Genomic DNA, 57671 nt, shown 5'->3' with positions numbered 1-57671 from the left:
GCTAGTTGGTGCCGCCGCCGGCGCCGGTGCCCGGCTTCTGCTCCTTTTGCTGCAGCGAGGTTTGCTGCTGCATGGGGTTGGGCTGGGGCTGCTGCTGGCGCTCAAACAGCTCGAAGCGCGAGGGCGCGGCCCGTTGCGGGTAGGCGTTGTTGGAGAGGTCCGTGTCGGCGGTCTGCAGGTAGGGGTCCAGCACGAAGCTCACCACGGGCTTTTCGGTGATGAACACCTTGGTGACGTGCTCGTTGTTCTTGCGCCAGATTTCGGCCGGCACGTTCACGATTTCTTGCTTGCCGTCCTGGTAGGTCATCTGCACGACTACCGGCATCACCAGGCCGCCCACGTTGCGCAGATCCACTTCGTAGAAGTTCAGCCCGGCCTTCAGGCGCTGCTGCTGGGCGGGCGTGAGCTTGGCCACGTACTGCTGGTAGCGGGCCTTGTCGGCGTCGGTGGTAGCAATGGGGTCGTAGGTGTTGTAGAAGTCCTTGAGGTCGGGCTTCACGTCGACCAGGGTTTTGGGAATGTCCTGCAGGTTGCGCTGCTGGGAGAGGCTCTTGGGCTCGGCGTTCAGCATTTCCCGCTTGCGGGCATTTTCGATTTCCGGGTTTTTCGAGTCGACCGAGTACCACTTCACGCCCTCGATGCTTAGGTCCGAGCGGTCGGTGGTGTAGAACCAGCCGCGCCAGAACCAGTCGAGGTCGGTGCCCGAGGCGTCTTCCATCGTGCGGAAGAAGTCGGCCGGCTCGGGGTGCTTGTAGGCCCAGCGCTGGGCGTAGGTTTTGAAGGCGTGGTCGAAAAGCTGACGGCCCAGGATAGTTTCGCGCAGCATGTTCAGGCCCGTAGCAGGCTTGGCGTAGGCGTTGGGCCCAAACTGCAGCACCGACTCCGAGTTGGTCATAATCGGGGTTTGCAGGCTCTTGTCGGTTTTCATGTAGTCGACAATGTTCTTCGGCTCGCCGCGGCGCGAGGGGTAGTCCCGCTCCCATTCCTGCTCGGTGAGGTACTGCACGAAGGTGTTCAGCCCTTCGTCCATCCAGCTCCACTGCCGCTCGTCGGAGTTGATGATCATGGGGAAGAAGTTGTGGCCCACCTCGTGGATAATCACCGAAATCATCCCGTATTTCCGGTCGGCCGAGTAGGTGCCGTCCTTCTCGGGGCGGCCACCATTAAAGCACAGCATCGGGTATTCCATGCCGCCCACGGGCCCGTGCACCGAAATGGCCACGGGGTAGGCGTAGGGAATCGTGAACTTGGAGTAGGTCTTGATGGTGTGGGCCACCACTTCCGTCGAGTACTGGCCCCAGAGCGGGTTGCCTTCCTTGGGGTAGTAGCTCATGCACATCACCGGCACGCCGCTCTGCTTGATGCCCATGGCATCCCAGATAAACTTGCGGGAGGAAGCCCAGGCGAAGTCACGCACGTTCTTGGCGGCGTAGGTCCAGGTTTTGGTGCCCTTGGCCCGGCCTTTCTCGGCCTGCTCGGCTTCCTGCTGGGTTACGATGAGCACCGGCTTGGCCGCATTGGCGGCCTGGGCGTAGCGCTTGCGCTGGGTGGCCGTGAGCACCTGGTCGGGGTTTTGCAGCGTGCCGGTGGCACCCACCACATGGTCGGCGGGGGCCGTGATGCTCACGCGGTAGTCGCCGAAGGGCAGGGCAAACTCGCCGTTGCCCAGAAACTGCTTGTGCTGCCAGCCCTGATAGTCCGAGTACACGGCCATGCGGGGGTAGAACTGGGCAATTTCGTAGAGGTAGTTCTTGTCGTCGGGGAAAAACTCGTAGCCGCTGCGCTGATTGATTTTGAGCTGGTCGTTGATGTTGTAGTGCCAGGCAATGCTGAAGGTGAAGGCCTGCTTGGGCCGCAGCGGCGTGGGCAGGTCCACGCGCATCATCGTGTGGTTGACCACGTAGGGCAGGGCCTTGCCGCCCTTCACGTTCACCGACTCAATCTTGAAGCCGCCGTCGAAGTCGGAGGTGGTCAGGTAGTCCAGCGCCTGGAAGGGCATGCGCTCCTGGAGCTGGCCAACCTGGGTGGCCGTGGTGATGGAGCCCTTGTCCATGATGTTCTGGTCGAGCTGCACCCACAGGTAAGTCAGCACGTCGGGCGAGAGGTTGGTGTAGGTGATGTCCTCGGCGCCGGTAATGGCCTGCTTGTCGTCGTCCAGCTTCACGCGGATGTTGTAGTCGGCGCGCTGCTGCCAGTACTCGGAGCCGGGGGCGCCGGAGGCGGTGCGGTAGGAGTTGGGCGTGGGCAGCGTGGTGCCGAGCTGGGCAAATTTGTCGGTGCCGGAGTTGGTCGTCTGGGCCCGCAGCGGGGCGGCAGCCAGACCCACGAGGCCAGCGCCCAGGAGAAGTCTTTTAAGCATATCGAAAGTGAGGTAAAAACGAAGCAGGCAGACGGCAATTTACACAAACCCCAGCCAGCGCGAAACCAGGGACACAATTGTGTAGCCTACCGCTGCACCGGAGCGGGCAAAACCATGTGCCAGGGCCCGCGTCGGGCTGGGCAGCTTCTCGCCGGGGCAGGAATCCGGCGCATCCGGAAACGAAAGGGCCGCGCCCGGGTGTTGGAGGGGGCCGCCCGGACGTAGAAGCAGCGCCGGGAACCGACTCCGGGCAAATCAATCTTCGGGAAAGGGGCGAGGATACCCCCGGCCCGTTATCTTTAGACCTCCGGCACTCCTGCCCTCTGCTGTTCGCTCTATGTCCGATTCTATTCTCCCTCCGTCGTCAGGGGAGGCGCTGCCCCCGGCCGGGCTGGCCGAAGTGCTGCTGAACCTGTCCCTGGCCGGGACGATGCTGCTCCGCCCGCTCTACGCCGCCGACGGGGTAGAAATCATCGATTTTGCCTGGGTGCGGCTCAACCCTGCCGCCCAGCAGCTGCTCGGGCTGCCGCAGTACCCGACCGAGTCGTTGCTGACCCTGTTTCCCACCGCCGCCCAGCACGGCGTCTTCGGCTTCTACCGCATGGCCTTTCGCTCGGGCCAGGTAGAGCGCCGCCAGAACCTCTACCAGCACGACGGCCTCGACGGCTACTACTCCCTGGTGGCCCAGCGCTGCGAAGAGCAGCTGGTGGTGAGCTTCATCGAATCCAGCGACCATTCGCGCCCGGCCGTGGAAGAAGCCCTGCGCGACAGCCAGGCCTCTGAGCAGACTGCCCGCGTCGCCGCCGAGCGGCAGTGGCAGGAGCTGGCCCGGGTGTTTGAGCAGGCCCCGGCCGCCATTGCCGTTTATCGGGGCCCAACCTACATCATTGAGCTGGCCAATCCCGTGGTGTGCCGGCTCTGGGGCCGTACCGCGGAGCAGCTCATGGGCAAGGGCTTGTTTGAGGCGCTGCCCGAAGCAGCCGGCATGGGCTACGAAGAGCTGCTCGACCAGGTGATGGCTACCGGCGAGCCGCACGTGGCGCACGCCATGCCGGCCGTGCACGACCGTGACGGCCGCCGCGACACCGTGTACTGGGATTTCGTGTACGTGCCCATGCACGAGGCCGACGGCCGCATCTACGGGGCAATGGTGATAGCGACGGAAGTGACGGAGCAGGTGCTGGCCCGCCAGCGCGTGCAGCAACTCAACGACGAGCTGGAAGCCCGCGTGGCGCAACGCACCGCCGAAACTCAGGCCGCCCTGCTGCAAGCCCAGGAGCAGCGCGAGCAGCTGGGCGTGCAGCAGCACCTGCTGCAGCAGATTCTGGGCCAGGTGCCCGCCGCCGTGGCCACCCTCACCGGGCCCGAGCACCGGTTTACCTTTTTCAACGACCGCTATCTGGCCCTTTCTGCCGACCGCGCCGTGCTGGGCAAAACGGTAGCCGAAGTATTTCCTGAAGTGATAGAACAGGGTTTTATCGACCTGCTCGACCAGGTGTACATTACCGGTAAGCCCTTCTTGGGCCACGATATGCCGATTGAGCTGTTTGGCCGCACCACCGGCAAGCCCGAGCAGCGCTACGTAGATTTTGTCTATCAGCCGCTCATGAACGGTCAGGGTCAGAATCAGGGCATTCTGGCTTTCGTCCTCGATACTACCGAAGCCGTACTATCGCGCCGCCAGGCCGAAACACTACAGGGCGCCATGCTCAGCGTGGCCCAGCGCCAGGCCCAGCAGCGGCAGGAGCTCTACCAGATCTTCGAGCAGACGCCGGTGTCCATCGTGCTGCTGCGCGAGCCCGACCACCGCATCGACTACTTCAACCCGGCCTTCGCCGACGTGTTTCCGCCCGAGGAGTGGACGGGGCCGTTGCGGGGGCATACCATTGCCGAGGTGTATCCGCGCGTGCAGATGGCCGGGCTGGTCAGGCTGCTCGACCTGGTCTTCGAAACCGGGGAGCCGCAGGCCGTAATCGATATGCCGCTGGCGGAGCTCCAGCCCGGCAGCCCGCGCTACGTCACCTTCGCCTACCAGGCCTACCGCGAGCAGGGCCGGATCGTGGGCGTGGCCGCCTTCGTCTACGACGTGACCGACCAGGTGCTGGCCCGCCAGCAGGTGCAGGCGCTCAACGAGGAGCTGGCGGCCATCAACGGGGAGATGCAGTCCACCAACGCCGAGCTGAACGACGCCAATACCCGCCTCACCCGCACCAACGCCGACCTGGATACCTTCGTCTACTCGGCCTCGCACGACCTGAAGTCGCCCATTACCAACATTGAGGGCCTGCTGCTGGCCCTGCGCCAGCAGCTGCCCCCGGCGGCGCTGCAGGCCGACCTGGTGCCGCGCCTGCTCGATATGATGCAGGGGGCCGTGAGCCGCTTTCAGCAGACGCTGGGCCACCTCACCGACGTAACCCAGCTGCAGCACGCGCTGCTCGACCAGCCCGCGGAGGCCGTCGACCTGCCCGCGCTGGTGGAGAGCGTGCGCCTCGACATCCTGCCCGAGCTGACGGCCGCCGGCGCCACCCTCACCGTCGACCTGAGCAGCTGTCCGGAGCTGTATTTCTCGGCCAAAAACCTGCGCAGCATTCTGTACAACCTGTTCAGCAACGCCGTGAAGTACTGCTCGCCCGACCGGCCGCCCCTGGTGCAGCTGCGCTGCCTGCGGCACCCGTCCGGACAGGCTGTGCTGGAAGTACAGGACAATGGCCTGGGGCTGACGCCGGCCCAGCAGGGGGAGTTGTTCCGCCTTTTCCGCCGCCTGCATCACCACGTGCCGGGCTCGGGCGTGGGCCTGTACATGGTGAAGAAGATGGTGGAAAACGGCGGCGGCACCCTCGCCGTGCAGAGTATGGTGGACGTAGGCACTACCTTTAGCATCCTGCTGCCCATGCCGGGTCCGCCGCTGACGTAATCCCGCTCAATCTGCCTTATGGAAAAGCTATCCAGTGTACTGCTAGTAGACGACGACTCGACCAACAACTTCCTGAACGAGCTGCTGCTTAAGAGCCTGAACGTCACCGAGCAGGTGCTCATCGCCGAGAATGGTACCCAGGCCCTGGCGCTGCTGGAAAACACCGCCGGCCCCGCCGAGCCCGCCCTGATCCTGCTCGACGTGAACATGCCCGGTCTCAACGGCATCCAGTTTCTGGAGGCCTACCAGCAGACGTCGCGGGCCCGGCATGCGGCCACGGTTATCATCATGCTCACGACCACCATGGATGCCCGCGACCTGGGCCGCCTCGACGAGCTCAATATTGCCGGGCTGGTGAGCAAGCCCCTGACTCAGGAGAAGATAAACAGCATTCTGCAGCTGCATTTTCAGCGGCAGCTGCCCTCTCACGACCCCGCTGCCGATACGCTCTGACGGACCCGGCACGCCGGCTGGGGGGCGGCTGCCCGCCGGTTGGTGCTGCCTGCTCAGGCCCTCAGGCTTTGCAGCAGCAACACTGCCGCAATGCCGCCGGCCGCCCCGCTCACCACCAGCACCCAGTCGCGGCGGGCGGCGCGCAGGCCGCGCAGCACCAGCAGGCCCAGCAGCAGAATAAGGGCCACAATCAGCAGCTGGCCCAGCTCCACGCCCACGTTGAAGGCCAGCAACTCCGCCATTGGCCGGCTCCGGTGCCCCAGCAGCCCGCGCAGGTAGCTGGAAAAGCCCAGGCCGTGAATCAGCCCGAACAAGGCCGCCAGCAGGTTGGGCAGCGCCAGCACCAGGGCCCGCCGCGGCGGCATTGGTTGCGGCGGGCCCGCCTGGCCCAGGTTCAGGGCGCAGGTAAGCAGGATGGTAACCGGAATCAGCGCCTCAATGAGCTGGGGGCTGTAGTCGACAAACCCCAGCGTGGCCAGCGCCAGCGTGATGGAGTGGCCCACGGTGAAGCTGGTGACCAGGGCCAGCACCCGGCGCCAGTCGGCGGCTACGTAGGGCGCGCACAACGCCAGCAGAAACACGAGGTGGTCGTAGGCCCGCAGGTTGAAGATGTGGAAGAAGCCGAGCTGGAGGTAGATCTGAAAAACGGACATGGGGCAAAGCTAGGCAGCAGCGCGAGTAAGACGGCTGATGCTGAGAAACAGGAAGCGTAGCTTGCGGGAATATTCTGCCTTTATTCCTGATTGCATGATGCAGAAATACCTTTTGATCATCCTGCTGCTACTCCCTACTGGCCTGGGTGCGCAGGCCCAGCCGGCCGCCGCCCCGGTGGCGGCTCCGGCGGGCAGCGTGGCACCGTCGCTTAAGGCCGACAGTGCCGCGGCCCTACACCGGCTGTTTGCCAAACGCCGCACCGGAGGCGTTATCTACACCGTTGCAGGGACGGTCTTTGCCATTCGCGTGGTGGCCTCCAGCGCCAGCCGCACCACGGTTTCCACCGGGGGCGGCCCCATCACCATCGACAACAGCCCCAGCGGCGGGGCCATTGCTACCGGGGTTGGAATCGGGCTGCTGCTCGATGGTATCGGGGTGGGCAAGCTGGCGCGGTTTACCAAGGCAAAAGAGGCCGTCATTGTTAAAGATTACGACCAAGGCAAGCCCCTGCCCAAAGCCATCCGGCGGCGGTTGAAGGCGAAGCACTTCTAAAGCCCAGCCCGTTGCACCAAAAAAGCCCTGGCCAAATCCGGCCAGAGCTTTTTTACGAGAACTGTGGATGTCTTACTGCTTCACAATGCGGAACCGTCGCCATTAGCCGTGGTGCCGAAAGCCTGGCCAAAGGTGTTGGAGTAAGCCCGGATGGCGGGTGCTGTGGTGCCGTTTGGTTGGAGTCAGGAAAGCAGTAAAGGATATCAGCGCGCAGTAAAAATTTGAAATCCAAGGCTATACGAGCGGTGGCCGGAACGGGGTCAACGCAATTCCGGCCGGCGCGCGGCGCGCGGCCGCCTGTCTACTCTTTGCGAAACACCAGGGTGGTGACTGGCTCGGTGGGCTCACCTCCACTGAAGCTGCTGACCAAGTGGTACCCTTCCGCGTACAACCGGTCGACAAGGCGCTGGATCTGCTCGGTGTTGAGCTGCTGCTGCTTTTTGCTCGTGGTGCCCTCCAGGGGCAGCTGCTCGGTTTTGGCTTCCCCATAGCTGATAAACGACCGGCCCGATGTTTCAAACAGCCGCACTACGGCAGTTTTACCCGTCGTTTGGGCTTGGGCGGCAGAGAGGCCCAGGCCAGCGCTGAGCAGCAGGGTTGGCAGTAGCTTTTTCATGGAGCAGGAAGTGCAGGAAAGGATGGAAACCAGCTCCTGGACGGCAGCGGCGGGGTGACACCTGACCCAGCTACGCGTCGTGCGGCAGCGGGGCGCCCTAGAACGACACCTTTTTTTCCAGGAATTACCCTGCAGCGTGTCAGTCGGGGTGCGCGGGCCTGCCAGGCAGCGGGGTCCGTGCTGCTGCCAAGCAGGCGGCTATGTTCTCAAAAGTCGAAATCCTCCGGCTCGCCCAGCCGCGCCCGGCCATCGAGCAGCCAACCCCGGTAATACTGAGCCATGTTGTGATGGCTGAGGTCCCAATCCAGCCGGTCGGGTTGGGCGATGCCCCAGCTTTGGCGCTGCAGATACTCCTGGTAGACTACCGGCAGCTGCTCCAGCAGCTGCCGGTGGCAGTACGCGTAGTAGGCCTGCCGCGTGGCTTCGCGCCAGTCGGGGCTGCCCTCCACGGCTACCGGCTCCCAGGTGGAGAGCAGGAAGTGGGTTATCATCTGCAGCTCGCGGTCCTGTTCCGACATGGGTGGGCGGAGCAGCTCGGTGGCCTCGCGCCAGCGGTTGAGACGGGCCGGCTCAAAACGGCCGGCAAACTCGGTGGCCAGGGTGCGGTGCTCTTCCGGCGGCAGGTAGCTGGGGCGCGGATCGGGCGCGGTACCGGCGGCCTGGGCAATGGCTTCCTGCTCGCGCAGCCCTTCGCGCCACGCGTCCCAGTACCGCTCTTCCTTGGTGCCCCGAACGTCCGGTAGGTACAGCAGCCGGTCGTGACCAGTGCGCGCATTGTGGAACCGGTACCAGTCGGACACAGCCTTGAGCGTGGCCACGGGACGGGCTTGGAGCGGGGGCGCATCCGGGGCCAGGGCCTCCCGAAGGAAGCGGTGATTCTGCCAGACAAAGCGCCCATCGTGCCGGTCGTTGAGGTCGCGGGCGTAGTCGGCCTGCTGCACCCATTCCAGGTACAGGGCAAATTCCTCGGCCGTAATGGGGGACAGCGCGGGGCTGTTTTCGATGGCCGCGCTGAGCGTGTCGAAATCATTGGTGATAACGACGCCGGGTATGTCGGTTACCTCTTCGGCCCGCCACTGACATTGCAGGTCAAACAGCTTTTTCTGCTGGATGGCCCACAGGGCCACGTAGGCCTCTTTGGTGTGGATGGTGAGCCGCCGGTTGGGCTGCTCCTCATCGGCTTGGCCAACATCCATCCAGCGTTGCCGGGTCATGACGTAGTGGCGCGCAAAATCTTCGCGTACTTTGGGCTGATACGGGGCGAAAAACTCGTCGTAGCGGGCGTTCTGCAGTACGTCGGCTGCCACGACAGCGGCGGTGTCGGCTTCGGCCTGGAGCCGGTCGGCCTCTTCCTGATGGTAGGTGGTAAAGGGCAGCCTGTCGTCGTCTGCGCTGTCGTCCTGGGGTAGAATATCGTCGTCGGAAGCCATGGAGGAGGTATAAAACGGGTGAATCAGGAGCTTACCAGATCAAGCCAAGTTTACACAAAAAAAGCCCCACCGGCACAACGGCAGCGAGGCTTTTAGGGCTACTGCGGAAGGCTAACCCCACGGCGGGCAGCTCCACGTTCTTGAAGCAGCTGCCGCCGTCTGCGGGCACGGCTTTTACCACCGCGTCTTTCCTCACGCCGCGTGCTGCTACGGCTGCCGTATTCTGATTGCCAGGACGCGCCAGAGGCCGCCGTCTGCTCGGCATTACGTTTCCTTCACTTACTGTCCACACGGTCCGGGTCGGGCTGCCGGCACGGTAGCGCAGCCACTGGTGCTGACCCGGTAAAGTTCTGCTGAGCGACTATAAGGGGAGCCTTTCGTCTCGCGCCACTACCGGAGGGTGTGCGCTGCACAAAACTTGTTGCTGCCCGCAGCGGTTACCAGCTACTTATGAGCGGCCCGCTTTTTTGGGAAAGGCCGACTGATCATGCGCCCAAACGCGTCAGCGGGCCTGCCGGCGAAGAGCCTACGGGTAGGCTTCTGGTTTTTTTCAGCAGTGTAACATCACGCCTACATGAACACAGGAGTCGTCCTTGCGCAGCTGGTTATTGCTTTTTCGATAGTTGTCGTCTGGGTATTTCGGTTCGATAACATTGTCAAGGAATTCAAGCAGTACGGGCTGCCGGACCTGGTTCGCAACCTGGTGGGAGCCGCCAAAATAGCGCTGGCAACCCTGTTGGTGGCGGGTATCTGGTTTCCGGCCCTGGTGCTGGTTCCGGCCCTGCTGATGGCCTTTCTGATGCTGTGCGCCCAGGCTGCCCATATCAAAGTGAAAAACCCCTGGCACAAGTACGTGCCTTCCCTGCTGCTGCTGGCGCTGTCGCTGTTCGTCGCCGCCGCCCATGCGGGCCTGATTACCGCCTAAGCTTAATGACGACTATCCTGATCGGGCTTTCGGCCCTCTCGTTTCTGTTCTACGGAATCAGCTACTTCACTTCCCAAAAGCTCAAAGACGAGTTTAAGCGCTACGGCCTGGCCAAATTCGGCCCGCTGACTGCCGTACTGGAGATTCTTGGCGCCGTGGGCCTGGTGGTAGGCCTGAGGGTTCCGCTGATTCTGTCGGTGGCGTCCGGCGGCCTGGCCCTATTGATGCTGCTGGGCTTTGGCGTCCGAGTCAAGATAAAGGATGGCTTCTGGCTGTCGCTGCCGTCGTTTCTGTTCATGCTGCTGAACGCCTACATCTTCTATGAGTCGTTGCGTGCCTACTGAGGCGGCAGGTGGAGCAGGGGTAGAGGCTGTTTAGGAAGTTGCCAGAATCAATCAGAGCGTCATGCTTCGACTTCGCGGACGCCAGATAGAGCATGACGGCCTGTTGACTTCCTGGACAGCCCCAAGTAGACTCAACTCGGCCGCCAGCATCTTGCACCAGTGTTTTCGAAAATCGATTTACTCTTGTACAAGTTGCCAGGTGGCTCTGTACAAGGATTTTTCAAAACCTGCTTATTCTTGTACAACCTGCGCCCCGGCCGCCACTGGGCGCGGCGGGGGTAGCGGCAGTGTCATCAGGTTTCCATCCAAGTTCGCCGAAACCATTCTGGTATCTCCTGTCCAATCGTCGTCAATTTATCCGGTTCGTATTCGGCAAACCACCAGATGCACGCGCCCGAATTATCGAACAGATACGCCCGGCTTACCTGCTGCATGGTTTCGACCAATAGGTCCAGGCTTTTCGCATATCGACTCACAATCTTCTCCGTCGAAACGCCGTGCCCGCCTTTGCTCACCCGGTTGCTTACCCGGTCCACATTTACGGCCGGGGTTTCCGTAGCAATGTAATAGAGGTAAGTGCGGTAGCCCTTGGCGGCCGCCAGCTGCAAAAACTCCAGCTTCGACCGGTGCGACATGACCGACTCAAACGTGAAGCTAAGCCGGGCCGCCAGCAATTGATGCCGTAGAAAGTCGGCCACCGTGGCCGCCACGTAAGAATTTACGGCCGCTTCCGGCTGCATGACCACGATATTTTCGGCAACATGCAGCCCTATTTCCTGGCTAGTTTGCGCTCCCACGGCCGTTTTCCCGCCCGCCAAAAACGCTACGAAATCGGCTTGCGTTGCGGCCAACTGGTAATCGGACAAGTGTAGAAACCGCTGCCGGACCAGTTGCTTCTCAATCTCATCGGCATTCACATAAACGCCCAGATTGAACTGCCCGCGCAATTCATCCAGCAGTGCCGATTTGCCCGAGCCATTGGGGCCCGCAAACAGGCGCAGTCGGGGCGTGGCAGCAGTTGTCATCATCAGGCCTTGCGGCTATGATTCTGGTACTGGTCTACCACTACTTCGCGCTGCCCGTTGGCATGAATCCGCACCAGTTTGCCGTTTTCGTATACCGTCACAGTGAGGCCCAGCGCCCGGCTCTCGCTTACGGCCCGCAACGATGCTTGCCGCGTAGCTGCTTGCAACACTTTGGCGGGTATATCTTCGGTCTTTTTCATAGTATCGCAGCGTGCTTCATTAGGCGTTTGCCCATCTAAGATACGATGAACCAACGCTAAGGGCTAACTGCCACCCCCGCCCCTGCGCCCCGGCTGCCACCGCAAGCGGCGTAGGTGGTGCGTACTGGCGCGAGTTTAGCGCAGCGTAACTCGTGCCGGATCATCGGGCGAGGCTGCGCCTCGCAACGGAACGACTTGCGCCTGCATCATTGGGCGGCGTGGTTCCGGCTTGCCGTGTGGCGGCAGTGGAGGCGCAGCCTCCACATCATGGGCTGGTCACGAGTTACGCTCCGCTAAACTCGCGCTAGTGGTGGGGGCGCCTATTGAGGCGGCAGGTGGAGTAGCGCAGGCCTTGGACCCATCAGATACGGTTGAACAGCGAAAAAACGGAACAAGCCAACGCCAGTGGGATTGTACTGTTGAGTAGCTTTGCTGCGAATAGTACCGTGTTTACAACCTCAATTTACTTGCACAACGGCCTGCCTTGCTGAAAGGCCTTCCTTATGCTAAAAAAAATCCTCTTCCTTGTCTTGGTACTAGGTGCCAGTAGTAGCTCCGATGCGCAACAACGTACCAGTGCTGTCGCCAGTGCGTCTTCCACCCCAGCTCTGACCGCCTCACGCGCTGATACCGTTCAGGCTATCCATCATATTTTTAGCAAGCATCGCACCGGCGGGTGGATATGGACGGCTATTGGCAGTGCCTTTGCTTTACGTATTACCTCTGTGGCGGCCAACAGCAATGCCACGGCTGACGGATTCAGCAGTACAACTGCGGGCACACTAGTAGGGGTCGGGCTATTTGGCGGAGTCCCGGCCGGAATAGGGATTGGCAAGTTGACTCGTTTCAGCAAAACCAAAGAAGAGCAGGTAGTGGTCCTGTATGAAAAATCGAAAATCCTGCCGCCTTACGTTGTGCAACGACTGAAACCAAAGTATTTCAGCTATTAAAGGCTCTTGAACAAAAAGCCCCGCTGACACAACGTCAGCGGGGCTTTTTGGTGGAAAGGAGTTGATCAGCCTTCAGAGGACAGATTGCTTCGCTCTGCTCGCAATGACCGGGCAAGGAAGGCTTACCCCACGGCCGGGATTTCCACGTTGTTGAACCGGATGCCGCCGTCTTCCAGCACAGCTTCCACCACCGCGTCCTTGCTCACGCGGCCCGAGAGAATGTCTTTCGACAGCTCGTTTAGTACCAGGCGCTGCAAGACGCGCTTCAGCGGCCTGGCCCCGAACTGCGGGTCGAAGCCCTGCTCGCCGAGGAAGTCGAGCACCTCGCCGGTGGCTTCGAGGCGGATGCCGGCCTCGTGCAGGCGCTGCTGAATCTGCCGGAACTGGATGTCCACGATTTTGCGGATTTCCTTGCGCTTGAGGGGCTGGAACATCACGATTTCGTCGATGCGGTTCAGGAACTCGGGGCGCATGTGCTGGCGCAGCCGCTCTATTACCTCCTCGCGGGTGCGGTCTACCACCTCGTCGTGGTTGTACTCGTTGAGCTCCTTGAAGTTCTTCTGAATCAGGTCGGCCCCGGTGTTGGAGGTCATGATGATGATGGTGTTCTTGAAGTTCGCCACCCGGCCCTTGTTGTCGGTCAGGCGGCCGTCGTCGAGCACCTGGAGCAGGATGTTGAACACGTCGGGGTGGGCCTTCTCGATTTCGTCGAGCAGAATCACCGAGTAGGGCTTGCGGCGCACGGCCTCCGTCAATTGCCCGCCCTCGTCGTAGCCCACGTAGCCGGGAGGCGCCCCGATCAGGCGCGACACGGCATGGCGCTCCTGATACTCGCTCATGTCGATGCGCACCATGCTGTTCTCGTCGTTGAACAGGTACTCGGCCAGGGCCTTGGCCAGCTCGGTTTTGCCCACGCCGGTCGTGCCCAGGAAGATGAACGACCCTATCGGCCGCTTGGGGTCCTGTAATCCGGCCCGGGAGCGGCGCACGGCGTCCGAAATGGCGCCGATGGCCTCGGTCTGCCCGGCCACGCGCTTGCCCAGCTCTGCTTCCAGGTTCAGCAGCTTCTCGCGGTCCGACTGCAGCATCTTGCTCACCGGAATGCCGGTCCACTTGGCGACTACCTCGGCAATACTCTCGCTGGTCACGACTTCCTGCAACATAGTGCCGCCCGCCTCGTTGGCGTTGGCCTCGTCCTGGAGCTGCTTCAGCCTGGCCTCGGCCTCCTGAATCTTGCCGTAGCGCAATTCTGCTACGCGGCCGTAGTCGCCCTGGCGCTCGGCCTGCTCGGCTTCGAGCTTGAACTTCTCGATGGCCGCCTTCTGCTCCTGAATGCCGGTGAGCACGGCTTTCTCATTTTCCCACTGGGCCTTGAGCGTGTCGCGCCGGGCGGTCAGCTCGCTGAGGTCCTTGGTCAGCACGTTTTCGCGGTCGTAGTTTTCCTCGCGGCGGATGGCTTCGCGCTCAATTTCGAGCTGCATGATGCGGCGCTGGATTTCGTCGAGCTCCACGGGCATGGAGTTCAGCTCGATGCGCAGCTTGGCCGCGGCTTCGTCCATCAGGTCGATGGCCTTATCGGGCAGGAAACGGTCGGTGATGTAGCGGCTGCTCAGCTCCACGGCGGCTATCACGGCGTCGTCGGTGATGCGCACGCCGTGGTGCAGCTCGTACTTTTCCTTGATGCCGCGCATGATGCTGATGGCATCCTCCAGGGTCGGCTCGTCCACCATCACGGCCTGGAAGCGGCGTTCCAGGGCCTTATCCTTCTCGATGTACTTCTGGTATTCCTTGAGCGTGGTGGCGCCGATGGCGTGCAGCTCGCCGCGGGCCAGGGCGGGCTTTAGCAGGTTGGCCGCGTCCATGGCGCCCTCACCGCCGCCGCCGGCCCCGATCAGGGTGTGCATCTCGTCGATAAACAGGATGATCTGCCCATCGGAATCAGTTACTTCCTTAATGACGGACTTGAGGCGCTCCTCAAACTCGCCCTTGTACTTGGCTCCGGCGATGAGCAGGCCCATGTCGAGGCTCATGATGATCTTGTCCTTGAGGTTTTCGGGCACGTCGCCGGCCACGATGCGCTGGGCCAGGCCCTCCACGATGGCGGTTTTGCCCACGCCGGGCTCGCCGAGCAGGACGGGGTTGTTCTTGGTGCGCCGACTCAGGATCTGCAATACCCGGCGGATTTCCTCGTCGCGGCCGATGACGGGGTCCATCTTGCCCAGGCGCACCTGCTCGTTGAGGTTGCGGGAGTAGCGGTTCAGGCTCTGGTACTGGTCTTCGGCGCTCTGGCTGGTGACTTTGCGGCCCCCGCGCAGCTCCTTGATGGCGGCTTTCAGGTCTTTCTCGTTGAAGCCGGTGTCCTTGAGCAGGGTGCCCACGGCGTCCTTGCCGCCGAGCAGCCCCAGCAGCAGGTGCTCCACCGATACGTACTCGTCCTCGAACTCCTTGAGGAAGTTGCTGGCGCGCTGCAACGCGGCGTTGGCCTCGTTGGACAGGTAGGGTGAGCCGCCGCTGACCTTGGGATACCCGGCCACCAGGGCATCGAGCCGGGGCGTGAGGATGTTGAGGTTGGCGCCCAGCTTGTTGGCCAGAAACGAGAAGACGCTCTCGTCGCTCTGGAACAGGCCCTTGAGCAAATGGCCCGTTTCGATGGCCTGCTGCTGGCCCGCGCCGGCAATTTCGGTGGCCTTCTGCACGGCCTCCTGCGCCTTGATGGTATAGTTGTTAAAGTTCATGGCTGGCTTTCGTCGTAGGTGAGACTTCGCGCTGGAAGTTCTACGAGCAGGACAGCAAACGGGGTGCGAGGATGGGTCTTCGGACTTTTTGGCGTTTGTTTATATTTTTTTAATTGTTTGATGTGACAAAAAGTCGACAATAATAATTGTAGCAAAGCAAATTGATATACTAGTATATTGTGGTCTACAAATAACTAAGCAAATCATGAGAACTCGCAAAGGCAGAGAAATTTTTAACCTGTATGATGTCTTTACACCTTCCACGCCAGCGCGTGCTACTTTTATTGAGCGACAAAGTGTTAATAATAAACTTGTTGAGGCATTATCGACTCCTGGGAAACAGATAATCATTTATGGGCATTCTGGGTCTGGGAAAACTACATTGTTGATCAATAAGCTCGATCAAATATATGAGAAATATGTTATAACAAGATGCATGGTAGGAATGTCTTTTGACAGTATCCTAATGCATGGTTTTGCAGAACTTGATAGGTACTATATAGAGAAGGTTGATAAAGTGGCAAAAAGAAAGGTTGGATTGCAAATAGGGACTGAATATAAATTAATAAAAGCTCAATTGTCAGGTGAGGTTGAGAAAACGGAAAGTGTAAGTGTTAAGCCAATAATTCCCCCTTTATTGACTGCTCAATTTTTGATAAAATTTTATGGAGAATTAAATTGTTGTTGGGTTTTAGAAGATTTTCATAAAATAAGTCACGATGAAAAAATACAGGCGGCGCAGATTATGAAAGTATTTATGGATTCTGCAATGGAATACAGAAACGTAAAATTGATAGCGATAGGTGCGGTTAACACAGGAAGAGAAGTGATTAATTATGATAAAGAAATGCAGCAGCGTTTGTCTCAAATAAGCGTGCCTCTCATGTCTGAAGAAGAGTTAAATGAGATTATAGAAATCGGGGAACGTCAGTTGAATATAAAATTCGATATCCCAGTTAAAGGTGCAATCGTAAGAGCATCTAGTGGTTTGGCATCAATATGTCATCAACTGTCCTTAAATTGTTGTAGTCATAAAGGTGTTTTTGAGACTTCGGATAATATTATTCGTATGGATGAAACTGCCTTGAATGCTGCTTTTGAGATGTACGTAGAAGATAATGAGGACTCCATAAAGCAAGATTACGAGGAAGCTATAAAGAAAGATGATGGAGTTGAAGATCTTCCTGAGATTATTTTAACAACTATAGCAAGATATAGGAGTGAAGAAGTTCCCTATAAGACTATATTGAAAAAGCTAGAATTCGAGTATAAGAATAAAGATAAAAAATTAGGTGAGATGCCAATTGAATTGTTGATGAACGAGCTTCAAAAAGATATTAGAGGTTCTGTGCTTGTTTATAATCAAAAAATTGAAAGCTATTCATTTGTTAATCCCTTCATGAGGGTATATGTTCAGTGTGTTTTAAAAAGTGATTTATTGGATAATGTATATAATGATAAAAATAATCATGTAATGCTTTCTAAAATGGTTGATAAAATGCATAGAATATTTTATGAAGGAGTTTATGATGATAATGAGGCGCTTGGAAATATTGAAGATGATATAGATGATATTATGGGTAGGTAATATTCGAGCTGACCGAATTATTGTATTTGCAGATACGTGAGTTGTCAAATACTTCCAATTGGTGCGAGCCTGTAGTTCGTGACCAGATGTGAAGTGGAGGTTGTACCTCCACTAACGCAGAGCGGCAAACTACAAAAGAACTATTCCCTTGTAATCGGAGCGGCCGGTGGGGGGCGCAGCCTCCCGCAAAAGCCAGTCACGAGTTACGCTGCGCTGCACTCGCGCCAGCAGTGCCATCAACGAACAGTAACTCCCTCACTTGGTAGTTCCGCTGCTCGTGGATCCTCAATCCAGTTCTCCAGCTGAATCCCTGGCAGCTCCGCGAAGTGGCGGGTGTTGCGGGTGACGAGGGTGAGGCCGTGGGCCAGGGCGGTGCTGCCGATGAGCATATCGAACTCGCCTTGCAGGCGGCCGAGGCGTTTGAGGTAGGCTTTCTGCTGGGCGTAGATTTCGAGGCAACTGCCGATAGAAAGGAGGCGGCCGGCAAAGGCTTGTTGCAGATGGTACAACGACTGGCGGTTGGCTGCTTGCCGGGTAGGGGCGCTATTCTCTACCCCATACAGCATCTCGGCAATGGTTATTTCGGAAAGAAAGCAGTTGGCATAACCAACCTGCCGAAGCTTGGCTACCAAGCCAAACTCATCTTTGGCGAGATGAACGCAGATGTTGGTGTCGAGCAGAAACTGGCTCATAGCTCAATATCGCGGGGCTGATCCTGGCGGTCTTCGCGGAGCCAGCGGTTCAGCTCGTCGCCATTCTCATCAGACTGCCAGGAGCCGGCAAGCTGCTGAAACAGCTTTTCCAACTCGGCTTCCGATGTGACCGGTACCGCGCCCGGCACTGTAGAAGCAGGGTGAGGAATAACCCGCGCCGTGACGTTGGGGGTATTTTGGAGCAGGCGAAGCACGTTGGCGGCCTGGTCGTCGGGGAATTCCAGTTCGAGGGCGAGTTTCATGGGAGTAGCAAAGACGTGATGTAAGATAGGAAATCCAGGGATTTACGGGAGCATTGAAAAGCCCACGTCAGGGCGCGGGCTTTTCCGGTAGAGAGGCTGAACTAGCGAGTGGGCGAAGCGGTAGAGATGCTTCGGCTTCGCGGACGCCAGATGAAGCATGACGTTCTTTTGGCGCAGAAGAGCTCAGCGTTACTGGGGCTTCGGTGGCGTTTTCCCACCACCCTTATGCCCACCCGGCCGATCCACTACGATTCTGGCGGCGAGGACTTGCTGGTAGAAGGTGGGAGCGGCGCGGGCGTACTTGCGCAGGCTGCGGTCGAGGCGGTCCTGGAGGAGGGTGGCGAGCTGGTTGAACTGCTCCCGGATGGCGATGCGGGCGGCTTTGCCGGCGGTGATTTGCTGGCGCGGGTCGTTTTTAGTACCGCTGAAGGCGGTGAGGGCGTCGCGCAGCTCCTGGAGGCGGGCGGGGGTGATGCCGTAGTCGAGCAGGGCCGTTTTGTGCTCCTCGGCCGCGTCGTAGATGTGCCGGGCGAGGTCGGTGAGGGCGGTGGGGCGTAGCTTGAAGAGGCTGGAGTAGTTGTAGTCGGCGCTGGTTTGCAGGGTGCGGTCCTGCTGGTCGGTGGCGTAGGAGTACAGGTCGCCGGCGATTTCGGCGGCGGCGGTGGCGAGGGTTTCGCGGCGCTGGCCCTTGGTTTTGGTGGAGCCCTGGCTGGCGGTGCGCAGGCCCTGCTGGCGCAGGGGCAACAGCTGGCTGAGCAGGGCGTTCAGCTCCTGGCTGATGAGACCCAGGGCTTTGTCCTGGGCGTAGGCGGTGGGGTCGAGGGCCAGGGCGGCGGCGACGTTTTCAGCCGCGGTGAGGCGGTTGTCCTGTTTGGTGGTAAGCATACTGGCAGGGGTTAAGGATGAGAAATCGGGCGTAGCAATAGGCTGGATAGGGCAAGAACTCAGGTATAAGGATAGGGGAATTTGAGGGATTATGACAGGGGGCCGGGAAGAAAACGGGGGACCGGGCCGCGAACCGTCGGATCCAGGGCGCGAGCCCCTGATTCCAGCCCGCGAACCGGCGGGGCGGGGCCGCGAGCGGCTGAATCCGGGCCGCGGGCGGCGGAGTCTGAGCCGCGAATGACCGGGGCCGGGCCGCGAACCGCTCAGACGGGGCCGCGGACAGCGGAGTCCGGGCCGCGAATGGTCCGGACCAGGCCGCGAAGCGTTGGGGCCACGGATCGGGATTTTGGTGACCATAGGTCGGAATTTGCGCCGGCTTGGGGGCGGCCCCGCTAGGCCAGCTGCCGGGTGGGGGCGGCGCGGCGAAACAGCAGCCCCGAGGCCACCCACAGTCCGGCGAAGGCGGTATTGAGCACCACTACCAGCATCACTCCTTGGTTCAGCGCGGGCTGCCAGATCAGCATGGCCACAAAGGGCACGAAAAACTGGGTAAGTGCCGTGGCAAACAGGGCCTTCGCCATGCCCAGCGGCCGGAGCCGGGCCCCGATGGCCCCGACAAAGCCGACGGCCAGCACCCCGCCATAGAGCAGGTTGGCCGGGTTGTCTTCGCTGCCAATGAAGCCCACGGCGAGGTTGTCCCACACCAGCAGCAGCCCCGCCGCCACCGCCACGCCGACGGCCAGCTTGTAGGCGGTATTGTCGCCCGTTCTGGCAATCAGCACAAACGTGAGGCCTGCGCCGAACAGCAGGATGCCGGCGAATACAAAATCAGACAGGGTCCAGTTTACCGCAGTGGTGAACTGCATTGCCACCAAGGGAATGAGCAGCAGGAGCCCCGTGGCCAGGGCAAGGCGAGGGATGCTTTTGGAGAGATCCATAACAGTTGGTCTTTGGGGGTTGAAATGGGTAAGAAAACCGCTTTTGTTGCTGGTAGATACTCATGGCTTCTGGCAGGGTAACGGCTACTGCTGCTGCTCCTTAAGGGCTTTGCGAAATGCGGCCTCTGCCTTCGTAATATCCTCCAGATACCCAGTCCGATCAATAAACGAGGCCACTGGGTCGTTTGCCGTGGTGCGTTCCTCAAACTTGCGTTTCAGGCTAAAGGGCCGCGCGTGGGACGAGAGGTAGATGTCGGCCGGAAGGCTCCGGAGCATTACAAAACTGCGCTCCAGCTCATGCCGCAGAGCCGCATCGTATTTCCAATCAAACAGGCAGGCAGGCATGGGCAGCGACAGACTCCCAACGATGACGGCCAGCAGCTCCCGGTTGCCGTCCTGAACCGGAAATGCCCAGGTGGTGCAGCCCGGCGTGTGGCCGGCCGTAACGTGCGCCGTGAGGTGGATAGGCCCCAGGCTGATCTGAGCGCCGTCCCGGAACTGGTGGTTCACGCGGGGCACCGGGTATTTCATAAGGCCGATATACACCAGCCAGTTCAGCGGGGCTACATTCCGGGGACTGGCTCCTCCCGACGAAACCATGTCGGCATCCCCGGTGCTCACCCACAGCTGTGCCCCGGAGGCTTGCTGCAGCGCTGCCAGGCCACCGGCATGGTCAAAGTGGCCGTGGGAGTTGAGCAGGATTTTTACATCGGTGATGTGAAATCCGAGGGTGGCAATGTTTTGCAGGATCATCGGGGCCGTGCCGGGGTAGCCGCCATCAATCAGCACGTGGCCTGCAGGCCCGGTGAGGAGAAAGGACGTTACGTCGCGGGTGCCTACATAGTAGAGGTTGCCTGCAATGCGGAATGGTTCCCGGGGCATCTGCCCGCCGTTGTTGATGGCAGCCTTCCACTTAGGAATGACCAGTAGTGCAGTCACGGCGAGAACCACCGCCATGCCGGCCAGAATTTGGCGCTTCCGGCTCCTGCCGCTTTTGGTCCTTTCGGGGCTGGTCATGGAAACAGTAGTGCGGATTTTTCAAGGCTGAGCGGTCTGCTTTGTGTGATTTCAAAAGTGCTTTGTTTTTCAAAGTGGGCAAGCAAATCCAGATAAATACTGTCTCTTTTTTTATCGGGTTACCTGGGGGCTAACCTGGCCGAGTGGGCCGCGCTACCTGCAGCAGCTTCAGGCCAACCTCGCCGTGGGATACCACGAGCAGAGTGCCGGGGTAGGCGGGGAGGGCGGCGGTCAGGATTTCCAGCTAGCAGCAGCTGGGGTGCCTGCCTGGCGGCTACTCGGGGCGGCTGATGGAAAACTCCCCGTTGGTAATCAGCCGGGGCGGACCGAACGGACCCACGACGCGGCCGGTGAAGGTGCCCCGGATATGCGTGGGACTGACGGCCCGCACGACGATGCGCCCGGTATCGGAAACGCCGTAGCCGCTGTAAGAGCTATAGACGCCGTCGGAGTGCAGGGTGAGGCGGTTGTCGAAGCTGAGGTAGCGCGTGCCCAGAGTATCGGCGAAGCGGAACATTTCCAGCTCTACCGAGCCGGTGGCCCAGTTGCCGTAGGCGTGCAGGTACTGCGGATTGTGCGCGGTGGAGGCCCGGATATCCCGGTCGCACACCACGGCGCGCCCGTCGATGGTCAGACGCAGGGAGCTGGGCGGCGGGGCCGGGTCAGACTTCTGGCAGCCGCCGAGCAGGACGCCCAACAGCAGCCCTGTTAGGAGCAGTTTCATGGGGCTGAGGGAGAGGATAAGAGGTAACTAATATACAAAACTGTCCTCTACTCCGGCGGGGTGGCGCAATCCTACTAAGTGCCGGTGGATTGCGGCTCCCGTCCGCCACAAGCCCCGCTCCGCTGTTAAGCTACTACTGCCGCCGCATTTCTACACCGGGCAGTGGTTTTTGTACCTCATGAAAGACATTGCCCTAACGGACCCGGATATTGACCGGGTGATTGAAATGGCCTGGGAAGACCGCACGCCTTTTGAGGCCATCTTCCGGCAGTTTGGCCTCCGCGAGTCGGACGTCATTAAGCTCATGCGCCGGGAGCTGAAGCCTTCCTCGTGGCGGATGTGGCGGGCCCGGGTGCAGGGGCGGGATACCAAGCACCAGGCGAAAAGCGCGGTAGACGACGCCCGGTTCAAATCGAGCCTGCAGCGCAAGATTACCGGCAATACGATTTCAAAGCGCCGGTAATTACTGCGTCCGGTGCCACCGGACCCAGGTTGGGCAGTGCGGACCGCACAAAAACGCGCTGCCCCAGAATCTGAGGCAGCGCGTTTCGGGTAAACGGCCGGAGAAGCTTAGCCCTGCAGCGACGTGGCCGCCGAGCTTAGGGTTTGGCCAAGCTGACGGAGCTGGGCCTGGGCATCGGGCGTGGCGCTGTCGGCGGCTTTGGTGGTATGCTCGCCCAGCGTTTTCAGCGACTGGCCGATCTGGGAACCGTCGCCGCTGCCGATGGCAGTTTTCAGGTTTTCGAGCTCCGCGGAAATGGCGCTCAGGGCCGGGCTGCCGGCGCCGTTCAGCGTCGAAATCCAGCTGTCGATGTTGCCCGCGGCGGCCGGGGCCGCGGCGCTCAGGCCGCCCCCGAGAGCTTGGAGGGTGGCGTCGAGCTGGCTGTTGGATTTGGAAGTGGAGGAATCCATACGGGTAAGGGTTTTGGTTGGAAAGAAAAGACTGCCCTTAGTACCGCTCAGGAGCTGAGAGGTTACCTGCCAGAAACTTAAACAAGCTGCTGCAAAACATACTGCGCTTTGAACGGTAACACCCCGAAGTGGGTCAGCGCGACCAGTGGGCCGGTGCCCGGGCGCGGGCGCCGTCTGGTCAGGCAGGAATACCGCCCAAATCTTATACAACTAATAATTGGTAGCAGAAAATTAATATCAGACCAGGCCGCCGTGCGCCGGGCCGCAACTGCTCCAGTGGCATGGAGTTGGTAAACCGGCTGCCATAAGCGGGCCGGTACGGCGGCTTGCGCGCCGTGGAGGGCCGCGTATATTGGTCGCCCGCGGTGCCGTGCTCTTCAATGGCCAGGGAGCCGCCGGGCATCCTTTGGGCTGCCACCGAGCAGGGCGCCCAGTAGCAGCCCGGTTAGCAGCGGTTGCCTGCGGGCAGAGGAAGTGAGGACGAGGCTTTGTTCTTATCCAAAACTGCCCTTATGCTCCGGCGGAACTGGGGCCGGATGCTGTGCCAGAGTACCGACTACCAGAACACCTACGGCGGGGAAGGGGCCAGCGGGGGGGGGGTACTATTACCTGGGCCAACTGGCGGACGGCACCCGCTACAAGGGCTGGTTTGAGCTGGTGCGCTAGGCTAGCCGGCCGCGGCCGGCATGAGCTGCCGCAGCCAGTGGTAGAGGCGGTCCACATCGGCCTTTTTGAACAGCTCGGTGCCCGGGTTCATGGTGGCGGCCGAGCCGCAGGCCACGCCCAGGCGGGCCATTTCGCGCACCGACAAGCCGGTGGCCAGGCCATAGACCAGCCCGGCCACCATACTGTCGCCGGCTCCTACGGTGCTGCGGCGCTTCACGGTGGGGGCCGGAATGTGGTCCACCACGTCTTTGGTGACCACGCAGGCGCCCTGGGCGCCCAACGACACCACCACGATTTCGGCCCGGCCCTCGCGCACCAGGGTCTGGGCGGCGGCGGCCACGGCTTCGTCGTCCAGCTCGTCCTCGCCGGTCATTTTGCTGAGCTCCCCCACGTTGGGCTTGATGAGGAATACGCCTTCCTGCACCCCCTGCTGCAGCGCCGGCCCCGAGGTGTCGAGTACCACCTTCGTGCCGCGGGCCTTGGCCGCGCGCAGGATGGCCACCAGAAAGTCGGGGGCCACGCCGGGGGGCAGGCTGCCGCTGATGACCAAAAAATCGGGGGGCGCGGGCAGGCTTTGCAGGGCCGCGAGCAGCAGCTGCTGCTCGGCGGCGGACAAGGGCGTGCCGGGCATGCCAAAGCGGTACTGCTTGCCGGTGGAGTCGTCCACCACGATGAAGTTTTCGCGGGTGCGGCCTACCGTCTCGACGGGGTGCTGCTGGATCTGCTCCTGGCTGAGCAGCTCGCGCAGCAGCGTGCCGCTGGGTCCGCCCACCGGGAATATGGCCACCGAGTCGGCCCCCAGCCGCTTCAGGGCCCGCGACACGTTGATGCCGCCGCCGCCGGGCTCAAACTTCGGGGCGGCGCAGCGCAGCTTCTGGTCGGGGACAATCTGGTCGGCCGTCGTGCTCTTGTCGACGGTAGGGTTCAGGGTAAGCGTGACGATGGAGGCCATGCGGCGCGAGATTACAAGGTGAAGGAAGCCGGCGGCTCCCGCGGCTCCTGCCCAGTGTACTGACTGGCGGCAGCTTGGTTGTACGCGGCGGGGCGGCTTTGGCGGTCAGGCCCGCCGCGGGGCCGGGCAGTGCGCCCACAAAACCTTGTCTTAGGCTGTTCACTCCGTATCCTGCCAGCGCCTGTATCGATGACTGCTACCCTACTCCGGATGATTTTGTTGCTGCTCGTCGGGCTGGGCTGGGGGCGGCGGACGGCGGAGGCCACCCACCTGGTGGGCGGCGAGCTGAACTACACCTACCTGGATGCCAAAGGCTCGGCTACGGCCCCGTTTCGCTACCAGATTACGGCCCGCATCTACTTCAACAAGGAACCGGATTCCTCTAACCCCAACGGCAGCCTAAACATTACCCTCAGCATCTACAGCAAGGCGGCCTCCCGCGTGGGGCTGCTGCAGCTCAGCGTGCCCCGGCGCAACTTCACCGAAATTACCCCGCCGCTGCTGCCCGGCTGCGTGTCGCAGGCGCCGCGCGTGACGCTGGCCCTCTACATCACCACGGTGGCGCTGCCGGCCGTCAGTGAAGGCTACCTGGCCACCATGGCGGCCAACTACCGCAATGCCGGCATCACCAACCTGGCCTTTTCCAACAACGAAAGCATGGCGCTGTCGGCAGACATTACCCCGCCGATGCTGGTGAATTCCTCGCCGGTATTTTCCACCAATGCCCTGGCCATCATCTGCCGCGGCGACACCAGCTTCGTGGTCAACAATGCCTACGATGCCGACGGCGACCGGCTCAGCTATAGCCTGGGCACGCCCAACCGCAGCGTGGTGCCGTCGGTGATGCCGGTAACCTACGCGGCCGGCTTCAGCGCCACGGAGCCTTTCGGTGCCACGGGGTTTGCCGCCGTAGATGCCCGCAGCGGGCTGGCCCGCTATGTGTGCCGGCTGGAAGGCACGTTTCTGCTGGCCGTGGACGTGCGCGAGTACCGTACCATCAACGGGCAGGAAGTGCTGCTCGGAACCATGCGCCGCGACATTCAGATTGTGGGGCGCACCTGCTCGGGCGGCCCCAACCAGCCGCCGGCCTTCACCGCGGCCACCACCGCCCGCCAGGACTTCGTGCTGGAAGAAGGGCAGATGGTGGACTTTGGCATCACGGCCACTGACGCGGACGGGCAGCCCCTGAAGCTGAGCGTGAGCAGCGTGCTGCTCGACGGGGCCGGCCCCATTGAGGCAACGGTAAACGGGCAGCCCGGCAACGGCAGCAGCGGCACGCCCGGCAGCGTGCTGGTGGCAGGCACGGGTTCCGTGACCGGGAACTTCCGGCTGACAGCCAGCTGCGGCCTGGCCCGGCCGGCCCCTTACGACGTGGTAGTGACGGTGGCCGATGAAGCCTGCAACAGCAAGTCCGTGGCCACGGTGTTTCGCATCACCGTCACCCGGCAGGCGCCGCCCACCGGCCTGCGGGGCGACTCGGTGCGGTGCGCCCAGAGTGCGGGTACCTACACCGCGCTGGGGCCCGACTTCGCGCAGTACCGCTGGACGGCGCGGGGCGGCAGCGTGCTGGAGCCGGCCACGGGCCGCACGGCTCATATCATCTGGCTGGCCGGGGGGCCGGGTACCGTCACGGTGCGGGGCCTGGTGCCGAGCGGCTGCCCCACCGACTCCGTCTCGTACCCGGTGCTGGTAAAGCCGGGGCCGCAGATTACGGGCCGGGCCCTGTACTGCCTGGCCGACAACCTCGGGCTGAGCTACGCCATCGACGGGCCGCCGGGCGCTTACCAATGGTCGGTAACCAACGGGACCATCATCAGCGGGCAGGGCACCAACGCCGTGCGGGTAGACGTGGTGAAAGGTGCCACCGCGCTGCTACAGGCATCCGGCCCCACTCTGAACACCTGCGCTACCACCCTGCGCATCCGCCCGGATGACGCCTGCCTGGCCTTTTTCAACGTCATCACCCCCAATGGCGACGCCAAGAACGATACCTTCGTGGTTCAGAACCTGGCGCGGTACCCCAACACCCAGCTGACCATTTTCAACCAGTGGGGCCGGCAGCTCTACCACGCCGCCGACTACCAGAATGACTACGCCGGGGAAGGTGCCAGCGCCGGCCTCTACTACTACCTGTGCCAGCTCCAGGACGGCACCCGCTACAAGGGCTGGTTTGAGCTGGTGCGCTAGGCTGGCCCCAACCGGCTGGCCCTGAAAGCCCATACAAAAGGCCTGCTTCGCACGAAGCAGGCCTTTTGTATGGGCAGGAAATGAATACGGTCGGCTTAGCCGTGGCGCTGCTTCCACTCGTCGGTAAGGCCGAGCTTCTTGGCAATTTCCTTGAACATCTGCGGGTCGAAGTCGTCCTCACCGGGCGAGCTGAGCTGGGGCTCCTCTTCGAGCACGGGGTAGGGCACGCCCTTCATGGCACCCTGTATGACTTCCAGCGGGGAGCCGTCTTCGGGGTGCTCCCCATTCCAGATCAGACCCGCTTCCTGGTAGGCGTTGGGCGAGAATGTGTAGAGCTGCCGGTGCAGGCCGTGTTCCATGAACTTGCGGGCCTCGGGAAACTTATCATTCGAGAGCGGGGGCACGGGCATGATTTTCTTCACGTCGACGCCCGTAATTACCTCCAGCGCTTTGGCGTAGGCATACACGTGCAGGCCGCCGCGCACCAGCAGGTAGCCGATCATGGTCCGGGCGCAGGGGTCCGTCACCATCTCGTAGGCGCGGATCTTGTTGGCCCGGGCCCCGCACTCCAGAAAGAAGTTGTGGAGCAGGTCCAGGCGCAGGTTGCCCGTACTGTTCACGTACTGCCCGGTCCAGGGGTTGCCCATCGAGTCCTGGGGCAGGGCCGCCTGGCCGCTGGCCAGGAAATGGTAGCTGTTGCGGGCATCGACGGCGCCGGCCAGCGGCCCGGGTACGGGGTCGGTGCCGCGCTCAGTCACGCCGGTCAGCAGCAGGTTGATGGCATAGCTGACGGCTTCAATGTGCGAATATTCTTCGGCGGCAATGGCCGAAGTAAGGGCGTAAAAGGGGCGCAGCCGGTCCCGGCCGCGGAAGTTGAACGACTGGAACGTGTAGTTCATCAGCGTGCTCATCTCCCCGAATTTGCCGCCCAGGAGCTCCTGAATGGCCGCCGCGTCGTTGGCGGAAGGGTTTTTGGGTTTCGGCAGGTCAATGGCCAGCTCATCAAGGGGTAAAATCATAGCTTCGGGGTTAGTGGTGGTGGGGTGGTGGGGCGTGGAGGGTAGCCTTCCCAGAATGCCCGGTCAGGTCAGCAAAAAGCCGCGCCAACCTCAACCAGAGAGGCGCGCGGCTTTTTGAATCTACGACCTTGCTACTTAATTGGCCCATATAAAATTTAGCACCTGAACAGTAGTGTCGGATTTTTGTGCCCTGACTTGCAAGTAGTTATTGCTGATTCAAAGTATGGCAGCTCAACTGCAGACAGGGTAAGTCTCCCGGGTTCGGGCCCCAACTACTCGCCCAGGCTGCGGGTGATGCCCAGCTCCAGACCGCGCAGCTCGGCCAAGCCGCGCAGGCGCCCGATGGCGGAGTAGCCGGGGTTGGTGTGCTTGTGCAAGTCGTCGAGCATCTGGTGGCCGTGGTCGGGGCGCATGGGCAGCGAGACCCCGCGCCGCTGCATGGCCCGCACCAGCTCGCGCAGCACGGCGTACATGTCCACGTCGCCCTCCAGGTGGTTGGCCTCGTAGAAGTTGCCGGCCTCGTCGCGCTGGGTGCTGCGCAGGTGGATGAAGTGAATCCGGTCGGCAAACTGCTGCACCATGGCGGGCAGGTCGTTGTCGGCGCGCACGCCGAACGAGCCGGTGCAGAAGCACAGCCCGTTGCTGGGCGACGGCACCGCGTCGAACAGCGCCTGCACGTCGGCGGCGGTGCTCACCACTCGGGGCAGGCCCAGAATGGGGTAGGGCGGGTCGTCGGGGTGCAGGGCCAAGTGGAGGCCCGCTTCCTCGGCCACGGGCACCACGTCCTGCAAAAACAGGATCAGGTGCTGGCGCAGCCGCGCGGCGTCGATACCCTGGTAGGCATCCAGGGCCTGCTGAAACTGGGCCAGCGTGAAGCTCTCCTCCGAGCCGGGCAGGCCGGCCACGATGTTGCGCTGCAGCTGCAGCTGCCCGGCGGCACTCAGGCCGGCCAGGCGCGCCCGGGCCCGGGCCAGTTCCGGGGCGGAGTAGTCCTGGGCCGCCCCGCGGCGCTGCAGCAGCAGCGCGTCGAAGGCCACGAAGGCATCCCGCTCGAAGCGCAGGGCGCGGGAGCCGTCCGCGACTTCGTAAGCCAGGTCGGTGCGGGTCCAGTCCAGCACCGGCATAAAGTTGTAGGTGACGGTGAAGATGCCGCAGGCGGCCAGATTCCGCAGGCTCTGCTGGTAGTGGTGGATGTGGCGGGCAAAATCACCGGAGCGGGTTTTAATCTGCTCGTGCACCGGTACGCTTTCCACCACGCTCCAGCGCAGGCCCGCGGCGGCCACTTCGGCCTGGCGCTGCCGAATCTCGGCCAGGGGCCACACCTCCCCGTTGGCGAGATGGTGCAGAGCCGTCACGACGTCGGTGGCGCCGGCCTGGCGGATGTCGGACAGGCTGACCGGGTCCGAAGGACCGTACCAGCGCATAGATTGGATCAGGGACATTGGCGGAAAAGTTGTCAATGGGTAGTTGTGCCGAACGCCGTCGAAGCGCTGCTGCTACTTCGGTTGATTACCAGTGCCCCGAAGCAGGGAAAATACTGCGCGGGGCTCAGCAGAACGTTCGGGGTGTCTTTGTGGGCGCTTTTACCTGTTCTACCAGCCGCCGCTACACGCCGCTGTAGGCGTTGAAGCCGCCGTCGACGATAACCGTTTCGCCGGTGACGAAGCGGGAGGCGTCGCTGAGCAGGTAGATGAGCGTGCCGGTCAGCTCCTCGGGCTGGCCGAAGCGCTGGTAGGGCGTGGCGGCAATGAACTTGCGGGCCCGCTCGGTGGGGCTGCCGTCGGCGGCTACCAGCAGGTCGCGGTTCTGCTCGGTCAGGAATACGCCGGGGGCAATGGCGTTCATGCGCATCCCGCCGCCGTAGCGCAGGCCCAGCTCCACGGCCATCCACTGGGTGTAGGCCTCCACGGCTTTCTTGGCCATGGTGTAGCCCAGTACCCGCGTCAGGGGCCGCTGGGCCGTGAGCGACGACACGTTGACGATGGAGCCTTTGCCGTTGGCGGCCATCACGCGGCCAAACACGGTAGTCGGAATCACGGTGCCGAACAGGTTCAGGTCCACGGCGTGGCGGGTGTGGGCAATGCTGAGGTCGAACAAATCCTGGTCGGGGGCCACGGTGGCACCGGGCAGGTTGCCGCCGGCCGCATTTACCAGCCCATCAATGGTGCCCCAGGCGGCCACGATTTCGTCGCAGGCGCGCTGCATCTGGTCCTGGTCGAGCACGTCGGCCAGCACGGCCATGGCCTCGCCGCCCACGGCCTGGATGGCGGCCACGCGGCGGGCGGCCCGGCCGGCGTCGCGACCCAGGATGGCGACTTTCGCCCCGGCTTCGGCCACGGCCAGGGAAAGCGACTCGCCCAGCACCCCGGTAGCGCCGGTGATGACGATGACTTTATTGCGCAGGGAAAACTGGTCGAGGGCGGGCAGGTGGCGGGGCGTGGCAACGGGGGCGGAAGAGGACATGGTCACGGGTGATTAGGGAAGTAGCGTTAGGGAGCTTGCCAGGCGGATATCGTCGGAGGCCGAGCCCAGCAGCAGCTGAAACTCGCCGGGCTCGGCCGCCCACTCCAGCTTCTGGTTGTAGAAAGCCAGCTTGCTCTGGTCGATGGTGAAGGTCACGGTCTGGGTTTCGCCGGGCCTGAGGCTGAGCTTGCGGAAGTCCTTGAGCTCCTTGAGCGGGCGGGCCAGGGACGCCACCACGTCGTGCACGTAGAGCTGCACCACTTCCTCGCCGGCTACCTGGCCGGTGTTGGTGACCGTGAGCTGCACCTGCACCGTCTGGGCCGTGGTGAGCGTGGGCTGGCTGAGCCGGAGGTTGGCGTACTTGAAGCTGGTGTAGCTCAGGCCGTGGCCGAAGGCGTAGCGGGGCGTGTTGGGCGCGTCGATGTAGGCCGACTTGTAGCGAATGTCGCCGGGCTTGGTCACGGGGCGGCCGGTGTTGTACTGCTGGTAGCTGAGCGGAATCTGGCCCACGGCCCGCGGAAACGTGCTGGGCAGCTTGCCGCTGGGGTTGTAGTCGCCAAACAGCACGTCGGCCAGGGCGTGGCCGCCTTCCGAGCCGGGCCACCAGCCGTAGACAATGGCGTCGGCCTGGTCGGCAATGGTATTGAAAATCAGCGGGCGGCCGGCCATGAGAATGACCACGACGGGCTTGCCGGTCGCTTTCAGGGCCTGAAACAGCTCCTGCTGCACGCCGGGCAGCTGGATGTCGGTGCGCGACTTGGCCTCCCCGCTCATGTCCCAGGTTTCGCCCACAGTCAGCACCACCACGTCGGCGGCTCTGGCGGTTTCCACGGCCTGGGCGAAGCCGGCGCGGGAGTCGCCCATCACCTCGCAGCCCTTGGCATAGAGCACCTGAGTGTTTTTGCCGGCGCGCCGGGTCAGGCCGTCGTACACGGAGGTAATCTGGCTGGTGTCGGCAATGACGACCCAGCTGCCGGCCAGGTCGCGCCGGGCTTTGGCCAGCGGGCCAATCAGGGCAATCTTGCGCGGGGCCGCCAGCGGCAGCGTGTTCTGGTCGTTTTTGAGCAGCACCACCGACTTGCGAGCCATCTGCCGGGCGGCCACGCGGTGCTGCGGGTCGTTGAGGACTTTCTTTTCCCGCTTCAGGTCCGAGAACCGGTAAGGGTCGTCGAACAAGCCCAGCTCGAACTTCTTGCGCAGAATGCGGCGCACGGCGTCGTCCACCATCGCTATATCGGCCTTGCCGTCCTTCACCGACTGGGCCAGCGTGTTGCGGTAGGCGTCGCTTTCCATATCCATGTCGGAGCCGGCGGCCAGGGCTTTCTGCGCCGCGTCGGCGGGCGTGGTGGCGTAGCCCCAGGGCACCATCTCGCCGATGGAGCCCCAGTCGGACACCACGAAGCCCTGGTAGTTCCACTGGCCCTTCAGAATGTCGCGCTGCAGGTAGCGGTTGCCGGTGGCGGGCACGCCGTTCAGGGTGTTGAAGGAGTTCATGAACGTGGCCGCCCCGGCCTCGACGGCAGCTTTGAAGGGCGGCAGGTAGGTTTCCCAGAGCTGCTGCTCGCTCATGTCGACGGCGTTGTAGTCGCGGCCGGCGGTGGCGGCCCCGTAGGCGGCAAAGTGCTTGGCGCAGGCCATGATGGCGTCGGTGCCGCCGAGCTTTTCGCCCTGGAAGCCCAGCACCCGGGCCCGGGCAATCTGGGCGCCCAGGTAGGTGTCTTCGCCGGCGCCTTCCATCACCCGGCCCCAGCGCGGGTCGCGGCCCACGTCGACCATGGGCGCAAACGTCCAGTGCTGCCCCGCCGCCGCCGCCTCCCGGGCCGCCACGTGCGCCGACTCGCGGATGGCGACCAGGTCCCAGGAAGCCGCCTCGGCCAGCGGAATCGGGAAGACGGTCTGGTAGCCGTGAATTACGTCGAGGCCGAACAGCAGCGGAATCGGTACCCGGGCTTTCATGGCTTCGGCCTGCACCTCGCGGGTGCCGGCGGCGCCCTGCACGTTGAGCATGGAGCCCACGGCCCCGGCGCGGATGCTGGCGAGGAGCTCGGTTTTGCGGCTGCTGGCCGGGCCCGTCAGCTGGCGGCCGGAGTACTGGGTGAGCTGGCCGATTTTCTCCTCCAGCGTCAGCTGCCCGAGCAGGGTGGAAATGCGCTGCTCGATGTCGGCCGCCGAAGCCGTGGGTGTGGCCTTGACCTTGGCTTTGGTCTGGGCCGCAGCAAAAGGGCCGGCCGTCAGCAGCAGGCTTAGCAGCAGAGCGGAAGAGGAACGGGGTAGGCGCATTCAGTTGCAGAGGAAAGTCGCCCGGGGGCGGGATAAAACAAGGTTGGGGATACTGGCGGCTACCGGCCCGCGCTGGTTGGGAAGAGGCCAGATCTGCATTCACTCACCTAAATGCGCGGCGTATTCTCTTCCCGGCCAGCGGCGTTGCCCATTCCCACAATGGGGCCGGCAGCCGCCAGGCAATTCCCAACCCAACGGGGCCACCGGCCCCGGCGTTACGCTTGCTGTTACTGCAGGCCCTCCACGAGGCCGTCGTAGGCGGGCTTGCGCTGGTAGGTATCGTCGAAGGGCAGGGGCCACTCCGGGCAGCGGCAGTCGTTGCGCTTCCAGGAGTCGGCGTCGCCTACGTTCCAGGTGGTGAGGCCGTAGCGCTGGGCGGCGGGCAAGGCCTTGTAGGTTTGGGCCAGGGCTTTGTACTTCACTTTCTGGGCCGCGGCCAGCGCGGCCGTGAAGGTGGCCGTGGCGGCTTTGGCGGGGTTCATGGAAATGTCCAGCTCGGCTACGTGCACCCGCAGGCCGGTGGCGGCGGCCGAGGTAATGGCGGTGGCAATGCGGGCGTCGGAAATGTTGGAGCTGGTGTGCAGCTGCAGCCCGATACCGTGAATAGGCACGCCCCGGGCTTTGAGGTCGTTGACCAGCCTGAGGATGCCCAGGCGGCGCGCCTCACTGTACTCGTGGCCGTAGTCGTTGTAGAACAGCAGCGCGGCGGGGTCGGCGGCGTGGGCGTAGGCGAAGGCCCGGTCGATGTACCGGTCGCCGAGGTGCTGGCGCCAGAGGCTGGCAGTGCGCAGGCCGCCCGCGTCGTCGATGGCCTCGTTTACCACGTCCCAGCCCTGCACCTGCCCTTTGAAGTGGCCTACCACGGTCTGGATGTGGGTGCGCATCAGGTTTTCCCAGGCGGCCGAGTCGCCCTGGAAGGTGGTGACCCAGCCGGGCAGCGAGTTGTACCAGAGCAGGGTGTGGCCGTGCACGCGCAGGTTGTTCTGGCTGGCAAAGCTGACCAGGTAGTCGGCGTCGGTCCAGTTGTAGGTGGTGGCGCCGGGGTGCAGGGCACCGAACTTCATGGCGTTTTCGGCCGTCACGCTGCTGTACTCGGTGGTCATCACCCGGCGGTAGGCGGCGTTGTTTTTCAGCAGGCTGATGCTCACGGCCGCACCCACCGGAAAGGGCGCCACGGCCCGCAGGCTGGCGACGGGCAGCGGCGGCCCGGGCGTAACGGCGGCCGCTTCCTTTTCGCCGCAGGTCGTCAGCAGCGTCAGGCACAGTACACTCAGCAGGGAGGCAGCTTTCATTGGGGCAGGTTGGGAGAGTAAGGCCATGATTAGTGAGCGGAGCGGTGGGCCTGCAGGCGGAGCATGGCCGCCGCGTAGCGCCGCCCCAGCAGGCGGGCGGAAGCGGCGTCGAAGTGGGTCTGGTCGCCGATGTGGCGGGTGCCGGCGGCGGATACAAAAGCGTAGTGCGGCACGGTGCGGCCCAGCTTTGCCACCGCGGCGTTCAGGCGGCGGGCGGCTTCATTCGGGCGCCGGTGGCCGGTGCTATCGGGTTTCAGCAGCTGAAACTCCGGCAGCTGCCCCGCCACAAACGGCAGGTCCGGGGCCTGCAGATCCTGGCGGTGCGGCACGGTGTCCTGGGCTTCTACCCGGCCCCGCCCGGCCATGTTCGACTGCCCCACGAGCAGGTAGAGCTGAAACCGGTCCTTGCGCTCCGGCGCCGCCACCACCTCCCGCCGCCGGGGCCGCAGGGTTTGCGCCCCCGCCGAACCAGTCAGCAGGGCCGCAACGCTTAAGAGCAGGAGGGCAGCGCGGTGCATGGCGTTAGGGCTTGGGCTGGCGCCGGTCGAAGTAGTCGGCCAGCGGGTACATCTGCTGGTTGAGCTCCCGCATCCGGTCCAGTAAGGGCGCGTAGGGCTCCAGGTAGTTGTCGACGATGCCCTTGTTGGCGTTGGTGTTGGAGGGCTCGGCGCCGGTTTTGGTGGGGTCATTGTCCTGGTACTTAAACCAGTGCCAGCCCACGCAGTTCTTCGATTCGAGCAGGCCCAGGGTGAAATTCTGGTAGAACAGGCCCCGGTCGGCCTGGGTCTTCACCACCCAGCCCGCGCCGGCCGTGTTGGCCAGGCCCGGCGCGTCCTCGCCCTTCACGTACCACTCGGTCACGACAAAGGGCTTGCCGGCCAGCACCTCCCACTCGGCCACCCACTTTTTCTCGGGCGTCCAGTTGTTGTAGTAGTTGATGCTCACGGCATCCAGGTACTTGCCGGCCACGCGCAGCAGCTCGGGGTAGTAGCGCTGGGCGCCGTGGAAGCGGCAGCCCAGGTACATATGGTTGGGGTCGTACTTCTTCAGGGCCTGGGCCACGATGCTGAAGTACCGGTCGGCGGCGAAGGCCAGGAACTCCTGGCGGTGCTGGTCGGTGATGGTAGCCAGGGTCACGCCGTGCGCGTCGGCCCACTGCTTGGCGGCCACGTAGCCGGGCTCCGCAACGGGCAGGGTGAGGTAGCCGTCGAGGTTTTTGCGCAGCAGGGGCATCTCGTTGTCGGAGAAGTAGCCGAACAGGTTCTTGTCCTGGCGGTACTGGCTGAGCTGCTTGGCGTGCTGCTCGGCAAATTCCGCGAAGCCGGGGTCAAACACGAAAATTACGTCGTTGGGGTAAGCCTTGTGGCCCGGCACCTGGTAGGTGCCGCCGCGCTTTTCCCCGTACTTGCTCATGAAATCCAGGTTGATGGTATAGGCCAGGGGCTTATCGGCCCGGGCGTTTTCCGCCCGGATTTCCCCGGTCGCCGACCACGCCCCGGCCCCATTGAAGCCGTTGGCCAGCAGCAGCCGCCGGGTCTGGCTCATCCAGCCGGCGGGGCCGCCAAACTTGTCCTTGACCACCTGCCGCGTGCGGTCGGAGTTGCCGGGCTGCAGGTCGTTGACGGCGTTGTGCAGGTAGTAGTAGCCCTCGGGGTCCACGGCCCACCAGCGCCCGTCGATTTTCTGCACCCGGAAGAAGCCCGTGGCCTTGGTGCGCCTGTCGAGCCGCCCGCCGTACCTGCTCAGCTTCACGGGAGCGGGAGTGAAGCCCGCCAGCTGGGCAACGCTGCGCGTGGGGTATTCCTTGTAGGCCGAAAACGTGGCCGTGCCGTTGGTTTTGGAGTTGTTAAGCGTCTTTTTGGCCGCTACGCGCAGGGTATACTCGGTGGTGTCCTGCTGGGCGTAGGCCGGCAAGCTGAAGCCTGGCAGGGCCAGGCCCGCAGCCACACATATGGCGTACTGTTTCATGCTGCTCATTTGCCGTCGTATTGCTGGGCCATCTGCCGGTAGTAGTCCTGGAGCACGTAAAAGGCTTTCTTCTTCACCCCGGTACTCGAAATCAGGCCCTTACGGTTGAAGCCGTTCTGGTAGACCGGGTGCTGGCGGCGGGTGGCGCGGAAGTCGGCCAGGATCCAGGGCGTCATGCCGCGCAGGCCGGGGATGGCGCTGAGCATCTTGATCTGGTTGCGGTACAACGACTCCTGGTACTCCTCGCTCCAGCGGGTTTCGGCGTCGCCGTGGTAGCCGGCCAGCGCGTCGCCGCCGAATTCACTGACCACCACGGGCTTGTCGTACTTGATGTTGAACGTGTACTGGGTGATGCCGCTCGGGCTGCCGCCCCAGTACCAGCCGGCGTACTCGTTGAAGGACGTCAGATCCAGCTCGGCCCCCAGCGGGTCGTCCACGTTCACCCTGAACCCGTCGCGGTGCAGCTCCAGGGCCGCGGCCAGCAGGCGGGTGTCGTCGAGGCTGCGGGCCTTGCGCACCAGGCTGGTCATAAACTTCAGGCGCGGCTCGCCCAGTGGGGTTTCGTTGCCCACCGACCACACCACGATGCTGGCGCGGTTTTTTTCCATCGCAATCAAATCCGCCAGCTGGGCTTCGGCGTTCTGGTAGGTAGCCGGATTTTCCCAGGCAATGGTCCAGTACACGGGCACCTCGGCCCACACCAGCAGGCCCATTTCGTCGGCCAGCCGGAGCATGGTTTCGTTGTGGGGGTAGTGGGCCAGGCGCACGTAATTGCAGCCCAGCTCCTTGGCCCAGGTCAGCAGCATGCGCAGGTCGCCCTCGCCCCGGGCCCGGCCCGGAATCAGCGGGTTTTCGTCGTGCATGCTGATGCCGCGCAGGTAGATGCTTTTGCCGTTGAGCAGGATGTCCTGCCCCCGCGTCTCAATGGTGCGGAAGCCGATGTTATCCTGCACCGCGTCGGCGCCGCTGCTCAGGCTTACCGCGTACAGCTTGGGGCTTTGCGGCGACCAGAGCTTAAGCTTTTTGGCCGGTAAACTAAAGGTGGCGCGGCCGTCGGCGTCAGTTTTCAGGGTTTGCTTCAGGCCGGCTTCCCTGATGCTGAGCGTCACCGCCTGCCCGGCTTTCTCGGCGCCGCTGAGCTGCACGTAGCCGTTCAGCTTAGAGGCGTCGTTTTTGGCCAGCTGCACTTTGTAGTCGGTGATGAACGTGGCGGGCGTGGCGGCAATGAACACGTCGCGGGTGATGCCGCCGTAGTTCCACCAGTCGGTGTTGATGGTGGGCACCGCGTCGGGGTGGCGGGTGTTGTCGGCCTTCACCACCACGAAGTTGTCGCCGCCGGCGCTGAGCAGGCCGGTGATGTCGTACTGAATGGGGGTGAAGCCGCCCTTGTGCATGCCCAGCTTCTTGCCGTTGAGGTACACGTGGGCTTCGTAGTTGATGGCCCCGAAGTAGAGGAAGTAGCGCTGCCCGGCCTGGGGCTTGAGGCTGAAGCTTTTCTTAAACCAGATGGTGCCTTCGTAGTACAGCAGCCTGGGGTCCTGGGAGTTCCAGTCGCCGGGAATCTGCATGGCCGGCGACTTGTCGAAGTCGTACTCAATCAGCTCGGACTCCTGGGCGCTGCTGGGCTTCTGGTTGTCGTAGTAGCCGCCCTTGCCGGTTTTCGACTGGTCGAAGGCCATACGGCGGTAGTCGTAGAAGCCGTTTTCGTAGGGGTCGATGATGTAGTTCCAGCTGCCGTTCAGGCTCAGCACCCGGCGGCCGGGCGCGTTCTGCAGCAGCACCGACTGGGCGCGGGCGGGCTGGGCACCGAAAGGGCCGACGAGCAGCAGGGCCGCCAGCAGCAGCTTCAGCAGAATTCGGGTAGTCATCAAAAGGGGCGGGTGGAAAGGAGGAGGAAAGCGGAAAAAAGGGGGGGGCACAGTCCCGGCAAGCCGCTGTGGGTTGACGGCCGCTTGCCGGGGCCGGGAGCTTAGTTGTAGCCGGTATTCTGGGTCAGGATGGGGTTGGTCTGGATTTCCTGGATGGGCAGCGGGAACACCAGCTTGTTGTTGTCGAGGCGGCTGGCCGAGCCGGTGCGGGTGAAGAAGGCATTCATCACCGGAATGGCCCGGTCAGTGCGCACGAGGTCGAACCAGCGGTGGCCTTCGAAATTCAATTCCAGGCGGCGCTCCAGCTCCAGGCGGGTGGTCAGGTCGGCGCGGCTGATGGCGGCGGGCAGGTCTACGGCCGGGGCGGGAGTAGCCACGGGCAGGTTGCGCGAGCGGCGGATAACGCGGTTCACGGCGTCGAGGGCCAGGGCGTTGGGGCCACCTTGCTCGTTTACGGCTTCGGCATACATCAGCAGCACGTCGGCGTAGCGCAGGATAATCCAGTCGTTTTCGGCGTCGAAGGCGCTGGTCGGCACGTCGCTGTACTTCTTGGTGTAGTACTGGGTCAGGGTTCCGACGGTGGAGGCGCCGAACGAGGCGGCCGCCCGCACGTCGGAGCTGCCGCTGGCCGTGAAGGCCGCCACCAGGTCGGGGTCCACGGAGTTGAACTGCTGGCCGGTGCCCACGTTGCCGTTCACGGTGAGGGCCACGGCCGCCGGCAGCACCGGCATAAACCAGGTGCTGAAGGAGCTGCCAATGCCCAAGCCGCCTTTGGTGTAGCGCGCGGCCGCCAGAATCTCGGTGTTCAGCTCGTTGGTCGTCAGGAAGATGTTGGCGTAGGCGGCCTGCAGCGCGTAGGCGTTGCCGTCGATTACCTTTTTGAGCGCCGTGGCGGCGGCGTCGTACTTCTTCTGGGTCAGCAGCACCTTGCCCATCAGGCCCTGGGCGGCCCCTTTGGTGATGCGGCCCAGGTTAACGCCGGTTTGGGTGGCGGGCAGGTTGTTTTCGGCAAAGGCCAGATCCTCCTCAATCAGAGCATACACCTGCTCCTTCGGCATACGGCCAAACTGGTAGGCGTCGGCAATGGACGTGATTTCGGTGGTCACCAGCGGAATATCCCCCCAGATGCGCACGGCGTTGAAGTAGGCCAGCGCCCGGATGAAGCGCACCTCACCGAAGTAGCGGTTGCGCGTGGCCGCGGTGAGCTTCACGCCGCCGGCCCGGCTCAGAATGACGTTGCAGCGGGCAATGGCGCGGTAGGTGACCAGCCACTGGCTCTGCAGGCGCGGGTTGCTGCTGGCCAGGGTAAAGTCGTTGAACTCGTTCAATAATTCGCCCGAGCTTACCGTGAAGCTGTTATCGGACGGAATCTCGGCGAAGACGAACAGGCCGCGGTTGCTGCCGTTGCCGTACAGGTCCTGCAGCGAGGAGTAGGCCGCCGTCACGCCGGTTACAATGCTCAGCGAGTCGGTGTAGCCATCGGCGGAGGGCAGGCGGGTGGGGTCGTTCAGGTCGATGAAGTCCTTGCTGCACGACGAGGTGCCCAGCGTAGCCAGGCCCAGCAGCACCGCCGCGGCCGCTCCCGAAAAGAGTTTAGGTAGAGTCATGGGGGGAAGTAGAAAGAGGTTGGTTGGGACAGCCCAGGCTGCGGAGCGAAGCCGCCGCAGGCTGGGCGGCGCCCTTAAAAGCCCAGCTGCACGCCCAGCGTGACGGTGCGGGCCATGGGGTAGGCTCCCTGGTCGACCCCGTAGGTGGGGGCGGTGGTGTTGCCGTAGTTGTTGGCTTCGGGGTTGTAGCCGAAGTACTTCGTGAAGGTGTACAGGTTCTGGATGCTGGTGTAGATGCCCAGGCTCTGCAGGCTGGCTTTCTTCACCAGCTCGGTCGGCACGCTGTAGCGCAGCGTCACGTTGCGGACGCGCAGAAATGAGGCGTCGTGCACGTAGTAGGAGCTGAACACGGTCTTCAGCGAGCCATTGACGGTGGCCAGGGGCGTTTTGCCGTCGCCGGGGTTTTCGGGGGAGCGCCAGCGGCCGAGCAGGTTGGTGCGGCCGTTGGTGCCGCCCTGGCCGTTCACCACGTAGCGGTCGGAGCCGTAGAGCACGTCGTTGCCCTGCGAGCCCTGCAGCGTCACGGCCAGCGAGAGGGCCTTGTAGCCGAAGGTGTTCTGCAGGCCGTAGGTGAAGTTGGGGAAGGGGTTGCCGATGACGCCGATATCGGACGTGTTGATCACGCCGTCGCCGTTCACATCCCGGAACTTGAAGTCGCCGGGCCGGATCACGGTGGTGCTGCCGGTCCATTTCGGGCTGCTGTCGATGTCGGCCTGGTCGCGGTAGATGCCTTCCTGCTCGTAGCCGTAGAACACGCCCAGCGGCTGGCCCGGCACCACCCGGATGGAGCTGGTGTAGCCAAACACGGCATCGAAGGTGAGCTGCTCGTTGGCCCCGGCCAGCGCCAGCACCTGGTTGCGGTTGAAGGAAAGGTTGGCGGCGGTGCTCCAGCTGAAGTCTTTGCCCTGGATGTTGGCCGTGTTCAGCTGAAATTCCAGACCGCGGTTGCGCACCTCACCCACGTTGGCCAGGGCCCGCGACGAGAAGCCCAGGATGGCGGGGATGTTGCGGTTCAGCAGCAGGTCGGTGGTGTTGCGCTGGTAGGCCGCCACGGTCAGGTACAGCCGGTCGCGGAGCAGGCCCAGGTCGAAGCCGGCGTCGAACTGGGTGTTGGTTTCCCAGCCCAGGTCGCGGATGGCCACGCCGTTGGGCGAGAAGCCGAACGTGCGGGTGCCGTTGCCGGCGCCGAACACGTAGTTGGCACCCTGCTGGTAGGCCTGGTAGTTGTAGTCACCGATGTTGTTGTTGCCGGTCACGCCGTAGCTGGCCCGCAGCTTCAGCTCGCTGATGGCCGCGAATTGCTGGATGAAGGGCTCTTCGGCCGCCCGCCAGGCCAGGGCCACCGAGGGGAAGGTGGCATAGCGGTTGTCGGGCCCGAAGCGCGACGAGCCGTCGGTGCGCAGCGCGGCGGTCAGGATGTAGCGGTCCTTGAACGAGTAGTCGAGCCGGCCAAATACCGACGTCAGCGCGTTCGAGGGGTTAAACAGGCCCTGGCCGAACACTTGGCCGGCGGCGGTAGGGTACTCGATGTTGGTGTTGGTGTAGGTGCCCGTCTGGCCCAGCACGGTGTTGCCTTCCGCCACGTTGTACTGGGCGGCGTAGCCGGCCAGCAGCGTCACGGTGTGGTTGGCCGCGAAGGTGCGGTTGTAGGTGGCCGTATTTTCCCACACCCAGTTCATGTTGGTGCTGTTCAGGCGCCGGGCATCCACGTTGTTGAGGATGGGGTTCGACAGGTTGGCGCCCTGGTTGCCGTTGGTGCCCAGCGTGGCCGGCACGTAAATGGCGCGGCGGGTTTCCAGCAGCTCGGCCCCGAAGTTGGTGCGCAGGTGCAGGCCCTTCACGGCCTCAAAGTCGAGGAAGGTGGAGCCCAGGGCGCGCACCGCGTTACTGCGGTCCTGGTAGAGGTCGAGCGGCGCTACGGGGCTCAGCAGGTCGCCGGGGTTGGTGATGGCCTGGTTGCTGCCGGTGCGGATGCCGGCGTAGTCGCCGTTGGGCAAAAATACCGGGATGATGGGCGGCATGATGATGGCGGCCGTGACGGCGCCGGTTTCGCCCGCCGGGCCGCCCCCGGTGATGCTGCCGCCGTTGTAGCTGCCCGTGGTGGGCACCACGTCGGTGCGGGTGAAGTTGGGGGCCAGACTCAGGCCCAGCTTCAGCTTCTTGCTCAGCTGGGCGTCGTAGTTGGCGCGCAGCGAGAACCGCTCGAAACCCGAGCCGCGCACAATACCGGTTTGCTTGAAGTAGCCGCCCGAGATGTAGAAGCGCGACGCGGCGGTGCCGCCGCTGGCCGACAGCTGGTACTGCTGCTGCTTGCCGGTCTGGAAAATCTCGTCCTGCCAGTCGGTGTCGGGCAGGGTGTTCTGGTCCTGGGCAAAAAGTGCCGTCATGGGGGCCGTAAAGGCCCGGTTGGCGTTGGTGTACGACTCCTTGAAGTACTCCAGGTACTGGTCGCGGTTGAGCAGCTCCAGGCGCTTGGCGACCTGCTGAATGCCCGTGTTGGCGGTGAAGTTGAAGCGGGTTCTGCCGTCGGTGGCGCCGCGCTTGGTGGTCACAATCACGATGCCGTTGCCGCCGCGCGAGCCGTAGATGGCGCAGGCCGCCGCATCCTTCAGCACCTGGATACTCTGGATGTCGCCGGGCGGAATCTGGAAGTAGCTGTCGGGGTTGTTGAGCGGGTAGCCGTCGACCACGTACAGCGGGTTGTTGCCGGCCGAAATCGAGCCCAGGCCGCGGATGCGGATAACCGCGCCGGCCCCCGGCTCGCCCGAGGGTTCCGTAATCTGGGCTCCGGCCACCAGGCCCACCAACGCTTCGGAAGGCGAGGCCACCGGCAGCAGCTCCACATCCTTGGCCGAAATTGAGGCAATGGAGGTAGCCAGCAGCTTTTTCTCCTGCACGCCGTAGCCCACCACCACCACTTCGCTCAGCGTCTTGGTATCGGGAGCCAGGGAAATATTAAGGGAGCTGCGGCCGTTCAGCGGCACTTCCTGGGCCAGGTAGCCGATAAAGGAAAACACGAGGGTCGCCTCGCCGTCGGTGGTAATCTTGAAGCGGCCGTCCGTATCGGTCTGGGTGCCGTTGGCGGTGCCCTTGGCCACCACGTTCACGCCGGGCAGCCCGCCGCCTTTCTCATCCACCACCCGCCCGGTGATGGTCACGTCGGCCGCGTGGGTGGCGTGCCGGGGTGAGTAAGCACTAACCAACGGGCCGGCCACAGCCCCGTTGCCGAACCCGATGCCGAGCACGGGCAGCAGCAGCAGCGGCTTCGCAATCCGGCGCATAGAGTGAATGGGTAAAAAACCGTTCATAGGTGAGTGGGAATGGTGGTTTGACAAAAACGGAAGCGGCAGACGGACAACGAACCCCGGCCGGAATCCAAAAAAATGCCTTTGGGCAGCTCAAAGGGCATCTTTAGGCAAGCGGGACCGGTGGGCAGCGGCCGGAGCAAGCTGCAGTGGCTGGCTGGTCCGGCGGGCAGAGCAAGTAGTGTGGGCACCAGGAAGTAGTGCTTGTTTCCGCTCCTTTGCCCGGCTAAGTACAGTACATTTAACAATGATTTAACCGCGCCAATGCGGGTTTATCTACGCAAACGTTTACATCAAACTGCGCCGGGAAGCTGCGCCGGGCGCCGGGCCGGTGACGATTGGGGAAGTACTCACTGCCCGGCGGCCGGGTGCAGGCGGGCGGCAAGGGCCGGGGCCGGGGGATGGTTTTGGGCGGGGCCGCCCGGTTCCGGCATTGCCTAAAATGCGTTAGCTTTACCAGGCTGAGCTGTCCCCTTATTAGTCCACCGTCCCCGTTTTCAGCTCTCCCAGGCGCTTTGATGAATCCAGTTAACTTGAAACGGCTTGCCCAAGAGCTGAACCTGTCGATTGCTACAGTTTCGCGGGCCCTGCAGGACAGCTACGAGGTGTCGCCCCAGACCAAGGAGCGGGTGCGGGCGCTGGCGGCCGAGCTCAACTACCAGCCCAACGCCTACGCCAGCAGCCTGCGCCGCAACCTGAGCAAAACCATCGGGGTGGTGATTCCGGAAGTCAACAACCACTTCTTCTCCCTGGCCATCAACGGCATTGAGGAGGTGGCCCGCCAGAGCGGCTACCACGTACTTATCTACCTCTCACACGACGACTACGAGCGCGAAGTCGACATCACCCACTACCTCACCGGCGGCCGGGTTGATGGGCTGCTGATGTCGGTGGCCAGTGAAACCCGGGATTTTGACCACCTGCTGAAGCTGTACGCCAGTAAGCCCGCCATCGTGTTTTTCGACCGGGTGTGCGACGCGCTGAGCACGGCCCAGGTGACGACCAACGACTACGAAAGCGGCTACCAGGCCACCCAGCACCTGATTGAGGCCGGCTGCCGCCACATTGCCCACCTGCTCGTGTCGGGCAACCTGTCCATTGGGCGCATGCGCATGCAGGGCTACCAGACCGCCCTGCACGACCACGGCATCGCCTTCGACGAGACCCTGGTGCTGAGCGGCGACCGGGATGATGAGCGCAACACCGAGCGGGTCATGGAGCTGCTGCGCACCCGCCCCGAAGTCGACGGCATCTTCGCCTCCGTCGAGCGCCTGGCCATCAGCAGCTACCAGGCCTGCAACAACCTGGGCCGCGCCATTCCCGACCAGGTCAAGATTATCGGCTTCTCCAACCTGGGCGTGGCGGCCCTGCTCGACCCGGCCCTGACCACTATCACCCAGCCCGCCTACGAGATTGGCCGGGAGGCCGCCCGCATCCTGCTGCACGCCATCGAGAAGAAAAAGCCCATTCTGCCCAGCCAGAGCCTGGTGCTGAAGTCGGAGCTGTTTCGGCGTCGCTCCACGGCTTCCTGAGCCGGCTTCCGCCCGCGGCCGCTAAACGAAAAACGGGCGGCGGAAGGGCGGTTGCAGCCACCCTTCCACCACCCGTTTTATCGGGCTGAAGTTTTTCGTCTACTCCTTGACCAGCCGGCCGCGCAGAACCTGTCCGGCCGCGGTGGTAGCCGTCAGCAGATACACGCCCGGGGCCAGGCGACCGATACGGACCGGCGCCGTGGCTTCTGCCCGCTGCTCCAGCACGAGCTGCCCGGTAAGGCTGCGCAGAGTCACGGCCACGGGGCCCGACAGGCCGTCGAGCACGAAGCTATCCGTTGCCGGGCTGGGGTAGAGCCCGACGGTCTGGGGGCGGGCAGCGGCCGTGGCGGTAATGCTGGCCGGGCGCTGGAGTACGGGCGCCGCGTCGTTGTCGTCGTAGAAGGTTTTGGACTCGAACGCGCCCGCGCTGGTGAGCCGGTACAGAATGGTCTTGCGGGCTTCGATGGTGCCCGTGCGCAGCTCACCGGAAACGCCCGCGTAGCCTTCCAGCCGGATGCGGGCCGAGGCGGCGCCGCCGTACTGGTTGTTCAGCGCAATGGTGTAGGTGCGGGCCGTGGCGGAGGTGTTCATCAGCAGCACGGTGTAGCCCGTGGCGTCGCGCAGGCCCACAAAAATGAGGTCGTCCTTGGGGTAGTTGGGGTTGGTTTCCTGGTCGCCGGGCATGTAGTTGGCCCGCTGGTTTTCGCTCAGCATAGCGAAGTGGTGCATGGTGGAGCGCCGGGTGTTGCCGGCGGTGTAGAGCGAGAAGTCCCGCTCCGACTCCCGGATGCTCCAGGGCGTCACGCAGAAGGCGCGCCGGGCCAGGGCCAGCTTGGTCATGGTGGCCAGAAACTGCCCGGCTGGAAAGCTGCTCGGGGCCCAGACGGTGCCGCTCTTGTCTTCGGTGTTCACCTCCGTCACGGCCATCCGCAGCTCCGGCCAGGTGGCGTCCAGCCCCGCGCGGGTGGCGTTGACGCTCGTCAGGTAGCCCTGCACGGCGTCGAAGCGGGTGGCCAGCTCCTGCTCCCGGCGGCCCTGGCTGTCGTAGTAGTGGAAGGCAAACGTATCCAGCAGCGGAATCTTCCGGGTGCCCACGAGCGTGTAGGCGGCGCCCACGTTGCTGATAAACTTGGAGTAGTAGAGCGAAATCGGGTTGCTGTAGAAGTTGCGGAAGTCGCCGCCGACAATCTTGCAGCTGTTGTCGGCCTGTTTGACCAGCGCGGCCATGACTTTGAACCGGTCGCGGAAGCCGTAGAATGAGTAGCCGTCCACTTCCAGGCCGTTATTGACCCAGTCGGTCAGGTTCTGGTCGGTGGCCGAGGTGGGCGTGGTTTTGGCCGGGGTCGGGTCGGGCTCGTTGCCGATGGTGTAGTAGCTGACGCGTTTGGTTTTGAAGTAGTTCACCCAGGCCGTCACCTCCCCGTTCGACAAGCCGATGGGCAGCTGCACCAGCGGCACCCCGCCCAGCTGGTCGATGACGTAGTTGACCGTCGGGAGCCAGTTTTCCTTCACCGCCCAATAGGCGTCGCGGTTGCGGCCGTTGCCGCCCACGCGGTAAAACCGGATGCGGGCCCGGTTCAGGTCGGCCGTGATGGTGGCGTTGGGCTGGCTCACCCAGTAGTTGATGCCGAAGAAATTCGGGCTCACGGGCACACCCTGGGCGGTAGCCGTCAGCGACGCGGCGCCCAGGGCCAGGCCCGCCAGCAGGGGCCGGATAAAACGCCCGCCGCTCGGGAGAAGGGTCGTAAAGGAAAAAAGGGGTTGGGGATTGGTCATGGAGTGGGATTTTGGGATGAGGAAAAGAACGAAAAGGACCGGACCGGACCGCGGCGCCCGACTCGGGGGCGCGCCGGACCCGGAAGTGGGATAAGGCGCCGAAATCAGCCCCAAAGCCAGTCCAACACCCCGGAGCCGCAGGGCCCGCCGGGTGTCAGCCTGGCTTTCGGTCAAATCTTACTTCACAATAACCAGCCGCTGGGTGGCTACCGTGCCGTTGCTGAGCAGGCGGCCGGTGTAGAGGCCGGCGGGCAGGGCTGTCCCGTTGAGCGGCACCTCGTAGTCGCGGCCGGCTTCGGCCACGTCGTCGTAGAGGGTGGCGACCAACTGGCCCAGGGCATTGTAAACCAGCAGCTGGGTGCTGGCCGTGGCGATGGTGCGGAAACGCACCACGGCGTGGTCGGCGAAGGGGTTGGGGTAGGCGTCAAACCGGGCCGCGGCGGTAGTGGTGGGGACGGGCGGCGCAGCGGTGCCCTTGGCCGCCGGGGAGCAGGTGCCCAGCGGGTCGCCGTGCTGGCTGAGGTGAGTGGCCACCGCAGTGGGCGAAAGACAGAGGGCGTGGCCGTTGTGGCACACGGCCACTTTGTCGTTCTTATTGCCGCAGCGCACGTCCAGCACGGTGATGGTCACGGCGGCGGTGGCCGCACAGCCGAACTCATTCGTGGCCGTGACGGTGAAGACGTAGGTGCCAGCCGCCGTGGGCGTAAATACCGGGGTGGCGCTGGCCGCATTGCTCAGGCCTTCGGCCGGCAGCCAGGCGTAGGCCGTGGCGCCGGGGGCCGAGGTGGCGTTGGCGGCCGTCAGCGTCAGCTGCTGGGCGCCGTAGCCCAGGGCCAGGGTCTGGCTGTCGAGGCCGGTGAAGGTCGGGTCGGGGCGGCTCACGCCAATATTCACGGCGGGCCGCACCCCGAGCACCGTAACGACGGCCGCCGCCGAGGCCTGGTTGCCATTGGTATCGGTAGCGGTGAGCGTCACCGGGTTGTCGCCCAGCGTGGAGCAGTCGAAGCTGGTGCGGTCGAGGCGGAGCTGGCTGATGCCGCAGGCGTCGGTGCTGCCGTTGTCTACCTGGGCCGCCGTGATGGTCGCCACGCCATTGATCAGGGTCACGGAGACAGTGCGGGTCAGCACGCTGGGCGCGGTGTGGTCCTGCACGGTAACCGTGGCCGGGGCCGAGGCGGTGTTGCCGTTGCTGTCCGTCACGGTCAGCTGCACCAGGTTGGCGCCCACGTTCGAGCAGTCAAAGGTGGCTTTGTCGAGCGCGAAGCCCGCCACGCCGCAGTTGTCGGCCGAGCCGTTGTCGAGCTGCGCGGCCCGGATGGAAGCCTGGCCGCGGGCATCCAGCTCCACGGTCAGGTTTTGCGTCTGCACGGCCGGGGCCAGCGTATCCCGCACGATTACCAGCTGCGGCACCGTGGCGGTGCTGCCGTCGGCGTAGGCGAAAGTCCAGGCAATATGGAACGTGCCCTGGCTGGCGTACTGCACCGCGTCGGTGGTCGTGGCCGTGATGCTGCTTCCGCAGTTATCCGGGGCCGTGGGCGCCGTTGCCGTCACGGAGCAGGCGTCGGTCAGCAGCGGCAGCACGGGCAGGGGGCGGCTGCCGGTCAGGGCCTGGGCCGGGGCGGCGTAGCGCGAATACAGGCCTTCGGCTCTGGTGCGCACCTGGTAGTAGTAGCGCGTACCGAAAGCCAGGCAGGAGTCGGAGTAGGTAGTAACGGCGGCGGCAGTGGTAGCCAGCGGCGCGTAGGTGAGCCCGTCGGTAGAGCGCCCGATTTCGAAGCCGGCGGCCCCGGCGGCGTTGTCCATCCAGCTCAGGGCAATGGCAGTGCCGGCAGCGGTGGCGGTGAGCAGGGTCGGCGGGGCCAGCACCGAGTCGCGCAGGGCCTGAATGAAGGCCGCGTTGCCCGCCCCGAAGCCGTAGCCCCAGGTCAGGGCCGCGCTTTTGGAAATGGCGCCCTTGGCCCCGTTGTAGTCGGTCAGCTGCTGGTCAGGATTCAGCGGGTAGTGGAAGGAGCCGCCGCCCGCGTCGGTGCCGTCGGGCGAAGTGAGCTTGGGGCTGCGCACCGTCTGAAAGAGGGCCGAGGGCACGCCCAGGTTGCCGCCGCCCTTGGTGGCCAGGGCGTGAATGGCCCCGTCGACCCCGGTGGCCGCGCCGGTTTTCAGCAGCACCATGTCGTACTGGGTGATGTTGAAGGAGGTGGTGGGCGCCAGGTTGGTGAGGTAAGTCGGATTCTCAAGCAGCAGGTCCAGGGTGAAGTCCGCGGCGTCGAGGTCGGGCACGTAGCCGGCGGGGCCGGCCAGGCGGCGCAGCACGATGGTGGTGCCCAGGCGCAGATCCTGCCAGAGCGCCACGTTGGCGAAGCGGTACTTGCCGCCGTTGTCGGTCGAGTTGTTGCTCTCAAAGTCCTTCACCACCACGTTGCGCAGGTCCAGGTGATCCTGCACGACCAGCAGCTCCACCGCGTCGGTGCTGCCGCTGGCGTCGTTGGAGCCGTTGTACACGCGGTTGACCACGATGGTGGGGGCCGTGAAGGCGGCGTTGCGCAGCGCGTTGATGTAGGTGACGTTGGGTGTGCCGAATCCGTCGCCCCAGCTGCGGCTGGCGCTGGTGGAGGTAGCCACGCTGCTGCCGGTGTAGTCGGCGGCGCTCTGGGTTGGGTTCAGCGGGTACACAAACGCACCCGTGCCCAGGCCGGCGCTCAGCAGGAGCTTGGGACTGGCGACGCCCGCAAAAAAGGCCGTGCTGCCGCCGTTCGAGCTCATGGCGTGCACGGCGTTGGCTGTTCCGCCGGCGCTGCCGGTTTTCAGCAGCACCATGTCGGTCTGGGTCAGGTTGAAGTTCTGGCCGGCCGGGGCCAGCGCGTCGAGGTAAGCCGCGTTTTCCAGCAGCAGATCGAGCTTGAAGTCGGCCGGGTCCACGTCGGGGGCGTAGCCGCTGATGCCGGAAGTCAGGCGGCGCAGCACGATGGTGGTGCCGATGCGCAGCTCTTTCCACAGCGGATTGTCTTTGAACTGGTACTTGCCGCCGGTGTCGCTGGTCAGGTTGGCTTCGAAGTCCTTTACAATCAGCCCGCGCAGGTCGAGGCGGTCCTGGGTTACGAGCAGCTCCACCGCGTCCTGGCTGCCGTCGCCGGTAGAGGTGGCGTTGTAGAGCCGGTTTACCACGATACCCGTCATCGGCTGCTCCTCAAACGTGAGCCGGGAGAAGTTCAGGCTGCTGCTCACGATGTCGAACCGGAGCGTGGCGCCGGGCGAGGCCTCCAGGTACACGTTGTTGATGACCAGATCCTGGTAGGTGCCGAAGCCACCGGTGGCCGGCACCGGCACGATGCCGGTGCGGTCCACGTCGTTCACCGACAGCCGCAGGGAGCCCGTGGAGGTGGCGCCCGTGGCTACCCGCACCGTGACGCGGTAGAGGCCGGTGCGCAGGATGTTGACCGTGTATTTCAGCCACTCGCCGCTGGCCGAGTAGCCCACGTTGCCCGTGCCGCCGTCACCCTTTTCCGTGTCCACGCTCTCGTTGGCGCGGGGCACGGTGGGGTCGACGGCCGCCCCGCGGTTGACGGCGTCCGAGTCGAAGTAAGCCACGTTCGGGCCGCCGTTGTCAAACTCCACGGCCTTCACCACGCCCGGAACAACGGCGGGGGCCGGCAGAAACGGGGTGCGCACGCAGCTGCTCACCTGCAGGGGCGCCCTGGTCACCACAATCGTGGTGTCGGGGTTCACCAGCGTCATGGTCACGGTGGGCGTGCCGGCCGCGGCGTAGCGCACGGCTACCGGGCCCTTGCCGGTAGCGGTTGGGGGCGTGGCGCCGGCGCCGAAATCCCAGTTTATCGTGGTGAACTCGCCCAGCACCGTGGCCGCGAAATTCACCGCCTCGGGCGCGACGCAGGTGAAGGTTTTATCGGCCGAGAAAGTCGCCAGCGTGAAGCTTTGGCCGGGGTTGAGGTAGGTGGGCGGCCGCGTGTTCTGGGCGTGCTGCAGCGAGTACACGATTTTCTTCGTCAGCGCGCCCTGGCTGTTGAAGAGCAGTACCAGCGTCGACTGCGCGTAGAGCTTGCCGTTGTAAGAGCTGGCGAGGCCGGCCGGCACGTTGATTTTCAGGGCTGCCACGCCCGGCACCGGGGCCGTGGAAAGCTGCACCGTGAAGTCGTAGTCCGTTGCGTCGCTTTCGTTGAGCAGCATCACCGCGGTGGTGCCGTTATCAGTGCTGCTGAGCACTTTCACCAGCGCCTGGTTGTCGGTGGCGTTAAGGTTGGTGCCGTGCATGTTTTCCGATACCAGCATCTCATGCCAGAAGGCCGAGCGGGGCTTGATGGTCGCACCCGAGCCGTCGAGGTAGCCCAGGTCGCCCACGCCCCGGGCCCCGTTGCCCTCGTGAATCGACCAGGGCTGCATCGATACGGCCTCGTACTTCATGCCCACCCCGAATACCTCGGCCCAGTACTGGCCGTTGAGGAAGGAATGCACGCCCACGCCTTCCACGGTATTGGCGGTGGGGTTGGCGTAGTCGACGTTGAACTCGGTGAGGGCCCAGCGCAGCGCGTTGGCCCCGGTGCGGTTGTGCAGGGCGTTGGCGCTGGCCATCAGGCCCAGCAGGTTGGTCACGTTGGCGGTCAGGTTCTGGGTGCCATTCACCACCTGGGCCCGCGTCTGGGTGCCCGCAAACGGGTAGGTGTGAAAGGAGATGACGTCGATGTAGTAGCGGCCGCTGGCATCGGTGCCGGTAACGTCGTTGGCCCCGCCCACCAGGGCCGGGAAGTAGCTGTTGTAGGCGGCATTCTCCGGCCCCACAATCAGAATGCCGGGGTCCACCGCTTTCATAGCCGACGCAAACGCCTTGAGGTAGGCCGCCACGCCCGCCACGGGGGTTGGGTTGGGGTGGGCCGCATTGTTCAGGTCGGGCTCGTTGCCGATAATCCAGTACTTCACGTGCCGGCCCATCGTGATGTTGACGTGGTGCACGACCTGGGCCGCCTGCGCCGCCGTGAACCGGCCCCGCCCTTCCGACACCTGCACCATCGGCTCGGCCCCGATGCGCCGGACGGAGTCAATCAGCGCAATGTACTGCGGATTGGTCACCAGGTTGGAGTTCACGCCGTTGCCGCCGATGCGCACCATGCGCACCTTCGACTGCTGCACCACCGGCCACAGCCGGTCGAGCTGCCCGTTGAAAACCTGAGTGCCCAGGGCTGTAGGCAGCCAGGCGTTCTGCCCGGCCAGGTAGGGTGAAATAGCCTGCCCGTAGCTGGACGTTAGCGTGAGCAGACCCAGCAGAACGAGGGATAAAATTCTTTTCATGGGAATTTTGGGGTTGTTTCAGAAGGAGCAGATCAGCGGATGACAGCGGTTGGCGGCAGCTGCCGGGGCACAGAAGCCCCGTGTTTTTCGCCCGCCGGCGGGGCCTCTGGCCCAGTCGGGCGCGGGCACTACCGGACACTAGGATTCCGGACGCCCCAAAAGGCGCGCGGGTAGGTTGGGGGCAGGACGAATGACGGCGGGGCCGTCCGGGGCAGTTGCAAAGGCCCGGGCTGCCGGGGCCGGCGGCGGGTAGGTGCAGGAGGCAGAAGCTGCGCGGGGGCAGCCGAACCGCCGGCAATGGCGGGTGGCTAAAGGTTGGGAAACCAGCCGGCAAAACACAGCAAGTCACCGGATTTATCTACGGAAACGTTTGCGTTGCCCCACTTGGTCCCGGTTGGCGTTGCCGAGTTATGAGGCCGGATAAACTGGTGCTCACCGGGGTATTGCAGCCTGGCGCGCGGCACACCGGCCTACAGGCAACGTCCTTGGTAAAGCTCCGTGGGGCCGACGTTAGTTACACCAACCGGCCCGGCAGCAAGCCCGGCCGCAGCTACCACTCTCCCTGCCGCCGCCTGCGGCGGCTAGCCGGCGTCCGGCCTGGGTCACTGCGGTGGCGTGGCTCCGTGGCGCGAAAAAAGTATTGTAAACGGAACCGGGGCGGCAGATGTATCCTGCCGCCCCGGTTCCGTTTATAAGACTAGCCCCACCTTGATACCGACCGGCAGGAAGAATCCGGCGGAGCCGTAGTTGCTCATGCCCGATGCATACCGGCCGGCCGGGAGCGCGCTGGTGCTGGTCCAGGCGGCGCGCCAGCCCAGGCCCACGAACAGGTCGATAACGAGGGGCGTGTTGTCCAGCACCATCTGCTTGCCCACGACGGCCGTGGCCCCGAGGCGGGTAATGGTTTCGGTCTGATCGGCCAAGAGGTACTGGTAGTACAGCAGCCCGTTGGGGCCTGGTTCGGGCTGCCAGCTGCGGGCCTGAAAGTCTACTTTGAAGCGCTGCAGCTGGGGGCCGCCGGCCACGTAAAGCCCCGCCAGCGGCCGGGCGCGCAGGCTCAGATAGCGGCGGTACTGCACGTCGAGGCCGGCGCCGCGCACCTGGTCGCGGCCGCCTTCGCTGGGCTCGGAGGTCGTGTTGCTCACGGGACCGTAGTAGAGCTGGGGCGTCAGGCTCAGGCTCTGCTGGTAATGCTGGCCCCAGGCTTTTTCCAGACTGAGCTGATAGCCCCGGGCCAGCAGCGGCAGCACCGCCGCCTTGATGGCCAGCACCTGGGGCGGAGTGGCCGTAGCCGCGGGCAACAGAAGCTGCGCGGCCGCCGGGTGCGCCAGGCCCAGCAGCCCGGCCGCCAGCCAGCGGCCCCCGGCCCGGGTCCAGAGAGCGGGCATTACAGGGAAGGCGTGATGGGCAGCTTGCTCAGGGGCGTGAGCTTGCCACCCTGATACGTGTACTGGTACAGGCCGTCGGGGCCGATGGCCAGCAGGTTGCCCCGGTTGGGAATAACGTCCGAGACATTCACGCCGAACGACTGCAGGGGCAGCAGCTCGGGCGCATTGGCCGTGCTGAATACCTTCAGCTGTTCCTTATCACACACGAACAGCAGGGCGCTGTCGACGCCCAGGCCCATGGGATGCACCATAGGGTAGGAGCGGACCAGGCGCGGGGCGCGCAGGTTGGTCAGGTCAATGACCTGCAACTGATTGATGCCGCCGCCGCAGGCGCGGCCCCCGCGCAGCGTCACGTAGGCATACCGGTCGTCGACCACCACCGGGTCGCAGCTCACCACGTGCTCGTAGTAGGCCAGCTGCTCGGGCGCGGTCGGCACCGAGGCGTCGAAGATGTACATGCCCCGCTGGGTACCCAGAAACAGGTAGGGCGCCTTCGGGAAGATGGTTTCGATGCCCACGCGCAGGTCGACCACGGGGCCCCGGGTGGGAGCCGTCGGCGTGGCTAGGCTGAACAGGCGCAGGCTTTGGTTATCGACGACGTAGAGGGTAGTGCCCATCACGGTAAAGCGGGCCAGGGAGCCCCCCTTGCCATTGTCGGCGGCCAGGTTAGGACTCGACGCATCTTTGTTGGAGCAGGAGGCCAGCCCGGCGAGCAGCAGCAGGTGAGCGGCGCAACGGGCCGGCAGGGTAGAGGAAAGGCGCATAAAAATCGGAACGAAGGATTAAAGCTTCTGCCACCCGACCACCACGGCATCGGCCGGACGATTCGGGCTCTGGTACTCCTGAGGAATGCTGCCCAGCTGGGGCATGGGCAGCTCCGGCACCGCGTCGCGGACGCGGTGCAGCAGGCGGACATGGCGGGCGTCACTCACGTCGAAGGTGAGCAGGTCGGGGCCGCTGTCGGCGTAGAGCAGATTGCCCTGCATGGCCACGTCCACGTTGCCCGGAATGCGCAGAAAGGCCACGGCCTCGGGGTGAGTAGGGTCGTGGTTGTCGATGATGTGGACGCCCTCGTACTGCTCGTTGATGTAGATATACGGGTCGCGCAGGTAAATCTTGCCGGTGTTGCGCAGTACCTGGGGCGGCAGGGCGGCCACGGCCTGCTCCAGCTGGGAGCGGGCCATCAGCAGGGGCTTATACTTGGGTAGCGGATCCGGCTCAAACGGGTCGACCATCGGGCAGCCGCTGAGTGAGAGCAGCAGGCCGCCGAGCAGCAGGTAGTAAAGTCTTTGCATAGGGTCAGCAGCGCTGGGTTTAATGATACAGCAGTCTAAGGTCGGGATACCAAACCGGAACGCAAGGTTGCATCAGCAAGCAGAATAGTGCTGCCGATGGCCCAGGGCCGCAAGGCGACTCTGGCGGCTTTACTGCTTTACTATTTTCCGGGTGTCCACCCGGCCGTTTGTTTCCGTGCGCACCAGGTAAAGGCCCGCGGGCCAGGGGGCCGTAGTCAGCCGCAGCTCATCCGCGCCGGCCGCCTCAAACACTACCGGCATCGGCCGGCCCAGCGCGTTGGTTACCGTCACCCGGTCGGGCCGCGGGCCGGGGCCGGTGTTCAGGGTCAGGGAGCTGCTGAAGGGGTTGGGGTAGGAGCTGAAGCCGGCGCGGGCGCGGGGTTTGGCAGCCAGCGGCGCACTGAGGCGGCTTAGGCGGTAGGGCCGCAGAAAGCGCCACACTTCCCGGCTGGCGTTGATGTCGCGGTTGGTAACGCCGATGGTGAAGGCCGAGCCGGGCCAGGTGTGGCCGCCGCCGATGATGCGGTAGTGCTCCACCACGCTGCCATTACGCCCCCCGCGCCACACCGACCGCTCCGCTGTGCTGCCGTCGGTGGTGTTCACGTCGGGAACCTGGGTAACCTGGGGCGTGGGCGCGCAGCCATTAAACTGCACCCAGTAGCTGAGTACCGTCGGAACGGGCAAAAACAGCGAGTTACCGTTGTAAGGCACCGTGTTGTCGGCCGTGCCGTGTATCTGAAGGACCGGCACCGGGTGCTGGGGCGCAAACGTATTGAGGTGGCTCTGCACGATGCTGCCCGTGACGGACGCAACAGCGGCCACCCGGCCACTGAGGCGGCCCGCCAGCTCGTAGCTCATAAAGCCCCCGTTGCTCATGCCCGTGCTGTAAATCCGGTCCGGGTCGATGTTGTAAGTGAGCCTGAGCGAGTCGATCAGGGCCGAGAGGAAGGCCACATCATCAATTCCGCCGGGCGGGGCAAACGTGTTCCAGGCGCGGTTGCCGGCACCGTCAACCGTACCATTGGGGTGTACTACCAGGAAGTTGGCCGTATCGGCAATGGGGCGGAAGTCGCCGTAGTTTTCCTGTTCCAGATTGCTGGAGCCGTAGCCGTGCAGGTTGAAGAGCAGCGGCACCCGGGTAGCGGCCGAGTAGGCCGCCGGCACGTAGAGGCGGTAGTCGCGGCGCAGCCCGCCACTCCGGATGCTGCCCTGCACCGTGGTTTGGGCCCGGACGGCGGGAGCCAGGGCCAGGGTCGTCAGCAGCAGCAGAAAGTAAAAGCGAAGAGTCATAACCGCGAAAATAAAAAGATGAAAAGGAAGAGTGCTGCCAGCCTGCGCTGCATGGCTTCGGGTCGGTTTACGCCACCCGGGTATATCCCAGCGGGGCAAGAAGCACCCAAAAAAGGAAACGGCTGGCTTGGAGCAAGAAAAAACGACTTTGAGCCCGGAGCCCAAAGTCGTTTTATAGCTGTCTGAACAGGCGGGTCGGCTATTTTTTCGAGTACTGCTCGTAGCGTACGGGGTTCTTCTTCTTGTCTTTTTTACGGCCAATCAGACCCCCGGCCGCGGCGCCGGCCACGCCCCCGATTACCGCGCCCTTGGTGCCGCCGACTACGGCGCCCCCCACTACGCCGGCCCCGCCGCCAATGGCAGCCCCTTTGGCTTTACCGCTCCAGCCTTTCTTGGGCGTGGTTTGCGCCTGGGCCGTTTCAGGAGCCACCACTGCGGTCAGCATCACCGCGGTGGAAAACAGCGCTATATATCCTTTGAAGGTTTTCATGACGTCTGGATTCAGGTGAGAAAATGAATGTGGGTTGTAACGCAGAAAGAGCGGCGCGGGTTATAACCCCCTGCTGACGTTCGTGATGCGCCCGACCTGCCCGCCGCTGCAAAGCCAAAGCAAAACCCCGGGCCTGACCGGGTCCGGGGTTTGACTGCTACCGTAATCCGGCGGCTAGTTGGTGCTGCCTTGTTTGGGCGCGGGCGGTGTGGCGGCACCCAGCGCCGGCGGGCTCTTCACGTACTGATTCAGCCAGGTGTTCATTTCCCAGAGCATGTGCAGAATAGATTCACGGGCGGCGTAGCCGTGGGCCTCGAAGGGCAGCACCACGTAGCGGGCCGTGGCCCCGTGGCCCTTCAGGGCGCTGTAAAACCGCTCCGTCTGCAGCGGAAACGTACCCGAGTTGTTATCGGCCTCCCCGTGAATCAGCAGCAGCGGGGCTTTGATCTGGTTGGCGAAGGCGAAGGGCGACATCTGGTTGTACACCGCGGGCGCTTCCCAGTAGGTGCGCTCCTCGGCCTGGAAGCCGAAGGGCGTGAGCGTGCGGTTGTAGGCGCCGCTGCGGGCAATGCCGGCCCGGAACAGCGTGGAGTGCGCCAGCAGGTTGGCCGTCATAAAGGCGCCGTAGGAATGCCCCATCACGGCCACCCGCTTGGGGTCGACCACGCCCAGGCGCGCGCCTTCGTCGATGGCGGCTTTGGCGCTGGCTACCAGCTGCTCGGTGTAGGTGTCGTTGGGCTCCTGGGTGCCTTCGCCCACAATCGGAATGGACGTGGCCTGGAGCACGGCATAGCCCTGGGTAACCCAGAAAATCGGGGAGCCCCAGCTCACGCGGGTGAAGGCGTAGGGGGAGCCTTTCACCTGGCCCGCGTTTTTCCTGTCCTTAAACTCTACCGGGTATGCCTCCATCAGCGTGGGCAGCGGGCCGGTTTCCTTCGCGTAGTTGGGCGGCAGATACAGGTTGGCCGTCAGCTCCACGCCGTCGGCCCGCTGGTACTTGAGCACCTGCTTGGTCAGCGGACCCAGGGCCGCGTACGGGTTGGCAAATCTGGTCAGGGCCGTGAGCTTCTGCTTGCGCACCTCGCGCAGGAAGTAGTTCGGGTTTTCCTGCGCCGACTCGCGCCGGGTCAGCAGCTCACGCCGGGCTACGTCCAGAATGGTCACCGGCACCTCGTAGTACGGCGCCGCCGACTGCCACCACCGCTCGGTTTTGCGGGTTTTTACATCCAGCTCGTCCACGAAGGGCCGCTCCCCCTGGGCCGAGGCGCCGGCGCCCACGAAGTAGAGCTTCTCGCTTTTAGCGTCGGTAGCCAGCACGTAGCGGCCGGCCGCGTTGCGCACCTCGAACGGCGTGCCGGGGTCGGAATACGTGTCCTGCGACGAGCGGCTGAACAGCACGGCGGGCGTCGCTTTGGTCGTGGGGTTCAGCAGCCAGGTCATCTCCTTGCGGTCCGACCAGCGGTAGCCTTCCACCAGCGCCAGCGTGGCCGTACCCCAGCTGATACTGCGGAAGCGCAGGGGCAAAGCGGCCAGCTCCTGGGGAGCATTTTCAAATGGTGAGGCCAGAGTAAACAGCTTCTCCCGGATAGCCGTCGGGGCTTTCGGGTTGCCGCCGTCCTGGGCTTCCACCCAGTACACGGTGGCCGGGACGTCGTCGCGCCAGCCGTGCTCCCGGGCGCCGGTGGGCACCGCGTCGAAGCTGGTGGGCAGGTTGTCGGCCAGCGGCGACTCGGCCAGCACCTTCACCACCAGGCCCTCCAGGCTCAGGACCTTGACCTGCTCGGGAAAGCTGCTCACGGGCAGGGTGTAGGAGTAGGGCCGCTGCCGGGACTTGACCAGCACAAACTGCCCGTTGGGCGAGGCCACTGCGCTCTGAATGATACCCGGGTCGCCTAAGGGCTGCATCCGCCCCAGCTGCAGATCCACTTTCACCAGCTGCGCGGCGGCGTAGTAGTCGAACAGCTTTTCGTCGCCGGGGCTTCTCAGCAGATCCTGATAGGTGCGGGCGGCCGCTTTCTTGCCGGCATTTTCCTGCACAATCGGACCCATCGGCACGGGATTGATAACCGGGGCCTCGCCGCGGCCGCCCACAATGGCGCGGGCCAGCAGCGTGTGGGAGTCGGGCAGCCACTGAAACGACGAGCCGAATACGCTGTTCAGAAACAGGTTCGGCATCAGCCGGGCCGAGGCCGAGGCCACGTCGACCACCCACAGCTCAATGTGGTTGGCCGTGGTATGGGTGAAAGCGACTTTGGTGTTGTCCGGCGACCAGGTCACTTCGCTGATGCGGGCTTTGGCGGGCAGGCCCTGCACGGGCAGCTCCCGGCCGTCGGGCAGGCGACGCAGGCGCAGGTCGGTGAGGTAGGTGGTGCGGCTGGGGCCGTTGGTGCGCGGGTTCAGCCGCAGGCCGGCCAGGCGCAGCTCAGGCTGGGCCAGCTCGGCAATACCGGGCATTTCCTGCACGCTCATCATCAGCAGCCACTGTCCGTTGGAAGCCACGCTCACCCGGGGCAGCACCGCGGCGTCCACCATATCGGTAATGGCTTTGGGCGGCTGCTGGTACATAGCGTCCTGGGCTAAAACGGGGCCTTGGCAAAGTGCTAAAAATGCAAAGAGGTAGAATTTTTTCATGCTCAAATTGAAACGTAGTAAGCGGGCGGAGGAAACGGCGCCTCTAATATAGAAGAAGGGCTGGCAGTGAGTTGATAATTAATTTAGGGGCTTAGGAAGCAAATCGAGCTTAGAGGGGCCGTTGGCGAAGTTCTTTGAGCAAGACTTTATACACGTTTTCGTAGCGATGGTTGAAGCGAAATTCACAT

General features: G+C 63.6%; 43 protein-coding genes. 10 read left to right on the top strand and 33 right to left on the bottom strand.

Translation table 11 applies throughout. From position 1 onward, the window contains the following. Position 1: 1 nt before the first annotated feature. Positions 2 to 2359, bottom strand: a complete 2358-nt coding sequence (locus tag ABD842_RS18760) for a M1 family metallopeptidase (protein WP_345117285.1) — start codon at positions 2357 to 2359, stop codon at positions 2 to 4. 337 nt (positions 2360 to 2696) lie between these two features. Here ABD842_RS18760 and ABD842_RS18755 point away from each other — a divergent pair, with 337 nt between their 5' ends. Both ABD842_RS18755 and ABD842_RS18750 read left to right on the top strand, forming a co-directional pair. Beyond that, positions 2697 to 5273, top strand: coding sequence for a PAS domain-containing sensor histidine kinase (locus tag ABD842_RS18755; RefSeq protein WP_345117283.1), 2577 nt, complete (start codon positions 2697 to 2699; stop codon positions 5271 to 5273). A gap of 18 nt (positions 5274 to 5291) precedes the next feature. Continuing rightward, the gene (locus ABD842_RS18750; protein ID WP_345117281.1) at positions 5292 to 5726 is read left to right on the top strand and encodes a response regulator; all 435 of its coding nucleotides are present in this window, start codon (positions 5292 to 5294) and stop codon (positions 5724 to 5726) included. Positions 5727 to 5779: 53 nt separating this feature from the next. Here the strand turns inward: ABD842_RS18750 and ABD842_RS18745 are convergent, their stop codons facing one another. Further along, on the bottom strand, positions 5780 to 6379 hold the full coding sequence (locus tag ABD842_RS18745; protein ID WP_345117279.1) for a HupE/UreJ family protein: 600 nt from the start codon (positions 6377 to 6379) through the stop codon (positions 5780 to 5782). Positions 6380 to 6473: 94 nt separating this feature from the next. Between ABD842_RS18745 and ABD842_RS18740 the strand changes: the two genes are divergently transcribed. Then, positions 6474 to 6932 carry a hypothetical protein gene (locus ABD842_RS18740; protein ID WP_345117278.1) on the top strand — a complete coding sequence of 153 codons (459 nt, stop codon included), beginning with the start codon at positions 6474 to 6476 and terminating at the stop codon, positions 6930 to 6932. A gap of 301 nt (positions 6933 to 7233) precedes the next feature. On the opposite strand, the gene ABD842_RS18735 is transcribed toward ABD842_RS18740, so the two are convergent. Both ABD842_RS18735 and ABD842_RS18730 read right to left on the bottom strand, forming a co-directional pair. Next, the gene (locus ABD842_RS18735; protein ID WP_345117276.1) at positions 7234 to 7548 is read right to left on the bottom strand and encodes a hypothetical protein; all 315 of its coding nucleotides are present in this window, start codon (positions 7546 to 7548) and stop codon (positions 7234 to 7236) included. A gap of 206 nt (positions 7549 to 7754) precedes the next feature. Beyond that, positions 7755 to 8978: a hypothetical protein gene (locus ABD842_RS18730; RefSeq protein WP_345117274.1), complete on the bottom strand. Its 1224-nt coding sequence runs from the start codon at positions 8976 to 8978 to the stop codon at positions 7755 to 7757. A 574-nt stretch (positions 8979 to 9552) separates the two neighbouring features. On the opposite strand from ABD842_RS18730, the gene ABD842_RS18725 reads away from it, so the two are divergent. Together ABD842_RS18725 and ABD842_RS18720 are read left to right on the top strand one after the other, a co-directional pair. After that, complete coding sequence (locus tag ABD842_RS18725; RefSeq protein ID WP_345117272.1) at positions 9553 to 9903, top strand: DoxX family protein; 351 nt, start codon at positions 9553 to 9555, stop codon at positions 9901 to 9903. A gap of 5 nt (positions 9904 to 9908) precedes the next feature. After that, positions 9909 to 10247: a DoxX family protein gene (locus tag ABD842_RS18720; RefSeq protein ID WP_345117270.1), complete on the top strand. Its 339-nt coding sequence runs from the start codon at positions 9909 to 9911 to the stop codon at positions 10245 to 10247. Positions 10248 to 10540: 293 nt separating this feature from the next. On the opposite strand, the gene ABD842_RS18715 is transcribed toward ABD842_RS18720, so the two are convergent. Together ABD842_RS18715 and ABD842_RS18710 are read right to left on the bottom strand one after the other, a co-directional pair. Beyond that, on the bottom strand, positions 10541 to 11275 hold the full coding sequence (locus ABD842_RS18715) for an ATPase (protein WP_345117268.1): 735 nt from the start codon (positions 11273 to 11275) through the stop codon (positions 10541 to 10543). Continuing rightward, positions 11275 to 11472, bottom strand: a complete 198-nt coding sequence (locus ABD842_RS18710) for a hypothetical protein (RefSeq protein ID WP_345117266.1) — start codon at positions 11470 to 11472, stop codon at positions 11275 to 11277. The genes ABD842_RS18715 and ABD842_RS18710 overlap by 1 nt, the downstream gene beginning before the upstream one ends. Positions 11473 to 11975: 503 nt before the next feature. On the opposite strand from ABD842_RS18710, the gene ABD842_RS18705 reads away from it, so the two are divergent. Continuing rightward, the gene (locus ABD842_RS18705) at positions 11976 to 12422 is read left to right on the top strand and encodes a hypothetical protein (RefSeq protein WP_345117264.1); all 447 of its coding nucleotides are present in this window, start codon (positions 11976 to 11978) and stop codon (positions 12420 to 12422) included. Positions 12423 to 12544: 122 nt separating this feature from the next. Here ABD842_RS18705 and clpB read toward each other — a convergent pair whose 3' ends face one another. After that, positions 12545 to 15157 (bottom strand): ATP-dependent chaperone ClpB, encoded by a 2613-nt coding sequence (gene clpB, locus ABD842_RS18700; protein ID WP_345117262.1) that lies wholly within the window; start codon positions 15155 to 15157, stop codon positions 12545 to 12547. Between the two features lie 205 nt (positions 15158 to 15362). Between clpB and ABD842_RS18695 the strand changes: the two genes are divergently transcribed. Beyond that, the gene (locus tag ABD842_RS18695) at positions 15363 to 16745 is read left to right on the top strand and encodes a P-loop NTPase family protein (RefSeq protein WP_345117260.1); all 1383 of its coding nucleotides are present in this window, start codon (positions 15363 to 15365) and stop codon (positions 16743 to 16745) included. Positions 16746 to 16981: 236 nt separating this feature from the next. Here ABD842_RS18695 and ABD842_RS18690 read toward each other — a convergent pair whose 3' ends face one another. The 6 genes from ABD842_RS18690 to ABD842_RS18665 all read right to left on the bottom strand — a co-directional run bounded on the left by ABD842_RS18690 (position 16982) and on the right by ABD842_RS18665 (position 21264). Continuing rightward, positions 16982 to 17437 carry a type II toxin-antitoxin system VapC family toxin gene (locus tag ABD842_RS18690; protein WP_345117259.1) on the bottom strand — a complete coding sequence of 152 codons (456 nt, stop codon included), beginning with the start codon at positions 17435 to 17437 and terminating at the stop codon, positions 16982 to 16984. Then, positions 17434 to 17700 carry a hypothetical protein gene (locus ABD842_RS18685; RefSeq protein WP_345117257.1) on the bottom strand — a complete coding sequence of 89 codons (267 nt, stop codon included), beginning with the start codon at positions 17698 to 17700 and terminating at the stop codon, positions 17434 to 17436. The genes ABD842_RS18690 and ABD842_RS18685 overlap by 4 nt, the downstream gene beginning before the upstream one ends. A 189-nt stretch (positions 17701 to 17889) precedes the next feature. Next, positions 17890 to 18585, bottom strand: a complete 696-nt coding sequence (locus ABD842_RS18680) for a hypothetical protein (protein WP_345117255.1) — start codon at positions 18583 to 18585, stop codon at positions 17890 to 17892. Positions 18586 to 18977: 392 nt separating this feature from the next. Further along, the gene (locus tag ABD842_RS18675) at positions 18978 to 19523 is read right to left on the bottom strand and encodes a hypothetical protein (protein ID WP_345117253.1); all 546 of its coding nucleotides are present in this window, start codon (positions 19521 to 19523) and stop codon (positions 18978 to 18980) included. Positions 19524 to 19607: 84 nt separating this feature from the next. Further along, positions 19608 to 20480 (bottom strand): subclass B3 metallo-beta-lactamase, encoded by an 873-nt coding sequence (gene bla / locus ABD842_RS18670; RefSeq protein WP_345117251.1) that lies wholly within the window; start codon positions 20478 to 20480, stop codon positions 19608 to 19610. A 334-nt stretch (positions 20481 to 20814) separates the two neighbouring features. Beyond that, a complete protein-coding gene (locus ABD842_RS18665) occupies positions 20815 to 21264 on the bottom strand; it encodes a hypothetical protein (protein ID WP_345117249.1) in 450 nt (149 codons plus the stop codon). A 178-nt stretch (positions 21265 to 21442) separates the two neighbouring features. On the opposite strand from ABD842_RS18665, the gene ABD842_RS18660 reads away from it, so the two are divergent. After that, entirely contained in the window at positions 21443 to 21727 is a 285-nt protein-coding gene (locus tag ABD842_RS18660) for a TIGR03643 family protein (RefSeq protein WP_345117247.1), read from the top strand. A 107-nt stretch (positions 21728 to 21834) separates the two neighbouring features. Here ABD842_RS18660 and ABD842_RS18655 read toward each other — a convergent pair whose 3' ends face one another. After that, positions 21835 to 22176 (bottom strand): hypothetical protein, encoded by a 342-nt coding sequence (locus ABD842_RS18655; protein WP_345117245.1) that lies wholly within the window; start codon positions 22174 to 22176, stop codon positions 21835 to 21837. A 667-nt stretch (positions 22177 to 22843) separates the two neighbouring features. Further along, complete coding sequence (locus tag ABD842_RS18650) at positions 22844 to 23794, bottom strand: 1-phosphofructokinase family hexose kinase (RefSeq protein WP_345117243.1); 951 nt, start codon at positions 23792 to 23794, stop codon at positions 22844 to 22846. Positions 23795 to 23983: 189 nt separating this feature from the next. On the opposite strand from ABD842_RS18650, the gene ABD842_RS18645 reads away from it, so the two are divergent. Next, positions 23984 to 25981 carry a T9SS type B sorting domain-containing protein gene (locus ABD842_RS18645; protein WP_345117241.1) on the top strand — a complete coding sequence of 666 codons (1998 nt, stop codon included), beginning with the start codon at positions 23984 to 23986 and terminating at the stop codon, positions 25979 to 25981. A 95-nt stretch (positions 25982 to 26076) separates the two neighbouring features. Here the strand turns inward: ABD842_RS18645 and ABD842_RS18640 are convergent, their stop codons facing one another. From ABD842_RS18640 to ABD842_RS18595, 10 genes are all read right to left on the bottom strand, one after another. Then, positions 26077 to 27000 (bottom strand): manganese catalase family protein, encoded by a 924-nt coding sequence (locus ABD842_RS18640; RefSeq protein WP_345117239.1) that lies wholly within the window; start codon positions 26998 to 27000, stop codon positions 26077 to 26079. Between the two features lie 272 nt (positions 27001 to 27272). Then, positions 27273 to 28442, bottom strand: coding sequence for a mannonate dehydratase (gene uxuA / locus ABD842_RS18635; RefSeq protein WP_345117237.1), 1170 nt, complete (start codon positions 28440 to 28442; stop codon positions 27273 to 27275). Positions 28443 to 28605: 163 nt separating this feature from the next. Further along, positions 28606 to 29463: an SDR family oxidoreductase gene (locus tag ABD842_RS18630; protein WP_345117235.1), complete on the bottom strand. Its 858-nt coding sequence runs from the start codon at positions 29461 to 29463 to the stop codon at positions 28606 to 28608. A gap of 12 nt (positions 29464 to 29475) precedes the next feature. Continuing rightward, on the bottom strand, positions 29476 to 31743 hold the full coding sequence (gene bglX, locus ABD842_RS18625) for a beta-glucosidase BglX (RefSeq protein ID WP_345117233.1): 2268 nt from the start codon (positions 31741 to 31743) through the stop codon (positions 29476 to 29478). 227 nt (positions 31744 to 31970) lie between these two features. Further along, positions 31971 to 33035, bottom strand: coding sequence for an endo-1,4-beta-xylanase (locus tag ABD842_RS18620; protein WP_345117231.1), 1065 nt, complete (start codon positions 33033 to 33035; stop codon positions 31971 to 31973). A 29-nt stretch (positions 33036 to 33064) separates the two neighbouring features. Further along, complete coding sequence (locus ABD842_RS18615) at positions 33065 to 33553, bottom strand: sialate O-acetylesterase (RefSeq protein ID WP_345117229.1); 489 nt, start codon at positions 33551 to 33553, stop codon at positions 33065 to 33067. A gap of 4 nt (positions 33554 to 33557) precedes the next feature. Then, positions 33558 to 35012, bottom strand: coding sequence for a hypothetical protein (locus ABD842_RS18610; RefSeq protein ID WP_345117227.1), 1455 nt, complete (start codon positions 35010 to 35012; stop codon positions 33558 to 33560). Next, positions 35009 to 36871, bottom strand: coding sequence for a glycoside hydrolase family 2 protein (locus tag ABD842_RS18605; RefSeq protein ID WP_345117225.1), 1863 nt, complete (start codon positions 36869 to 36871; stop codon positions 35009 to 35011). Before ABD842_RS18605 ends, ABD842_RS18610 begins: the two co-directional genes overlap by 4 nt. A gap of 101 nt (positions 36872 to 36972) precedes the next feature. Next, positions 36973 to 38478: a RagB/SusD family nutrient uptake outer membrane protein gene (locus ABD842_RS18600; RefSeq protein WP_345117223.1), complete on the bottom strand. Its 1506-nt coding sequence runs from the start codon at positions 38476 to 38478 to the stop codon at positions 36973 to 36975. Between the two features lie 74 nt (positions 38479 to 38552). Beyond that, positions 38553 to 41759 (bottom strand): SusC/RagA family TonB-linked outer membrane protein, encoded by a 3207-nt coding sequence (locus tag ABD842_RS18595; protein ID WP_345117221.1) that lies wholly within the window; start codon positions 41757 to 41759, stop codon positions 38553 to 38555. Positions 41760 to 42316: 557 nt separating this feature from the next. Between ABD842_RS18595 and ABD842_RS18590 the strand changes: the two genes are divergently transcribed. Continuing rightward, complete coding sequence (locus tag ABD842_RS18590; protein ID WP_345117219.1) at positions 42317 to 43315, top strand: LacI family DNA-binding transcriptional regulator; 999 nt, start codon at positions 42317 to 42319, stop codon at positions 43313 to 43315. A 99-nt stretch (positions 43316 to 43414) separates the two neighbouring features. Here the strand turns inward: ABD842_RS18590 and ABD842_RS18585 are convergent, their stop codons facing one another. The 8 genes from ABD842_RS18585 to ABD842_RS18550 all read right to left on the bottom strand — a co-directional run bounded on the left by ABD842_RS18585 (position 43415) and on the right by ABD842_RS18550 (position 57417). Next, a complete protein-coding gene (locus ABD842_RS18585) occupies positions 43415 to 45091 on the bottom strand; it encodes a T9SS type A sorting domain-containing protein (protein WP_345117217.1) in 1677 nt (558 codons plus the stop codon). Positions 45092 to 45268: 177 nt separating this feature from the next. Further along, complete coding sequence (locus tag ABD842_RS18580) at positions 45269 to 50389, bottom strand: carbohydrate-binding protein (RefSeq protein WP_345117215.1); 5121 nt, start codon at positions 50387 to 50389, stop codon at positions 45269 to 45271. Between the two features lie 689 nt (positions 50390 to 51078). After that, positions 51079 to 51777 (bottom strand): hypothetical protein, encoded by a 699-nt coding sequence (locus ABD842_RS18575; RefSeq protein WP_345117213.1) that lies wholly within the window; start codon positions 51775 to 51777, stop codon positions 51079 to 51081. Continuing rightward, on the bottom strand, positions 51777 to 52541 hold the full coding sequence (locus ABD842_RS18570; protein WP_345117212.1) for an LVIVD repeat-containing protein: 765 nt from the start codon (positions 52539 to 52541) through the stop codon (positions 51777 to 51779). The genes ABD842_RS18575 and ABD842_RS18570 overlap by 1 nt, the downstream gene beginning before the upstream one ends. Positions 52542 to 52559: 18 nt before the next feature. Next, positions 52560 to 53072, bottom strand: a complete 513-nt coding sequence (locus tag ABD842_RS18565) for an LVIVD repeat-containing protein (protein ID WP_345117210.1) — start codon at positions 53070 to 53072, stop codon at positions 52560 to 52562. A gap of 129 nt (positions 53073 to 53201) precedes the next feature. Beyond that, positions 53202 to 54362, bottom strand: coding sequence for an extracellular catalytic domain type 1 short-chain-length polyhydroxyalkanoate depolymerase (locus ABD842_RS18560; RefSeq protein WP_345117208.1), 1161 nt, complete (start codon positions 54360 to 54362; stop codon positions 53202 to 53204). 199 nt (positions 54363 to 54561) lie between these two features. Beyond that, the gene (locus ABD842_RS18555) at positions 54562 to 54852 is read right to left on the bottom strand and encodes a glycine zipper domain-containing protein (RefSeq protein WP_345117206.1); all 291 of its coding nucleotides are present in this window, start codon (positions 54850 to 54852) and stop codon (positions 54562 to 54564) included. A gap of 174 nt (positions 54853 to 55026) precedes the next feature. Next, entirely contained in the window at positions 55027 to 57417 is a 2391-nt protein-coding gene (locus ABD842_RS18550; RefSeq protein ID WP_345117204.1) for a S9 family peptidase, read from the bottom strand. Between the last annotated feature and the right edge of the window lie 254 nt (positions 57418 to 57671).

It is taken from the genome of Hymenobacter algoricola (assembly GCF_039539525.1).
GTDB lineage: Bacteria > Bacteroidota > Bacteroidia > Cytophagales > Hymenobacteraceae > Hymenobacter > Hymenobacter algoricola.
Note: the sequence above shows the minus strand (reverse complement) of the source record. Positions and strands in the feature narration are given on the sequence as shown.

Coding starts and splice junctions, on each gene's coding strand:
- ABD842_RS18760 (WP_345117285.1), bottom strand. CDS start 2,359: ATGCTTAAAAGACTTCTCCTGGGCGCTGGCCTCGTGGGTCTGGCTGCC.
- ABD842_RS18755 (WP_345117283.1), top strand. CDS start 2,697: ATGTCCGATTCTATTCTCCCTCCGTCGTCAGGGGAGGCGCTGCCCCCG.
- ABD842_RS18750 (WP_345117281.1), top strand. CDS start 5,292: ATGGAAAAGCTATCCAGTGTACTGCTAGTAGACGACGACTCGACCAAC.
- ABD842_RS18745 (WP_345117279.1), bottom strand. CDS start 6,379: ATGTCCGTTTTTCAGATCTACCTCCAGCTCGGCTTCTTCCACATCTTC.
- ABD842_RS18740 (WP_345117278.1), top strand. CDS start 6,474: ATGATGCAGAAATACCTTTTGATCATCCTGCTGCTACTCCCTACTGGC.
- ABD842_RS18735 (WP_345117276.1), bottom strand. CDS start 7,548: ATGAAAAAGCTACTGCCAACCCTGCTGCTCAGCGCTGGCCTGGGCCTC.
- ABD842_RS18730 (WP_345117274.1), bottom strand. CDS start 8,978: ATGGCTTCCGACGACGATATTCTACCCCAGGACGACAGCGCAGACGAC.
- ABD842_RS18725 (WP_345117272.1), top strand. CDS start 9,553: ATGAACACAGGAGTCGTCCTTGCGCAGCTGGTTATTGCTTTTTCGATA.
- ABD842_RS18720 (WP_345117270.1), top strand. CDS start 9,909: ATGACGACTATCCTGATCGGGCTTTCGGCCCTCTCGTTTCTGTTCTAC.
- ABD842_RS18715 (WP_345117268.1), bottom strand. CDS start 11,275: ATGATGACAACTGCTGCCACGCCCCGACTGCGCCTGTTTGCGGGCCCC.
- ABD842_RS18710 (WP_345117266.1), bottom strand. CDS start 11,472: ATGAAAAAGACCGAAGATATACCCGCCAAAGTGTTGCAAGCAGCTACG.
- ABD842_RS18705 (WP_345117264.1), top strand. CDS start 11,976: ATGCTAAAAAAAATCCTCTTCCTTGTCTTGGTACTAGGTGCCAGTAGT.
- clpB (WP_345117262.1), bottom strand. CDS start 15,157: ATGAACTTTAACAACTATACCATCAAGGCGCAGGAGGCCGTGCAGAAG.
- ABD842_RS18695 (WP_345117260.1), top strand. CDS start 15,363: ATGAGAACTCGCAAAGGCAGAGAAATTTTTAACCTGTATGATGTCTTT.
- ABD842_RS18690 (WP_345117259.1), bottom strand. CDS start 17,437: ATGAGCCAGTTTCTGCTCGACACCAACATCTGCGTTCATCTCGCCAAA.
- ABD842_RS18685 (WP_345117257.1), bottom strand. CDS start 17,700: ATGAAACTCGCCCTCGAACTGGAATTCCCCGACGACCAGGCCGCCAAC.
- ABD842_RS18680 (WP_345117255.1), bottom strand. CDS start 18,585: ATGCTTACCACCAAACAGGACAACCGCCTCACCGCGGCTGAAAACGTC.
- ABD842_RS18675 (WP_345117253.1), bottom strand. CDS start 19,523: ATGGATCTCTCCAAAAGCATCCCTCGCCTTGCCCTGGCCACGGGGCTC.
- bla (WP_345117251.1), bottom strand. CDS start 20,480: ATGGCGGTGGTTCTCGCCGTGACTGCACTACTGGTCATTCCTAAGTGG.
- ABD842_RS18665 (WP_345117249.1), bottom strand. CDS start 21,264: ATGAAACTGCTCCTAACAGGGCTGCTGTTGGGCGTCCTGCTCGGCGGC.
- ABD842_RS18660 (WP_345117247.1), top strand. CDS start 21,443: ATGAAAGACATTGCCCTAACGGACCCGGATATTGACCGGGTGATTGAA.
- ABD842_RS18655 (WP_345117245.1), bottom strand. CDS start 22,176: ATGGATTCCTCCACTTCCAAATCCAACAGCCAGCTCGACGCCACCCTC.
- ABD842_RS18650 (WP_345117243.1), bottom strand. CDS start 23,794: ATGGCCTCCATCGTCACGCTTACCCTGAACCCTACCGTCGACAAGAGC.
- ABD842_RS18645 (WP_345117241.1), top strand. CDS start 23,984: ATGACTGCTACCCTACTCCGGATGATTTTGTTGCTGCTCGTCGGGCTG.
- ABD842_RS18640 (WP_345117239.1), bottom strand. CDS start 27,000: ATGATTTTACCCCTTGATGAGCTGGCCATTGACCTGCCGAAACCCAAA.
- uxuA (WP_345117237.1), bottom strand. CDS start 28,442: ATGTCCCTGATCCAATCTATGCGCTGGTACGGTCCTTCGGACCCGGTC.
- ABD842_RS18630 (WP_345117235.1), bottom strand. CDS start 29,463: ATGTCCTCTTCCGCCCCCGTTGCCACGCCCCGCCACCTGCCCGCCCTC.
- bglX (WP_345117233.1), bottom strand. CDS start 31,743: ATGCGCCTACCCCGTTCCTCTTCCGCTCTGCTGCTAAGCCTGCTGCTG.
- ABD842_RS18620 (WP_345117231.1), bottom strand. CDS start 33,035: ATGAAAGCTGCCTCCCTGCTGAGTGTACTGTGCCTGACGCTGCTGACG.
- ABD842_RS18615 (WP_345117229.1), bottom strand. CDS start 33,553: ATGCACCGCGCTGCCCTCCTGCTCTTAAGCGTTGCGGCCCTGCTGACT.
- ABD842_RS18610 (WP_345117227.1), bottom strand. CDS start 35,012: ATGAGCAGCATGAAACAGTACGCCATATGTGTGGCTGCGGGCCTGGCC.
- ABD842_RS18605 (WP_345117225.1), bottom strand. CDS start 36,871: ATGACTACCCGAATTCTGCTGAAGCTGCTGCTGGCGGCCCTGCTGCTC.
- ABD842_RS18600 (WP_345117223.1), bottom strand. CDS start 38,478: ATGACTCTACCTAAACTCTTTTCGGGAGCGGCCGCGGCGGTGCTGCTG.
- ABD842_RS18595 (WP_345117221.1), bottom strand. CDS start 41,759: ATGCGCCGGATTGCGAAGCCGCTGCTGCTGCTGCCCGTGCTCGGCATC.
- ABD842_RS18585 (WP_345117217.1), bottom strand. CDS start 45,091: ATGACCAATCCCCAACCCCTTTTTTCCTTTACGACCCTTCTCCCGAGC.
- ABD842_RS18580 (WP_345117215.1), bottom strand. CDS start 50,389: ATGAAAAGAATTTTATCCCTCGTTCTGCTGGGTCTGCTCACGCTAACG.
- ABD842_RS18575 (WP_345117213.1), bottom strand. CDS start 51,777: ATGCCCGCTCTCTGGACCCGGGCCGGGGGCCGCTGGCTGGCGGCCGGG.
- ABD842_RS18570 (WP_345117212.1), bottom strand. CDS start 52,541: ATGCGCCTTTCCTCTACCCTGCCGGCCCGTTGCGCCGCTCACCTGCTG.
- ABD842_RS18565 (WP_345117210.1), bottom strand. CDS start 53,072: ATGCAAAGACTTTACTACCTGCTGCTCGGCGGCCTGCTGCTCTCACTC.
- ABD842_RS18560 (WP_345117208.1), bottom strand. CDS start 54,362: ATGACTCTTCGCTTTTACTTTCTGCTGCTGCTGACGACCCTGGCCCTG.
- ABD842_RS18555 (WP_345117206.1), bottom strand. CDS start 54,852: ATGAAAACCTTCAAAGGATATATAGCGCTGTTTTCCACCGCGGTGATG.
- ABD842_RS18550 (WP_345117204.1), bottom strand. CDS start 57,417: ATGTACCAGCAGCCGCCCAAAGCCATTACCGATATGGTGGACGCCGCG.